Source organism: Tomitella cavernea (assembly GCF_016599145.1).
Lineage (GTDB): Bacteria > Actinomycetota > Actinomycetes > Mycobacteriales > Mycobacteriaceae > Tomitella > Tomitella cavernae.
Window position 1 is genome coordinate 1 of record NZ_JAENKO010000032.1, and the last position, 52,684, is coordinate 52,684.

Below are 52,684 nucleotides of genomic sequence, written 5' to 3' on the forward strand. Positions count from 1 at the left end.
GACCGGGTGCGCGCGCTCGCCGGCGACGCCGCCCTGGGCGAGCGGACGTTGGCCGACGCGCGGCGGAGGCTCGACGACGTCGCCTCGCGCGCCGACGCGGCCGAGTCGCGGATCGCCTCCGCGCGCCGCGCCGTCGCCGACGAGGCCGAGTCGTTCACCGACTCGGTGCGCACCCACCTGTCCACGACACGTGAACTGCAGGTGGCGGACCCGGCGGCGCTGTTCGCCGAGCTGGCCGACTGGTGCGACTCCCCCGCCGGACGCGGGACCGTCGCCGCCCACCTCGACGCCGCCGAGACGGGCGCCCGCGAACAGCTCACCGCCCGCCGCGCAGGACTTTCGGCGGAATCGTCGGGACTGCGCACGCGCCGGGCGGACTTGGAGGACGAGCTCGTCTCCGCCGAGTCCGGCGAGGACGCGGTGCCGCCGGTGCCGTACACCCGCCACCCGTCCCCCGTCGCCGGAGCGGATTCGGGGGCCCCGCTGTGGCGGGTGACGGACTTCGCCCCGCATGTCACCGACGCCGAGCGGGCGGGGATCGAGCCCGCACTCGAGGCGTCGGGGATCCTCGACGCCCGCATCGCATCCGACGGCGGCGTGACACATCCGTCGGCCGGTGAGCTGATCCTCGACCCCGCGATCGCGCCCGAATCCGGCCCCTCCGCGTCGGTGGCGCACACCCTCGCGGCGGTGCTCGTCCCCGCTGCGGACCCCGAGGACACGGCCGCCGCCGCGCTGCCGACGCGGGCGATCACGTCGGTGCTCGACGGCATCGGCCTGGGACCCGACAGCGGCCATTCATGCTGGGTGGCGCCCGACGGGCGGTTCCGCATGGGCGTTCTGGCCGGCGCCTGGTCCAAGCCGGGCGCCCAGTACATCGGGCGCGGCGCCCGCGAGCAGGCGCGCCGGGGCCGGCTGCGTCGACTGACCGCCGAGATCGCGGAGATCGACGCGCAGTCGGCCGCCCTGGGCGAACAGGATTCCTTTCTCGCCCAGCGCCTCACGACCCTCTCGGCGGAGCGCTCGGGTGCGCCGTCGGACGACGCGGTGCGCAGCGCCCGGCACGCGGTGGTGGCGTTGCAGAACGAGCTGCGCCGCCTGCACGAGGAGCGCGACACGGCCGCCGACGCCGTCGAGGAGGCCGCGGCGGAGCACCGGGCCGCGGCGGAGGCGCTCCACGCGGACGCGGCCGACACCGGGCTGCCCGCGGCGCCGGCGGATCTCGACCGCATCCGCGACGCGCTCGGCGACTACCGCGTCGCGCTGGCCGATCTGTGGCCCGCGGCCGCGGCAGCTACCGCTGCGAAGGAGGCGTACGCGCAGGCCCGGGACGACCTGGGCCGCAGCGAGGAGGCGCGCGCCGCCGCCACCGAGCGGATGGACGACGCCCAGGCCGCCGCGGAGCGGGCCCGGGTGCGCTACCGGACACTGCGCGAGTCGGTGAGCTCGGACGTCGACGAACTGCACGAGCAGCTCGACGCGGTCCAGCGCCTCATCGCCGCGACGGAGACGGAGCAGCACGACGCGCGGCGCGACGAACGCACGGCGCTCGAGGCGCGGGGCAAGGCGGACGGGCGCCGCCAGGAGCTCACCGTCGAGGACGAGGCGGCGCGGGCCGCGCTCGCGGCGGCGGCGGACGGGTTCCGCCGGTTCGCCGCGTCGGGCCTGCTGGACCTGGCCCTGGCCGCCGGCCCCGGGGTGGAAGGCTCCGGGGTGGAAGGCTCCGGGGTGGAAGGCTCCGGGGTGGATCGCTCCGCGGACGGGATCGTCGCGTTCGCTCGCTCCGTCGACCGCGCGCTGGCCGACGTGGACGCCGGCGACGCCGCATGGAGGCGCGCCCGCCAGCGGGTGACAGATGAGCACAAGGCCCTCGAGGACGTGCTGGGCCGGCGGGGCGACTCGTCGTCGATGCGGATGGTGGACGACACGGCGATCGTCGTCGACGTGACCTTCCGCGGCCGTCCCGCGCCCGTCGCAGATCTCGACGCCATGCTGGCCGACGAGGTGGCCGACCACGAGCGGCTCCTCACTGCGCGTGAGCGCGAGATCCTGGAGAACCATCTGCTCGGCGAGATCTCCACCACCATGCAGGAGCTGATCTCCGGCGCCGAGGCGCAGGTGGCACGCATGAACGACGAGCTCGCCTCGCGCCCCACCAGTACCGGCATGCGTCTGCGCCTGGACTGGCAGCCGCGCGAGGACGGCCCGGCGGGGCTCGCCGAGGCGCGGCGGATGCTGCGCCGGAGCATCGACGGCTGGTCCGAGGAGGACCGCGAGGCGGTCGGCGGCTTCCTGCAGCGGCGGATCCACGAGGTGCGGGCGCGCGACGCCGGCGGCACGTGGCTGGAGAACCTGGGTGAGGCGCTGGATTACCGCACGTGGTTCCGGTTCGTCATCGAACGGCACCAGAACGGAAGGTGGCGCCCTGCCACCGGCCCCGCCTCGGGCGGCGAGTCGGCGCTGGTAGTGAGCGTGCCGTTGTTCGCGGCCGCGTCCGCGCACTACAGCTCGGCGGGCAATCCGCACGCACCCCGGCTGGTCATGCTCGACGAGGCGTTCGCCGGGGTCGACGACAACGCTAGGGCGAAGTACCTGGGCCTGTTGGCGTCGTTCGACATGGACGTGGTGATGACGAGCGAACGCGAGTGGGGCTGCTACGCCGAGGTGCCCGGCATCGCCATCGCCCAGCTCGCCCGCACGGACGGCGTCGAGGCGGTGCTGGTGACGCGGTGGGAGTGGGACGGCGCGCACAAACTGCATGCGCCCGTGCCGGTCCGCGCCGAGGCCGCGGCTCCCCCGCCCCCCGGGCAGGACGGGCTCTGGGAGTAGCGCCGCCGGACGCGTGCGGAGACCGGTGCGGGTGGCGCCTACGCGAGCCCCACGGCCACCCCGTCGCCCGCCTGCACCGTCCCCGCGTGGACGTGCACGGCGCCGCGACCGCCCGGCCCCGGGGTGAACGTCCACGTTCCGGGGTCGACGGGACCGCCGTGGGCGAACCCGGCCGCGGCGGCGCGGGGGCCGTCATCGGACGCCGCGACACGGGACGCCACCGCGCCGCTCACCGTGACGGCCCGTGGCTCCGGCACCCCGTCGATGCGGACGCGCAGCGGGCGCTCCGCCGGCAGGCCGCCCGCGGCCCCACCACGCGGCCCCATCGCCAGGATACGGTCGCCATCGGACCAGACGAGGTCCGTACTCGCCCCGCCCGCCGCCGCGGCCGCCGGCGTCGAGTCGTCCTCGTAGATCGACCCGCGCCCGTCGGCCCCCGCGAACCCGCGCAGTAGCAGCGGGCCGCCCGCGACGGGCGCCCGGCCTGCGGGATGCAGCGGGAGCACCGCCCCGGCGCGGGCGAACACCGGCATGCGGTCGAGCGGCACCCGGAGGTCCGCCTCGGCGGGCCCGGTGTGCCGCTCGCCGGTGAACACGTCGTGCCACTCGCCGGGCGGGAACCACACGCGCTTGACCGCCGGATTGCCGGGGACGCCGACGGGCGCCACGAGCAGGTCGTCGCCCAGCATGAACTGCCGGTCAAAGCGGTAGGCCTGTTCGAACCCGGGCCACGCCAGGTACATTCCGCGCGCCATCGGCATACCGGTGTCGGCGCTGCGGCGCCCCAGCGTGTAGAGGTACGGCACCAGGGCCGAGCGCGTCCGCATGAATTCGGCGGCGATGCCGCGCGCGGGCTGCGGGAACTCCCACGGCAGCCGCCGCGGATCGCCCCGGTCGGGGGTCCCCGAGTGCAGGCGCATCACCGGCGAGAACGCGCCGGCCTGCACCCATCGGGCGTAGAGGGCGTTGTCGAGCGGCCCCTGGAAACCACCGACGTCGTGCGAGACGTAGGGCATGCCCGCGTTGCCCTCCGCCACGGTGAACCGCGTCTGGAAGTCGAGCATCTCCCACGAGGAGACGGCATCTCCGGTGAAGTGGATCGTGTTGCGGTGCTCGCCCCACGGACCCGGCCGGTCCCCCGCCCAGTCCTGCCAGGACCCGCCTGCGCGGGACAGCACCGGCCATCGGCTCCCCCGGTCCCGTGAGCGCGCGCCGTACCGCGAGTTGATCCACGCGTCGCCGGAGGACGTGCCGTCGGGCGGGCCCGCCGTGGAACCGTCGCAGCACCAGTCGAGCCACCAGAAGTCCGCGCCGTCCTCCTCGAACGGCGCGTGCAGCGCCAGGTAGGCGTCGAGCTGCGCCGACACCGACCAGTCGAAGCCGAAGTGCTGGTCGATCACCGCCTGCGGATCGGAGGTGAGCGAGATCAGGTTCGGCATGGCGATCGGCGCCAGCGGTCCCGCGCGCCGCACCGTCGGCCCGTACTGCGGGTCGGCGGCGGCGATGCTCGGATGGACGTTGAGCCCCACCTGCAGGCCCTGCTCGTGGGCCCATGCGAGGAACCCGGGCGGGTCCGGGAACAGCTCGTTCCGCCAGTTCCAGCCGTTCCACTTGTGGGGTGATTTGTAGTCGGTGTCCACCATGAGCACGCTCAGCGGCACCTCCTCATCGGCGAAGGCGGGCAGCAACCGCGAACGGTAGTCGTCGTCGGAGTACGGGTGGTAGCGGGAGAACCAGAGCCCGAAGGCCGCCCGGGGCGGGAAGGCGGGCTGGCCCGAGACGCGGCGGTAGTCGGCGAAGGCGTCCGGGTACTCGTCGCCGTAGCCGAACAGGTAGCCGTCCTGACGGTCGCCGGGAGGCCTGCGCACCCGGTGCCCGTCGACGATGAGCTGGGATGCCGAGTCGTCCAGGAACACCCACCCGTCGCGGCTGAGCAGGCCGTCGTGCAGCAGCACCGGGCCGAACTGCGTGTCGAGTGCGCGTAGCCAGCCGCCCAGGTTCCCCTGCGTCGCGGGCGCGCCGTCGGTCTTGGGCACGCCGCCGCCGAGATAGCCGGCCATGCCGAGCCCCGCGATGGGCGCGGTGTATCCGGGGCGCTCCCAGCGCGGGTGCACGTCGATCCACTCGCCGCCGCGCAGCACCTGCGCGCCCAGGGCGGCATCGTCGAGCGTCCCTGCGCCCGGGTCGATCCGCAGGCGGATGCGCCCGGTGTCGATGGTGACCCGCCCCGGCGCGTCGGCGCGCGCATATGCCGCCCCGTCGTGCGCGCGGTGCGCGCCGAGCATGGTGCCGCGGTCCTCGAACGCGCCGCCGCGCGCACACTCCAGCCGCACGCAGGTGGGCGAGACCACCTGCACCCGGATGCTCGTGCCTATCCGCTCGCCCTTGCCTGCTGCGCCGGGTACTCCGCCCGCGGCCGCCGGCCCCGCCCCGACGGCGGAAAGCCCGTCGGCTCCCCCGACGGCACCGGCCGCGGCCAGCGCGTATCCCAGGAATCCGCGACGGCCGATCGGTTCCACAGCGCCCACCCTTCGACGTTGTGATCGTAAACACACCGAACGTCCATCCGCGTCAATTCACCACGTCGGCGCGCCGGGAAATTCGGGGTGAGTCGGCGCGCCGCGGCCCCCCGGCTCCCCCTCCGTACCGATGCGAAATGCGAATAGTGCGATATGATCGAACGTAACGAACGCACCTGTCAGCGGATTGCGGGTGAGTGTGGACAGCACCGGAAGGCGGACCATGGCGGGCAACGGCTCGGCGGCAGTGGACGAAGCCGCAGCGGACGACCCGGTGGGGACCGCCGCGGCCGACCTCGTGCAGACCCGCCGCAATGTGGCCGCGCTCGGCTCCGCGATCCACTCAGCGCACCTCACCGCCGCGTCGCCCGCGCTGGCCCGTGCCGTGCAGGCCCAGCAGAACCTGTACGAGGCGCTCGATGTCGAGTTCGGGCTGCTCACCTCGGCGCAGGTGGCGGACCGGCTCGGGTCGCGGGCGGCCGCGCGCCGCAATGCCGCCACCACGGCGCGGGCCGCGGGGAGACTGCTCGCGCTGCGCCGCGGCAACAGGCTGCTGTACCCGGGGTTCCAGTTCACCGCCGCCGGGATCCGGCCCGTGATCGCGGATCTACGGTTGCTGGGCGACCGCCACGGCTGGCACGAGGCCGGCCTCATCGAATGGCTCCTGGGGCCCACGACACTGCTCGACGGCGCGCGACCGGTCGACGTTCTCGGTGACTCCGATCGGCTGCTCGCCGTGGCGGAGGCGTCGTTCGGCGTGTCCTGGTGAGCACGCCCCAGCCACACAGCGCCGGCTCTAACCCCGATGAGGGCTCCGCTACGACTACGCCGACCGTGGTGACGCCGGCTCCGCCGGAACCGTTCGAGCCGCTCGCCGAGATCCTGCCGCGCGGGCACCGGCTCTACCGGGTGCACAGCAGCGTGCGCACCGTTGCCGAGTTCAATCCGGGTTTCGGCAGCCGGACCCGCTTCGCGTTTTTCGGCGATCCCGTGGTGCCGGTGCTCTACGGCGCGGACACGGCGGAGGCCGCGCTCGCCGAGTCCCTGCTGCACGACGTTCCCGCCTCCGGTGGTCTGCTCCCCTACTCGGCGTACCGAGACAAGGTGATGGGGCTCGTCGAGGTGCGGCGCCGTCTCCGACTGGCGAGCCTGCGCGGGCTGGGGCTGCGACGGCTCGGAGTCGAGGCCCGGCAGGTGACCGACACCGCCGCGACGGAGTACCCGCGCACCGTCGCCTGGGCGCGGGCGGCCCACACGGCGGGATTCGACGGCGTCGCGTGGACGTCCCGCAAGTGCAACGACGCACGCGCGGTCGTGCTCTTCGGCGACCGGTGCGCGGGCGCGCTGCGCCAGGACCCGTCGTTCGGGCGGATGTTCCAGAGCGGTCCCGGCCTGGACTGGCTCATCGAGGTGTGCGGCCCGCTGCGCGTCGACGTGCTGCCGCCGTCCGGGCGGTGACCCGGGTCGGACGTGCGCGGCGGGGAGGTTGCCTCCGCCGAGTGTGGTCGGCACCCTGACGTTCATACAGTCCAGTGCACCGTCAGAGCGCCTGCCCCTTTGCCGAATCGCCCCCGCAATCCGCCTGCGAACTCGTATGGTTGCAATGTGGGCGGCCCGGACGCAGCGGGTCGCTGCATGCGGCGCGCCGCGTGACGGCGGTGCCGGGCGTGACGCGGAAGCGTTCAGAAGCTACCTGGCACAGGGAAAGAGGGTAGGACATGCCGGAGAAGATCCAGGGCCCGCAGAAACTGGGACCGCTGACTCCGCTCGTCGGCGAATGGGAGGGCGACGTCGGCGTTGACCTCTCGTACCACAACAAGGAGGACGAGACCTCCAAGACCAGCTACTTCGAACACGCCTGGTTCAAGCCGATCCCGATCCAGGAGAACGGCCAGCAGACGCTGTGGGGCCTCAAGTACGCGATGACGGCGTGGCGGCACGGCGAGGAGGCCATGGACCCGTTCCACGATGAGATCGGTTTCCTGCTGTGGGACGGCGAGCACAAGCAGGTCATGCGTGACGTCGTGTTCGGCCGTGGCATCGCGATCCTGGCCGGCAGTACGGCGGAGGCGCGCGATACCGAGATGCGGTTCGACGCGAAGCCCGGCGATCCCTGCTATGGCATCCTGCAGAACCATTACCTGCTCGATCGGGCCGAGATCCTCGACTTCAAGAGCGCCTTCACCATCGACGACGAAGAGACGTTCAGCTACACGTCGGATCTGCACATGAAGCTCGCCGCCACCGGCGGGGAGATGCACCACACCGACCACAACACGCTCAAGTTGGTCAAGCGTTACCACCCTGGCAGCCGGTTCAACTGAGCAGTACTCGCAATTCACCGCCCGGGGACGGGCCGCACTGTCGGCCCGCCCCCGGTGCTGTGCGCACCGAGGCCGACACCCGGCTCGCCGGCCGGACGATTCCTGTCGGTGACCGTCGATACCGTGTTCCCGTCAGCCGCGATGACAAGCGTCGACAGGCAGACAAGCGTCGACAGGCAGGGGCGACGGAAGGGGGCAGCATGACTCAGAGCTACACGAGCCAGGGCGAGGTGGACGAGGGCAGTGCGCATGACCGCGTTCGGGGTGCGCTGTTGGGGACGGCCGCCGGGGACGCGCTCGGCGCCGGATACGAGTTCAGTTTTCCGGGCCCCGAGGTGCCGATCGTCATGAAGGGCGGCGGGCCGTTCGGCTTCGCGCCCGGCGAGTGGACGGACGACACGGCAATGGCGGCGGGGATCGCCCGGGCCGCCACTCTGCACCGCCTGGACACCACGGAGGGCCTCGACGCGGTGGCGGCGGAGTTCCTGCGCTGGCAGCAGTCCGACCCGAGAGACATGGGCAACCAGACGCGGCGCGTCCTGTCCCGCCGCTCGCCCACGGCTGCGGCCATGCAGGCGACCGCCGCAGCCACCGGCCCCGACAATGCCGGCAACGGTTCGCTCATGCGCACCGCGGCGATCGCTGTCGCGTTCGCGCACGACCAGACGCCAACGGCGATGCTCTCCGCAGCCGCCGAAGTCTCCCGCCTCACCAACACCGGAGTCGATACGCACCTGGCATGCCAAGTGTGGTCGCATGCCGTCTGGTCGGCGATCGGCACCGGCGCACTCCCGGATCTGCACGGCACAGTCACCGCAGTGGTGCCGCACGGCGCTCGCGACCGGTGGCATCAGTGGGTGACGGCGGCGGAAACGCAGGACCGGCCGGTGTTCGAGCACAACAACGGTTGGGTGATCTCCGCGCTCCAGACCGCATGGTGGGGCATCCACCGCACGCGCCCCGCGGTGGACCACGCCGATACGCCGGACGGTGCCGACGCGCACATCCGCGACGGTCTGGCGGCGACGGTACGGGCGGGCCACGACACCGATACGACTGCGGCCATCGCCGGGGGCCTGCTCGGCGCGGCCTACGGCGCAGCAGCAATTCCATCGGAGTGGACGCGGATGCTGCACGGCTGGCCGGGCCTCGACACCGTGGGACTGGCGGACCTCGCCGATGCCGCGGCGCGCTGACAAGAAGACGGCGCGCTGACAAGAAGACGGTGCGCTGACGGGACGACACAGACGGAACCGCGCCGGCGGAAACGCGCTGGGGGGTCACCGCTGATAGCAAGCCGCTGCCCTGACCCCTCCGGGCTTCGGCTTGTTCACGATTTCTGCAGATCAAGTGGCGCAGCATTCTGCTCCCGATACCGAATCACCACGCCTTCCGTGACGGCCATTCGAATGACATCGATGCGTTTCCGCTGTTCTTGCGGGGTTCCCTTCAGCGGCACCAAAAAGTGTCGGTGCCGTCTGATTACCTACTGGGCATCAGCAGGTTCAGCACGTTGAAGGAGAATTCCCATGAGCACCCCACCTCCGCACATGCCGTCGCAGGTGCCCCCGGCTCCCCCCCGCCGGTGGAATCCCCGGCGCCCCCGCGGCGCCGGAGAAGCAGAAGAACATCCTGGGCCGCATCGCGGTGATCACGGCGGTGGTCGGTTTCATTTTCGCGTGCATTCCGGGCGCACTCATCGTCGGATGGATTCTGCTTCCGATCGCTTTCATCCTCGGCATTGTGGGGCTGTTCCTGGCGGGCAAGCGCAAGGGCACCAGCATCGCCGCCGTCATCATCGCGATCGTCGGCATCGTCGTCGGGTTCGTCGTCTTCGCTACGGTCGTCACCAACGCCGTTGATGACGCGTTCGGCGGCAGCGGCGACGTGTCCGTCTCCACTCCCGGCGAAACCGCAGACGTCGCGGCGGCCGACGCCGGCGCGCCCGGTTCCACCTCCGATTCCGGGGCGTCGTCCGCGGATCAGGGCACGCGGGGCAACCCGTACCCGCTCGGTTCCACCATCTCCGACGGCGATTGGCAGGTGACGGTCAACAGCGTCACCCTCGACGGGGGCGGCGCGGTGGCCGCCGAGAACCTGTTCAACGATGCAGCGCCGGCCGGGTCGCAGTACCTGCTGGCCAACGTCACCGTCACCTACACCGGCACCGATCCGCAGGGGAAGACGCCGTTCACGACCATCGCCTACGTGACCGCCGAGGGCAATACCGTGAACTCCTTCGACAACATGGTGGTCACGCCGGATTCGCTCGACACCTACAGCCCGCTGTTCGAGGGCGCCTCCACCACCGGAAATCTGGTGTTCACGGTGCCGTCGGCATCGGCCGGCAACGGCACCCTCGCGGTGCAGGCCACGCCGTTCGGCGACAAGGTCTTCGTCGCGGTGAACTGACCCCGTCTCAAAAGGCCGGCGGCCCGCGCACTCCCTCATACGGTTCGTGCGCGGGCCGCCGCGTCCGGAGGCGACGCCGGATTCAGCGCACTGCCATCTCCCCCAGCTCGTCCCACTCGTCCCGGTCCATGACGACGTTGCGCACGCGCGGCGTCTCTTGGAGCAGCGGCGGCAGGTCCTGCTGCGCCTGGCGGAAGTGCGCGCTGGTCACGTGCGTCTCGGCGGCATCGTCCTGGAACGCCTCGACCAGCACGTACTCGTTCGGGTCGTCGACGCTGCGCGACCAGTCGAACCACAGGTTCCCCGGTTCACCGCGGGTGGCCGCGGTGAAATCGCGGACGTGGTCCATCCAGGAGTCCGCGTGCTCCGGCTTGACCTTGAACTTGGCGACGATGAAGATCATGGCGCCATTGTGGCACTCGCCCCGCCGCGCCGGCGCGTGCCCGTCGAGCCGCGCACCGCCTGCGCAGGCCGCGCGCGCATTCCCCGGCGAAATCCGAGAACGGGTGCGCGGAACGTGGGCGGGAACGCCCGAGGCCGGTGCGCGTCAGAACACTTCGCGGTACCGATACCACCCGTCGCCGAGCGGCTCGTAGCCTCGCACTCCCTCGCGGTCGGTGAAGCCCTGGCTGGGCGTCTCCCCCGGCAAGTAGGCGACACCGACAGTGTCGAGAAATCCGCCGGTCAACCGGAAGTGGCACGACCCGGCCGTCCCGTGCACGCTCTCCACCGAGTACACGCCGATCCACTGTCGCTCGTAGGTGTTCACGCACTGCTGCGCGTGGGCGGTCATCGTGCCCTGCATAGCGCACCACCCGAGGTGAAACGGCACCCGGAACGCCAGCAGCCCGGCCGTCACCACGACCATGGCCGGTGCGATGAGCACGCGCCGGTCCCACCGGTACAGCACAAGTTGCACCACCGTGAACGCCACCCAGACGGCCCCGAGCAGGACGAACGCCCAGCCGGCGAGTATCACGGCGGGCAGCAGCGGGAACGGCGAGAGAAAGACCGCGAGCGCCGCCGCACAGGTCAGCGCCACCAGTATCGGGATGACGATGCCCATCGCGATCCGCCACCATCGCGGCGCCGCCGCCCGGCCCGCACTGCGCCCGGACTGCCGGATCGTGGTGTCACCGTCCGATGCGGACTCTCCCGGGTTCACTGCGTCCCTCCCGTCACTGCCGACACTCCCCGCTACCGCGGTGCTCCCGACGTGCGGAGAACACGCCCGGCGGTGTGTCCGCCCGGATACCATCGGGTCCATCATGCCCGGGCGCGCACAGTCCCGCCCCGCCACCGTCGCAGTCGCAGTCGCAGTCGAGGAGGTTCAGGGTGGGCGAAGCCGGAAACGACAGGCCGGCGCATGCCGAACAGCACGCGCCGCCCGGCGCGGTCTCCCGCCGTGCTCTGCTGCGGTCGGCCGCAGGGCTCGGCGCGGGCATCGTCGTCGCCGGCCTCACGTCGACGGCCGCCCCGCCCGCGGCCCGCGCCGGTGTCCCCTTCCTCCGCTATGCCCCGCCCCCGGTCCTGCCCGTCGGGCGCCTGACCGTCGCGCCGAGCGCCGTCGGCACCGTCGACGCGGGCTCCATCCGCGTGGTTCTCGCTCCGGGTTCGTTCAGCATCGTCACCGGCGGACGGACTGTGTTCGCTTCCCCCGCCGGGGCCTTCCTCGCGTCGGCGAACGGGCGGCTGCACTGGCAGGAGAACACCGGCCACTTCTCGTCCACGCCGCAGCTCACCTCGCTGCAGCTGGACCAGGAGATCCGGCGGGTGCAGGTGGTGGACGGCGCGGTGATCCTCACCGGGATCCTCGCGCCGCCGGTGGATCTCGGCCCCCTGTCGAGCCAGATCGCGGTCGGCGCCCCGTTCGACCTCACCACCACGCGCGCGTTCACTGTGCGCATCGGCCCCGGCGCCCACGGCCTGGAGATCCGGGCCGACGTCCCCCGCGCCGATGTCGTCATGCTCCGCCCCGCCCGCGGGCCCGTAGAGGGGGTGCACGGGGCCGGCGAGCAGTTCACGCGCTTCGACCTGACGGGCGAGGAGGTGCCGATCGTCACCCGCGAGCAGGGCGTCGGACGCGGGCGCGAACCCCTCACCGCCGCAGCCGAGGCCACGCAGGGTGCCGGCGGCTCTCCCACCACCACCTATGCCCCGCTGCCGTTCCTCGTCACCGACGCGATGCGCGCCATCGCGCTCGACACCGACGTGGTGGCCACGTTCGACTGCCGGCCGCCGGACCGCATCGACATCGCCGCCTGGGCCGCCGGATACACCGCCACCGTCTATTCGGGCGCCATGCCCACGGATCTGCTCGAGGCACACACCGCGGACACGGGACGCATGCGGGCGTTGCCGGCGTGGTCGGGCGCCGGCGCGATCCTGGGGCTCCAGGGTGGCACCGAGGCCGTCACGGCCAAGCTGGCCGCTCTCGAGGACGCGGGCGCGGCGGTCACCGGCGTGTGGCTGCAGGACTGGTCGGGGCAGCGCACTACCGACTTCGGCGAACGGCTCTGGTGGAACTGGGTGCTCGACCGGGAGCGCTATCCGGGGTGGGACGCCTTCGTCTCCGCGCTCCACGCTCGCGGCATCCGCGTGCTCACCTACGTCAACGCGTTCCTCGCCGACCCGGCGGGCAAGCCGGGCGGCGTGGACCGCGACCTGTTCGCCGAGGCGCTGGCGCGCGGCTACCTCGTCCGACACCCGTCCGGCGGGCCGTATCTGCTGGATCAGGGCGGCTTCGGCGCCGCGCTGGTGGACCTGACGAACCCGGCCGCGTTCGACTGGTTCCGGGACGTCATCGCCACCGAGGTGGCCGGCGCCGGGGCGGATGGGTGGATGGCCGATTTCGGTGAGGGCCTACCGTTCGACGCCGTGCTGCACTCGGGCACGCCGGACGATTGGCACAACCGTTGGCCGGTGGCGTGGGCCGAGCTCAACGATGCGGCGCGCAGACAGGCCGGCAAACCCGATGCGCTCGTGTTCTTCCGCGCGGCCGGCCGCGCGTCCGCTGCGCACGCCCCGCTGTTCTGGGCCGGCGACCAACTGGTGACGTGGGACGCGCACGACGGCCTGGCCTGCGCGCTGCTCGGGATGCTCGCGGGCGGCGTGTCCGGGATGACCCTCACGCACAGCGACACCGGCGGGTACACGGGGCTGTCGCAGCCGGTGGTGGGCGTGCAGCGTGGGCGGGAGCTGCTGCTGCGCTGGGCAGAGTTCAGCGCGTGGGGCACGGTGATGCGCACCCACGAGGGCAACCAGCCCGGACGCAACGCGCAGGCGTACGATCCGGATTCCGCCGCCGCCTTCGCCGCGCAGACGCGCGTGTTCGCGGCCCTGGCCGACTATCGCCGCGGCGTCGTCGCCCAGGCAGCGCAGACCGGCGTCCCGGCGCTGCGGCACCCGTGGATCGGCGCGCCCGGGTCCGTGGCCGCGGGCCGCGACGACCAGTTCCTGTTCGGCAGCGGACTTTTCGTGGCGCCCGCGATGACACCGGGCCAGACTCGCACCACGGCGACGCTGCCGCCCGGCGAGTGGGTGCACGTGTGGAGCGGCGCGCGGTTCGCCGGCGACTCCGCGGTGACGGTGGACAGCCCCCTGGGACGGCCCGCGGCGTTCTATCGGGCCGGAGACCCCAAGGCCGAAGACGCGGCGCGGAGAGTGCTCGCGACGCTGGGGTGATCACCCGGCCGGCCGCTACCGTCACTCCCGCAGCGGCACCGTCTCGAGCGCTTTGGCGATGCGGTCGAGTGCATCGAGCATGACGGGCCGGGGCATGGCGAAGATGAACCGCACGTGCCCGGCCCCGGCCACGCCGCAGTCGGTGCCCTCGGTGCACGCGACCCCGGCGTGCTCCAGCAGGAATTCCGCCGGCGGCCCGTCGAGTCGATACGCGGAAAGGTCCAGCCACGCCACGTAGGTGCCCTCCGGCGGCCGGAACCCCACGTGCGGGAGCCGTTCGACCAGGAACTCCGCCAGCGCCTGCAGGTTGCGCTCGAGGTATGCGCGCACGTCGACGAGCCACGGGGCGCCCGAGTCGAACGCGGCCGTGGTCGCGACGAGCCCGAGGTTGGCGGAGCCGTGCATCGGCATGAACCCCACCCGCTGCCACAGCGCCTCGTCGGCGTCGTTGCTGGTGATCAGCTGGGCGCACTTGAGCCCGGGGATGTTGAACGCCTTCGACGCCGCCGTCGCCGTCACGGAGTGCCCCGCGGCGGCAGAACCGATCGAGGCGTAGGGGATGTGGCGGTGGTCGCCGAACACCAGCGGCATCCAGATCTCGTCGGAGAACACGCGTCCGCCCTTGCGCGCCACGAGTTCCTCGATCGCCTGCAGCTCGTCGCGGGTGAACACGCGGCCGGTGGGATTGTGCGGATTGCACAGCACCAGCAGTCCGCCGTCGTCGTCGAAGGCGCGCTCGATGGCGGCCAGGTCGTCGGCGAAGTGCCGGTCGCCGCCGTCACGCAGCATCGGCACCTCGATCACCTCGCGGCCCTCGTCGGGCGGCACGCTGAGGAACGGCATGTAGGCGGGCGTGGGCACGATGACTTTGGACCCGGGCCGGCTGAAGTAGCGGATGGCGGCCCGGTAGGCGGCGACCACGTCGGGCATCTGGTGCACTCGTACGGGGTCGACGTCCCAGCCGCACGCCCCGTGGAGATAGCGGGCGACGGAGGATTGCATCCCGGTGACGTACCGCTGGGGCAGGTACGCGAAGGAGCCCCTGTCGACCTCCCGGTGCAGCGCGGCCGTGATGGCCGGGGCCACACCGAAGTCCATCTCGGCGACGAACGCCCCGATCGCGCCGTCCTCGCGCACCCACTTGGTGGTGCCGGCAGCACGGAGGTCGTCGAGGGTGATGGCGTCGAGTTCGGCGAAGGTGGGCATGCGCGGTCTCCTTGTCCGGGGCGTGGGAGCGCCCCGTCCCATAGTGCCCCCGGCTACCCGTACACCTCCGGCGGGGCGGTCCCGTCCGCCTTGGGCCACACTTCTCCGGCCACCTCGATCCGGTCGACGGCAAGGGACCGGATGTGCACGTCGCCCGCCTCGAGCTTGCGGACGACCGCCTTGCCGACGGCGATACGGCCGATGGCGACGGCGCCCACGGCGAGCGCGCCCACCGCGCACGCCGCCAGTGCCAGCGGGGCCGCCGCGGTGGGCCCCAGCGCCCGCGGACCGGCCGCCCGCGGTCCGATCAGGTGCGGCCTGCGCAGTTCGCCATCCGTGCATGCAGTGCAGCCCATGGTCACTCCCCTTTCCGCGCCTGCCCTCGCGATGGTAGGCGCGTCGGCCGGCGGGCGGAGCGGATTCCGCGGCGCCGCGTGAACCCGCTGACGGGCGCGGGTCGATGTCCTTCTCCGAAGGCCAGGGAATGCGGAAGCATTCGCGTCGCCCCGCCGCACGGCGCCCACCAGTACGGAAGCGGACGAATACAGCACCGACCTGCGGATGCCTTGGCCGGCCGGGCACGCCCGATTACTTCCGCAATGCAGAGGCTCGCACACCGACCCCAACCTGCGACTTCACCGCATGAGATCCGGAGCGAACAGCAGCGCCGCCACTGCCCCCACGGCGCTCAGCCCGCACAGCACCCAGAACACGCCCGCCACGTCGTCGCCGATGCCCAGTCCGATGACGAACACGAGCAGCGCTCCCACCCCATTGGAGAACCCCAGAGCGATACCCGAGCCCATCGACCGGTTCTCCGGAAAGATGTCCTGGCCTATCAGCACCGTCACCGGCGCGGTCATGAACAGCGCGATGCCCAGTGCGCCGGCCACGATCCAAGCCCACGGCCCGTCCAGGTAGGCCATCGGGGCGACGAGCACGGCCGCGCCCAGCGCCGATGCGACGAGCACCGGCCGCCGTCCCACCCTGTCGCTGAGGTGTCCGCCCGCGAAGTTGCCGACCACCCCCACCACCGTCATCGTGGTGATCACCGACGCGCCGCTGACCAGGCTCGCGCCCCGGGAGTCCCACAGAATCGGCAGGAAGGTGACGAACGAGAACACGGTGACCGTCCGAATCCCTTGATAGCCGATGAGCACGGCGAGGGGGCGCGCGTGCGCGCGCCATCGGATCGCCCTGCCGTGTCCCCGCCGGGCGGACAGCGACGGCGCCCACCGCCGGATCCACGGCACCGTCACCAGGCCAGGAACGGCCAGGATCCACAGGCCGCCGAGCCCCAGGTGGGCGACGATGAGGCTGGCGAGCGTGGGCCACAGGCCGCGGCCCAGTTCTCCTCCGACGAGGAACGCCGAGGTGACGAGGCCCTGACGGCCGGCCATCATCGCGCGGATCCCCGCGAGCGCCTGGGGGTGGAAGAACGCGTTACCGACGCCGATGAGCACCAGCAATGCGATCATCGACCACAAGCTGTGCGCCACGCCCAGCAGCCCGCCGCCGACGGAACTGGCGGTGAGGCCGATCATGATGAGGCTGCGCCCGCCGATCCTGTCGGCGAGCCGCCCGGTGAGCGGTTGCAGTGCCTGCCCGATGGTGAGCGCTGTGACGAGCACCCCGGCCATCTTCGCGGGCTGGTCGAGGGTGGCGAGCACCGCCGGAAGCACCCCGGGCAGGTAGTTGGAGGCCCCGTCGTTGAGCAGGTGCGCCCAGGTGAGACCGCCCAGCCGGGTGCGGAACCGGTCGATGCCGCCGTCCCCGGCCCGCGCCGTCTGCCCCGTCGTCACCGCCACAGCCATGACGCTCGGCTGCGGCGGCGCCGGTGTCAAGACCGGGCGGTCAGAATCGGCGACCGACCGTTCCGAACACGCCCCACGCACCCCGAGCACCGGTTCCCGGGCCTATAGCCGGAAACGGTGCGCGAGACCGGATCACCTCACTGGGGCAGTGGATCAGTCCGGGCCGGCGGCAGGCGCACTGGACGGTCGGACGGCCTCCCGCCGGCGGGCAGCCGACTCGGCGATCAATTCCGCCTTCACCAGCACGGCGGCGGACGGCGTCACCGTCCCGCGCAGATAGGTGGACATGCGTGACGGCGACGTTCCGAGAGCGCGGGCGAATGCGGCCGCTGTGCCCCCGAATCGGGCGGTGTTCTCGTTGAGCCGGTGCGCAACGAGCGACCGCGCCACCCGATCTTGCGAAGCCGCCAGCCGACGTCGTAGCGCGGCGACAACCCCGGCGTCCTCCGCCAGGTCGAGTGCAGTTGTGAGCTGTTCTGCAAGCTCACCGTACGGCTCGACGTCGACGGCGGCGCCGATGCGCCGCCAATCACTGAGCGAGCCGCGGTCGATCGCAGTCACCAGGCCCTCGATCCCCCACTTCTCGACCGGGTAGTCGGGCGGGACGTCGAGATTCCGGAATCGCAGGGCTCCAGAATCGCATCGGCGACTGCGCGGCAGACGTTCACGACGCGCTGCCACGAGTGCCACCGCGGATCGAGCTGCTTGTACTTGTCCAGCGTCCGGGTGGTGTCGGCATCGGCCGGACGAGGCTCGGCCAGCTGCCGTAGAAGTTGGGACGCCACTGAGTCCGTGCCGGATGGAGACGCGTAATACGCGTCAACGCCTGCGAGGGCCCGTCCTGCCCACCCGATGCCGAACCGATAGGCCAAGGCGGCCACGCCGAGGAAGTCACGCGTCTGGTTCCGCTTGACCACGAGATACGCCTTGATTCGGAGCGTTTCCTCCCGAGTCGGCACGACGAGCCGGGCCTCGCCGACGTGGGCGACCTCTGTTTCCAAGGGACGCTCGCGGATCAACTGCCGCACTCCGGCTTCGCACTCTCCGAGCTCGCCGAGGATGATCTTCCCGGGCACCGCACGATTGAGCACCCACTCCGGATCCGATTCAAGGGCTTCCAGTACCTCGTCGAAACTGTCATGAAAGTCCCGCAGAACATGATCATGATCGGTGGAAAGCCGATGCTCTGAGTGATGTGCCGCCGCACTGCCGCCGACGAGCACAGCATCCGGAACAAGCCGCTGCAGCCGCGCCGCCGAACGCAATACATCGTCAAGATCAACCACGAACCAATATTCTCAGATCTGATACCCCGTGGAGCCCTCATCGCCCGACGTTCCGACCCGGAAGTCGCTACTCTGCGGCGGTAACTCGTGTCGTGGCCGACGCGTCACGCCCTTCGAAAGGACCGCTATGACACCGCCCCGCGCCCACGGCACGCTCACGACCGTGGACCGCCGGCCGCAGAGCTTCGAACCGGTGGCACGCGACGGTGGCAGCCGGCTCGTGTTCACCCCCGTCATCGATGACCTTCCCGGAGGTGCACGCTGATGCCCGCACGCGGCTTCCATCGGAGTGCGGCACGGGCCGTCGGAGTCTCCGCGCTGGCGACAGCCCTGATGGCGGGAACCGTGACGTCGGTGGCGTCGGCCGCCCCGCAAGCTCCGCAGCCCGCAACATCGCCGTTCTGCGCACCCGCGACCGCATCCGTACTCGTCGGGCACCGCGTTCCCCTGCTCGATTGGACCGAGAACCTCGCGTACGACGACGCGGGGAACCTGTGGGTGTCGCGCATGGCATCGGGTGCGGTCGAGCGCTTCGACGCCGACGGCGAACGGACGGCCACCGTGCCCGTCGACATGCCCGGCGCTGTCCGTCGGGGCCCGGACGGGATGATGTACGTCCTAGCCGGGAACAATCCGATCGGCATGATCCCCGACCTGCGGCAGGGCCGGATCTTACGCTTCGACCCCGACGTCGCCGATCCCGTCGCGAAGGAGTTCGCGCGCGGATTCGGAATGCCGAACGGCCTCGACTTCGATGCCGACGGCAACGCCTACCTCGCGGACACCGCGGGGTCGGTCGTCAAGGTTCGCCCGGACGGGACCGTCGACACACAGTGGAGCAGCCGCGCGCCAAAGAACTTTCAGCTCGATCGAGGCGTCAATGTGGGCGGGTTCGACGGGCTCGTCGTGACCGACGGCGCTGTATACGTTTCGCTGATCCAGAGCGTGTCGGGCCGAATACTGCGCATTCCCTTGGATGATCCCGGCGGTGCCACGGTGGCCGCCGACCTGACTGTGGCGGGTATTCCGCTGTTGCCGGACGACATGGCGGCCGCGCCCGACGGCACCCTGTATGTGGCCACGGCCTCCGGCCGGCTGGTCCACGTGGATCCGGCGTCCGGCGAGCATTGCAGCGTGCTGTCGGGCCAGCCGATGACGGCCGTGTCGTTCATGCCCGGCTCGGACAGCGACCTGGCGGTGAGTACTGAGCTCGGCGATGTGCTGCACGTGCGTCTCGGCGAAGCGGGCTGATCGGTCTGATCGGGTGCAGCACCGCCGGGCCCGCGCCACATTCCGCTACCCCGGTTTCCTTGCGACGAGCCGCTCCACCACCCCGAGCTTGAACCGGTCCGCCCTTTCCACAACGAATCCCGCGGCGAGCGTGTTGTCGTGCGGCCGGCGGCGGAAGTGCTCCCCGCCCATCGGAATCGAGAACGTCTCCAGCAGTCTCTGCACCCCGCGGGCGATGCGGGACGTACTCGCGACGTGGTCCACGAGGATGAGCCGCCCTCCCGGACGCATTACCCTGTGCATCTCGGCGACGGCCCGGTCGATGTCCGGGATCGCGCACAGCCCGAACGTGCACACCACCGTGTCGAACGTTCCGTCGTCGAAGGGCAGCGCGTGCGCATCGGCCTGGCGCAGCGTGACCTCGCGGCCCAGCGACGCGGCCCTGCCGCGGGCCTGCGCCAGCATCTCCTCGCTGAGGTCGATGCCGGTCAGCACGGCGTCCTCCGGGTAGAGGGGCAGGTTGAGGCCCGTGCCCACCGCCACCTCGAGCACCTCGCCGGACGCCTGCCTGCAGGCCCACTGCCGCGAGTCGCCGAACACCCAGCGGTCCATTTGCTGCATCGGTTGGTCGTAGTGGCCGGAGTGTTTGTCCCAGTACTTGTGCCACCGTTCCGCGCGGGGGTCGGCGGGCGACGGACCGGGTGAAGGCGCGCGCGAGCTCGTCATGGTGCCAGCCAACCACGCCGACGTGCCTGAGTCATCGGGATTCACCCGGAAAAACCTGCTGCGGTTCCTGCCATCGCGCCACGCGTGCCGACGCACGCACCGCCGCGCCCGGCGGCATCGCGCGCATCAGCACGTCCCGCGCGGCGACGGCGACCGGGGATGACGCCTGCGCAAGTCGCCCGGCGAGACGCGAACCCCGCCAGAGCTTTCGGGCCCGCCGTCGTCGCAGCCGGTCGTACTCGTTCAGCGCCGCATCGAGCGGGCCCGCGCCGCGCAGCAGCAGCGCCAGCGTCGCGGCGTCCTCGATGGCCTGCCCGGCGCCCTGACCCAGGTCCGGGGTCATCGCGTGGGCGGCGTCGCCGAGCAGCACTCCCCGCCCCGCGACGCAACTCGGCGGCAGCGCAGCAAGGTCGTAGATGTCGTGCCGGAGCAACCCGGACGCCGGTGTGGCGTCGAGCAGTGCGGGGATCGGAGCATGCCAGCCGCCGAAGCGTTGGCGCAGCACTGCGGGTTCGTCGCCGAAGTCCGTGCCTTCCGTGGCGGTGAGCACGGCAAACCAGTAGAAGCGGTCGTCCGGCAGGGGCACGATCCCGAACCGGGCGCCCGCGCCCCACGTCTCCCCCGCCTCGACCGCGAAGTGCCTGCGCGACGTCGTGACCCCGCGCCAGGCGGTGTATCCGGCGTAGCGCACCCCGCGGTCGAGGCCCCACGCGCCGCGCGCCGCGCTGCGCACGCCGTCCGCGGCGACCACCAGGTCGAAGCGTGCGGACGTTCCGTCCACCGTGACGACGGGTTCGCCGCCGGGGTGCGCCCGCGCCGTGCACCCCGCGCGCACCGTTCCCTCTGCGAGGTGCCCGAGGAGCGCGGAGTGCAGCTCCGCGCGGTGCAGGCTGCGCACCGCCGGACCCGATCCCGGCGGCACCGAGACGAGCCAGCGTCCCGACGGGCGGCGCTGCCCGGACCGCATCCGGCCCAGCGGGTCGGCACCGACGGCGCGGACTGTGTCGCCCAGTCCGATCGCGTCGAGCGCGGCGAACGCGTTGGCGAACAGAGTCAGCCCGGCGCCGATCGCACCGGGGGCATCACGGCGCTCGAAGACAGTGACGTCGTGGCCGTCGGCCTGCAGTCCGGCCGCGGCGACGAGCCCGCCGATGCCGGCGCCGATGATTCCGATGCGCATGGGAACCAGTGTGGCCGACGGGGCGCGCCGGACGGTCGGATACCGGACGGCTGCAGCCTGGGCTGGCCAGATGGCCTCGGTGGCATCAGTATTCTGACGACGTGACTACGATCGCCGGCACCGTTGCGGAGCTGATGAACAGCGCCGCGCTGGTGCGTGCATGCAACTGATGGGGTGTCGATCGCCTGCGAGTCTTCGGGTCGACGGCCCGAAGCACCTCAAATCCGGAAACCAGCGATGTGGACTTCCTCGCGGAGTTGCGGCCGGACGTCGAGGACGTTTTCGCCTCGTGCTGAAGTCTCGACAGCCGGACGGATCTCCGATCGCCACCGCATAATGGGGATGCGCAACGTGTTAATCCACGGTTATGCCACGATCGACGACGAAGTCGTCTGGCGTGCGGCCACCGAGCGTGTCCCTGCACTCCGACGCATCTTCAAGAACATGCTCGACCATCGCGGCATTGATGGTTCCGCAGGACCTCATCCCACTCCGCCGGCGACCGGTTGATCAGGCTTTTCGCGATGCTATGGATTGCGGAAGGAATCGCGTCGCCGGCCGACCGGGACGTTCATCGAGGCGATGCCGTCGACCAGCGGCAACGTCGGACGCGGCGCGAACCGCATTCTTTCCGCAATCTCGAGCCTGCCGGAGAGCCCCCCAACGCCCCGGCCAGGATGCCGCCTGTCCTCAATGCCGCGCCCCGGAACTGTCGCCTACGATGATCGCCAGACCTTCCGCCACCCCGCAAAGGACTCGACGATGACCGCACTCGCCGACGCCGTCCTGCCGCTGATCCGCACGCGCAAAGAGCTGTACCGCCTCGGTGCCGCCAATGCGCACGGCAGGCAGATGCACGAAGCCGTCGACCTGCTCGAAGACGCGGCGGCGCCAGCGAAAGAATCCACCGGCCCCGCGGACGTGTACGACGTGACGACGCGCGCCGTGGCGAGCGCGCTGAAGGTCATCGCGCGGGCCGACGACTCGTCGGGGATCATCGGCGACGCCTGTCGCCGGCTGCTGCGGCTGCATCCCCGCGCCGCCGCGGCCGCGCATGTGCCGCCCACGAAGGTGGTGGACTGGATGATCGCGTTCCAGTTCCACAACGATGTCGACTTCTTCACCATCGACCCGGTCGCCTACGCCCCGGCGCTGGGACCCGACGGCGTCGCCGCCTACCGGGCACGCCTGGCCGACATCGAACGTGACCTGCCGCCGGAGCCCACCCCCATCGCCGACCGGCTGTACCTGCTCCCGCACGAACGCTTCGTCCTCGAACAGAACGCGCAGCGTCTCGCCGTACTGGACCGCGATGTCGACGCGATCATCGCCACCCATGCCAAGGATTGCAAAGTGGCGGCATGGCTGATCGACACCGCGAAGGCCTTCGAGGAAATCGACCGCACCGACCTCGCGATCGAATGGGCGCGCGAGGCCACGCGATTCGGTGGGGGCCCGCAGTCGCAGCGCGCGGCCGATTACTGGAGCAGGCTGGTCGATCGGCACCGCCCGGACGAGGCCGTCGATGTGCGCCTCGAGGTATTCCGACGGTGGCCCTCGTCATCGACCGGGCGCGGGTTGTACGAGGCCTCCGGCGTCGGCTGGCCCCACTATCGCGACGAGGTGACCGCCGCGCTGGCGGCGAGACCCCGTGAGGCTGTGCTGTTCGCGCTGCTGACCCTGGAGGATCCGCGCGAGGCCTGGCGCCTGGCGCACGACCTCGGGCTGCAGGATGCGGACGTGTGGGACAGGCTCGTCACCGAGTACGCCGCCATCGACCCGGCTGCAGTGCTCCCCGTCCACGCCGACATCGTCCGCATGACGCTTCAGGAGACCGGCGCCCCGCACTATAGACGTGCCGCACGGCGCTTGAAGACGATGCGCACGCTCGCGGCCAAAGCGGATAAGACCGCCGAGGTCGACGCGCTGATCGCGGAACTGCGCCAGGAGAACAGACGGCGGCCGCGTCTCGGCGAGATCTTCGACAAGGCCCGCCTGCCCTGAGCGGAGGTCGGGATCCCAATTGGACCGAGACTACTTGCGCCGGTCGACCCGCCCCCATGACTCCGCATACGACGGGGCTTCCGGCCGGCTTACGCCCTCCTTGCGCCACATCCGCTTCGCCTTCCCCTTCAGCGCCTCGTTGCAGTCCGCTGAGCAAACGTAGCGTTCCGCGAAGAGCCAGTATGCGTCGGCGACCGGCGATGAACATCTGATGCAGGCCGTGCCGGTGGTTGCGCGTCCGTCTGGATGCCGCAGCGCCGCACGGAGCCAAGAGTTGTAGTCCATGGTCGAATCCAACACGCGCGCCTGCTCGATGACGTAACCCGGCAACCACCCGCTGTTGGCGGCTGCGCGCCGTTCCCTCGTCGCCCGTTCAATCTCATCCCGCCCGACATCGATCCGACTCAGGAGCTCTGCCTCTGTAAGGATCTCCAGGCTCTGCCCCGCCTCGGCATACCTGCGTGCCTTCTCAAGTTTCCGCGAAAGCTCCATGCCGGGCCGGAGTCTGCTCGGGTCGAAATCACCTGCCACCAGCAGCGTGGTCGTTTTGGTCACCGACTTGTGGACCTCGGCGCCCGCCTCGGTTACCAAGGAGATGGCTTCGGCGCGCTTGAGCGTCCCGAGAGTTCCGGTGAATACGATCCTTTCGCCGGTAAGTACCTTGCTTTCGACAAGAGCGCTGTAATCCTGCTGCGTACCAGCGTTCGTGCTTCTCGGTGGCGTCGGCGGTGTGCGCTTCGACAGCCCCGCGAGCGATACTTCGCCGGATTGTGCTCCGAGCGCCATGACCAAGCGCGCCGCTTGTACAGCGTCGGCTTCCGCCTCGTGGTGGGCGAACTCGGATAGCTTCAGGTAGCGACTGACGACATCGAGCCTGTACGAAGCGAGCGTCAGTAGTGATTTCGACATCGCGAGCGTGCAGTACCAGGGATTCTCCGGCCAATCGATCTCCGCCAGGCTGCATGATTTCTCGAGCACCGAACGGTCGAACGCCACGTTGTGCGCGACCAGGTCGTCGTCGCCTACGAACGTCATGATCTGCGGGAACACGTCAACCCACTGAAGGGCGTCGGACACCGCATCGGACGTGATCCCGTGGATCGCCACGTTTCGGGGAAGAAATGAGTCATGGCCTGACGGCGGCGCGATCAGGAGCGAGGCCGTATCGACGACCTCGCCGTCACGAACTTTGGCCAGCCCCACGGAACAGGCTGACGCTCGGCTGCCATTGGCCGTCTCGAAGTCGATCGCAGTGAACGACAGACCCGGAACGTGTGCTTTCGGCAGTACGGTCATTGCACCGGCCTCCACTCCCGAAGTCGATCCCGTTGTCCGGCAGGTACTCCAGCGATGGGCCCAAATTTCTTACTCATGAGGACGATGATGCCAAAGGGGTAGGACAAATGGCACAGACCAGACGCCGCATGGACTCAACGGGAGAATGCCCGACGGGAGGGAGCGCGCACCACGCCGCGTCACCCCGCCGTGAGCAGCACGGCGCCCGGCCGGCCGAAGCGCACCGCATAACCCCCGTCCTCGGCCAGCACGGGCTCGGATCCGGGGGCGAACGACCCGTCCGCCGCGACCGTCGTGCCCGCGTACGTCGCCTCGCCGACGGTGTCGACCGACTCGCCGTCGAGCCGCTGCATCGTCGCCCCACCACCTGGCCCGCCGTCGATGGTCACGCGCACGGTGCCGTCGAAGCCGCGGTCCATGTCGTCGACGATCACCCGCACCGCCCCGTCCGGCATGCGCACCGCGAAGGCGGACACGTGCGCGGCGCCGTCCACCGTCACCGGAAGCACGGCTCCGCCGGCCATCCTGCCCACCATGTATGCCCCGTAGTAGTTGGGGTTTACGCGCGCGGTGCCGGAGTCGGCGGCGGCCGGGTCGGCGAAGCAGATCATCGAATAGCTCGTGCAGTCGTCGATGTGGTCGTGCAGGTTGATCCCGGCCACGCCCTCGCGGGCGGCGGTCATCGCGTAGTCGATGGTCCACAGCGCGGCGCCGACCGTGTCCGTCACGCCGGGCCGGCCCTCCATGGCCACCGAGTTGGTCTCGGAGATGCGCGGCACCATCCCCGCGCCCTCCGCCTTGGCGACGAAGTACCGCAAAAACGCGGCCTGCTTGTCGGAGGTCTCGCGGGAGAGCAGCTTGTCCACCATCGGCAGCCCGCCCACCGCGTCGGAGAGTTCCTGCGGAAAGCCCATGCGCTCGGTGTTGACGAACGGGTAGTAGTGCTGGGTGAGCGCGGCGCCGGGCGCCCCGAACGCGGCGATGTAGGCGTCGAGCCACGGGTCCAACGCTGCCGGCAGTAGCGGGTCGATGACCGGGTTGCCCACTGCTCCTCCGGCCGTGTCCGGCCCGCTGATCCGGGTGCCCGGCGCCGCGGCCGCGATGGCGTCGCGGTAGGCGCGCGCGTCGGGGACGTACTGCTGCGGCAGGACGTACTGCGGCCGCTCCCCGCCGCCGAACAGCCCGACGATGGGATAGACGTTCGGTTCGTTGCCGATCTGGATGGACCGCAGGCGGGGGCCGATCCGCTCGCGCGCCTGCCCCGCCTCGTCCGCGGCAGCGGCCGGGTCGCGGCGAGCCAGGTTGACGCCGAGGTCGACGGTGGTGTCGGTGGCCTCAGCGAGCGCGCCGAGACGGCTCAGGTCGTCCGGGGAGACGGCGGCGTCGGCCCAGGCGGGCGGCGGCGCCGACGGGTCGGGCTGCCAGGCGGTGTTGTCGACGGCGTTGGCGGAGAAGCGCAGGTTCCCGGCGCCGAGGTGCCCGATGAGCTCGTCGACGTTGCTGCGCTGCGGGTCGGTCCACGTGCGATGGAGCTGGTCCGCCTCGAAGGACAGCCCCAGGAAGTCTTCAGGGATGACGCGGCCGGGGGCGGTGGCGTCGACGTGCACGGTGACCGCGGCGGGAGTGTCCGCGGCGGCCGGCACCGCCATCGCCGGGCCCGCCGCCGTCAAGGCCACCGTGCCGATCGCCGTGATCGCCGCACCCCGGATTCCCGTACCCATGTCCCACTCCCCTCGCCGCTTCCCGCACGGTACGAGGCGGGCGGCTGCTGCGCGGCGTTTTCGCGGGGTCGGGTGCCGGGCGGCGCGGTGCCGTGGCGTCGTGCGCTCGGACAACATCCGCATCCACTGCCCCGTCGGCGCCTATCGTGGGGGCATGGCCGAATCGGGCACGATCACTATCGACGGCGCCGCCCTCGCCTACACCGACCATGGCGGCGAGGGACCGGTGGTCTTCCACGCGCACGGACTGTCTTCGTGCAGCGCCAACGAACAGGTGGCGGGACTCATCGACGCCGACGCGATGCGCGATGCCGGTCTTCGGCTGATCGCCTACGACGCCCGCGGGCACGGCGACTCCTCCGGCCGCCCCGACCCGGCCGACTACACCTGGGACAACCTGGCCGACGACCTGCTCGCGCTCGCCGACGTGTTCTCCCCCGAGGCCCCCGTACATGCCGTCGGCGTGTCGATGGGCACCGCGACGATCCTGCACGCCCTCACCCGGCGCCCGGAACGGTTCCGCTCCGTCGTGCTCGGCGCCCCGCCCACCGCGTGGGCCACACGCGCGGCGCAGGCGGCCGTCTACGGCGAACTCGCCGCAGCGATAGAGGTCGACGCAGCCGCCGCGGCGTCGATGATGGAGAGCATGCCGGTGCCGGAGATCTTCGCCGACGCCGACCGGCCGGACCCCGCCCCCGCGGTCGATCCCCGCCTGCTGCCCGCGGTGCTGCGCGGTGCCGGGGCCAGCGACCTGCCCGAACCCCGCGCGCTTGCCGCCGTCACACTGCCGGTGCTGCTCCTCGCGTGGGATACGGACCCGGGCCACCCGGTCTCGACCACGGAACGGCTGGCGGAGTTGCTGCCGGACGCCGACGCGCACATCTCGCGCACCGCCGCCGACGTCGGCACCTGGCCGGGACGCGCCGCCGAGTTCTTCGCCACCCGCGGATAATCGCCGGCGGATGGTCGTCTGCAGGCGGTCGCCGGCGTGGCCTGCCGGCGCGCTGGTGTTCAGCCTGCGGCGAGTTGGTGCGCCCGCTGATAGGAGATGCCGAGAAGATAACCGATGTCTCGCAGCGGCACGTCCTGCGCGGCCAGCTCCTGCGTCACGGCGCGGTAGGACTCTGCGGCGCGGGCCTCCATGTGCTCGGCCTCTGTCTTCTGTGCGCGAGCGTCGCCCACACGATCGCCGCTCGGCTCTCCCCCGACTTCGACTGCCACGTCGACGTCGACCTCGTCGATCCGCCGGTCGGTGTGCAGCGCGATCACCTCTTGCGCCATGAGCGCGGCGTCGGCGAGACGGCGTGACTGTGTGAGCGCGTCGATCTCTGGCACATGGATCATCCACCAGAGGCCCTCGCGAACCACCCTCACGGAGTAGCGATGAGTCATGCACCAGCCTCCTTGATCGCCGCCCGGATCGTGCGATACACGCCGGCCGAGATGACCCGGTGCCCGTCCGGAACCGTGACCCGATAGCCGCCCGGCGCAATCCATACTGAGTGACTACCCACTGTTCGATCGCGCCGAAACCCGGCCATCCGCAGCTCCTTCACGACCGTCCGAGCCGGCCGATCGCAGGCCACGATTGTAGGCCCTACCTATAGGCAGGGCCTCTTCTAGAGATATAGACACTCCTTCGCGCATGCTTCCCCGCCGTTCGCCGCATCCTCCAATCCTTGGACGCACCACATGGCGATCCGGATCCGGCTCACCGACATCTGAGCGGGCCCCTACGGCATCCGCGCGGACACCCCGGCCCCGATCTCGAGGGTCTCCCCGGTGACGTGCCGCGCGGCCGGCGACGCCAGGTACGTGACGGCGGCGGTGACGTCGGCCGGGTCCGTCCACGGCTCGCCGAGCGGGTTGAGCCGCGCGTACCGTCCGCGGACCTGCTCGCGGGTGGGAGAATCCATGTCCGGCGCGAACAGCGAGTACATCGCCGGATTGTGCACCATGTCGGTGGAGACGGTGCCGGGGCAGACGATGTTGGCCGTGACCCCCGTACCGGCGAGCTCCAGGGCGAGGGTCTTCGTCAGCCCGATCACGCCCCACTTGGCCGCCGAGTAGTGACCCAGGTTGGGCGTGCCGGCCCGCCCGCCCATAGACGCGACGGTGATGATCCGGCCCCAGCCGCGCGCTGTCATCGCCGGAGCCACGGCGCGCAGCGTGTGGAAAGCGCCGGTGAGGTTGACGTCGAGCATCGTCGCCCACTGGGCATCGGTCAGCTCCACCACGGGCGCGAAGCTGACGACGCCGGCGTTGGCGATGCACACTTCGACCCCGCCGAACGCGCGGACCGCCTCGTCGACGACCTCGCACATCCGGTCGGAGTCGCGCACGTCCGCCCGCGTCGCCAGGCACCGCCCACCTGCCTCCTCGACGAGGGCGCGGGTCTGGTCGAGGTCGTCGACGGTGGCCAGCGGGTACGGGATGGTGTCGACGTCGGCGCAAAGGTCCACGGCGACGATGGTCGCGCCGCGGCGGGCGAACTCCACCGCGTGGCTGCGCCCCTGCCCGCGGGCGGCGCCTGTGATGAGGACGGTCATGCCCGCGAAGTCGCGGACCGGGTCAGGGGCAGGAGCCGCGGCAGCGGCAGCGGCATTGTCGGAGTCGGCATTGTCGGAGTCGGCATTGTCGGAGTCGGCAGTGGAGGTCATCGGATCCTGTACGTCGTGACAGCGGTGTCGGTGTAGAAGTGGCGGCGCTCGGTGTCGGACGCCTCGGCCAGCAGGGTGCGGAGCGTCGCGATCCACTGGCCGTAGGTTCCCGCCATCGTTTCGATCGGCATGTTGGAGCCGAACATCACCCTGTCCCAGCCGAACTCGGCGATCGCCGTCTCGACCCAGGGCCTCAGCACGTCGACTGAGAGGTCGGCGGTCGCCATGCCGAGCCCGGTGACCTTGCACGTGATGCCCGGGTGGCCGGCGCACGCGCGGATCGCGCAACGCCACGCGTCAAAGCCGTCGGCGTCGGTGGCGCTGGGCCAGCCGGTGTGTTCGAGCGTGACGGTCAGCTGCGGGTGACGTGCGAGCACGTCGAGCCATCGCGGCATCGCCTCGGGCTGGGTGACCAGATCGAATACATGGCCGCCGCGCTCGAGCCAGTCGAGGATGGTGGCGGCGGCCGGCGATTCCGGTTCGAGTCCGGTGAGCACCCGGATCCCGCGGAACCGCGGGCTACGTGCCTGCTCCTCAAGGTCGGCGACGATCTCCGCCGCGTCCAAGTCGGGGTCGACGCTGCCGACGATGACGAGGTCGAGTTCTTCGCGGTCGGCGAGCGCGTCGACCCACCGCGTCTCGTCGAGGTAGGCGCGCGGCGCGGTGGTGGCCGAGACGTGCACGAACTTGTCGACGACCAGGTCGTCGGCGGCGGCGCGGTAGTCGGCGGGCAGGAAGTCCGCATACAGCGACGGCGTGCCCACCTGTTCGGCGAACGGCTGCAGGGCGGTGTACCAGTCGTTGTCGGTGACGCTCCACTGGTGCACGTGCGCGTCGATCACTCCGCCGGTCATCGGGAACCTCCTCGGTTCGCTTGGATCCATCCTGGACCGCGGCCACGGCGATTCGCCAGTGCTCGTTCAGGTCCTTCATCCACTGGAGTGGAACAGCGTGCACCCCCGTGCCCCCGCGCTCACAACCAGACTCGCTCGAGTGCGGCCACTGCAGCGCATCGTCCGCGACACTGGATACGAGATAATGCCCTATGAGCAACACGGCCGTGTGCAGCAGAGTGCCTCTACGGTCCACCGGTGCGAGCGGTCGATAATCGAACCGGCCGTCGTCCCTGAACACAAGGAGCACCCGGGCACCCTCGCGCCCACCGTGATGCTCGATGAGTCGCCGGAACTCGTCGCGCCGGGCTCGGCCGTCTCCGCCCGAGGCATTGCTTCGATGGTCATGCCGGGCATCGTGGGCAATCCCTACGGCAGAACTTCACCCTGTTGAAGATTTGCTCCAGCACGAGGTGCCCGCCCGAGCGCTCACACGCCGCCGAATGTCGGTACCCGCCGCTAACGTTGCCGACGATGGCAGGCCCGAAGAAGTGGACCATGGCCCGGGCGCGGCTACTCGAAATGAGTGACAGGCCCCACTGCGGTCTCGGCGGGGTGAGGCCATGGGGATGAACAAGGCCGAGGCTTGGACGTCGGTGGGTGAGGACGCGGAACACCGTACGGCGTCGATGGCGTCGGTGCGGGTGCTCGATGATCTGTGGCTCGAAGCGACGCAGCGCACGTCGGGCAAGGAGTCGGTGCCCGCGTTCGCCAAGGTGTACCGGGGCAAACCGAAAGCCGAGGAGGGTGACGTGTTCGCGCTTGGGGACGAGCCGGCGGATGCGCCGTCGGGCACCGGCGGAGACGAGCCGCCGGTTCTGCCGCCCGATAGCAGCTTTCGGCAGCCGGGAGGCGACGGCGAGCATGCCCCCGAGCCGAAGCCCGCCGATGAGTGGGGTATCCCGCGAGTCACGTTGACCGACCGCAACCGCGAGCACATCCTCGGCGGGGAGCACGGAATTAGCGAGAGAGGGGGTCATAGGTCAGGAACTGGCAGGGAGAGCAAGTCTGAGTTCCCGGCAGACTGGTCTGACGACACGATCATCGCGTCAGTGGAGGCCGCCGAGTCCAATCCGCAGTTCGTATTCAGGATCGGTGATCGCACGATCCGACGCCGCGAAGTCGACAGCGTGATTGTCGAGGTCTCGCCCTTCCCCCGCGGCGACCAAGACGTATTGCGGGCGGCGTTCCCTGTCAACGGTCGGGGCGTCATCGAGAACCAGCACGGAATGCACATCGACCGACCTCTAGATCGTGTCGCACTAGCCAAGTACGATTGGAGATCTGATGACGACGGCAGCTGAGTTCAGGACCTTAGCGCGGGAGATTGAAGTCGAGCTTCTCCCTGCGCTTGGTTCCGACTGGGCTGACCTCGTGCGTGGTGAAGCACGTGCTGGCGAGCATCTCGCGGCGGTTGACGACGCGCTGCAGGGTGCAGCGGTCGGTGGCCTTGCCGTCACGCGAAGCCTCGCTGCGAGAGTTGAGCGTGTCATCAGCCTGCTGCCCAGTGGCGATCCGGACCGTGAACGGCTCTCCGGTTGGCTCGCGCGGCTGCCGCGCAAGCAGGACTCTGCAGCGTAGCTGCAGCTGGGAGGGCGCGCCGACCGTCGGCGCGCGGTGTCGAATACCGCCATAAGGTTCCCATTCCGGGGGTCGAATCCTCCGCCCTCCACTCACTAATGAGCTGACCCCGTAACACCAGTTGCCGGGGGCTTCTCATGCCCGTGCCCTGGCGACTCGGGACACCCCAGGCTGGTCCCTTCGCCATGTCCGACACCACCACCCCCGCTGCACCCACCGGTGCGCCCCGGCGAGAAGGTCACATCGAAGGTCATCTTCCTGATGCCGGGCAGGTCGGACGTCCACGCCGGGGATCGTTCCACACGTGCGGTGACTCTCAGGCTCGCCGACGGTCAGTACTTCCGGGCAGATACGAATGTTCACGGCACACGGCGGACAGGAGAACGATGAACCCCGATCCACGTACCAGCAGCGCGAAAACCTTCGATACGGCGCACACGCTGGCGGTACGCGGCGTCGAACTCGGCGTGGAACACTTCGGCGACGCCGCAGCACCCCTCGTGTTGCTCGCCGGCGGCACCACGATGCTGTCGTGGCCGGATGCGCTGTGCGCGGCGCTCGCGCGCGGTGGCCGCCACGTCGTGCGCTACGACCTGCGGGACGCCGGCGCTTCCACCACCCTCGATCCGACAGCACCGCAGTACACGCTGCGCGACCTCGCGGCCGACGCCGCCGCGCTCGCACGGACCTTGGACCACCGCCCGGCCCACGTGGCGGGGATCGGGGTCGGCGGGATGGTCGCCCAGGTCGCGGCGCTCGACCACCCGGACGCGTTCTCGGCGTTGACGCTCGCCGGGACGCGCCCCGTCGCGCCGGGACCTGTCGACGACGACCTGCCCGATCACGAAGCGGCCGCGATGCAGCCACTGTTCGCGCGCCCGATGCCGGACTGGGCGGATCGCACCGCGGTGGCCGCGTTCGCGGCGCAGGGCGCGGAGATCCTCGGTGATGACCCCGCGGCCGCACGGGAGATCGCCGGGCGCATCTGGGACCGCACGCCCGGCACCACGCCGGCGGTGCACATGGCCAACCAGCTGGGCACCGTGTTCGCCGCGCTCGATTGCGCGCCCCGCTGGCGCGAACGGCTCTCCGCGCTCGCGCTCCCCACCCTGGTGGTGCACGGCCGCCGCGACCCGTTCTTCCCCGTCGGCAACGGCCAGGCTCTCGCTCGGGAGATCCCCGGCGCGCGGCTGCTGCTCCTCGAGTCGGCGTCGACCGCGATACCCGATGCGGCCGCCGACGCGGTCGCCGCCGCCATGCTCGAGCTTTGACGGCGCGTCGGGCTTGGCACGGTCGTCGCTCTCAACGCGGTCCCGGATTGTGGTCCGCATCACTACCCTGGCGGCATGCCCCTTCCACCGGACGCCGCACCGCTCCCCTCGCTCCATGCCGCGACCGTCGACGCGATGCTCGCCGCCCGCGCCGAGGACACCCCCGAAGCCCCTTTCCTATACTTCGGCGACGACACCGTCACCTACGCGCAGATGCACGCCCGCGCCGAGCGTGCCGCCGCCGCGCTGCACCGCAGCGGGATCGGCCGCGGTGATCGCGTCGCCATCGCGGCCGGGAACTCGACCCAATGGCTCGTCGCCTACTTCGCGTGCTGCCGCCTCGGCGCCGTGCTGGTGACGCTCAGCGTGGCGTACCGGGAGCGCGAGTTCGTCTACATGCTCGGCCAGTCGGGCGCCCGGCTGCTGTTGTGCGACGAGCGGGCCGGCGACTTCGCGTTCCGCCCGTTCCTCGAGTCACTCCGCCCACGGATCACGTCGGTGGAGCGGATCGTCTACTTCGGCGCGCCCGACGCGGAGGACTCCTGGGAGAACCTCCTCGCGGCAGGCGCAGGCGGCACAGAAGCAGGCACTACAGTCACCGCCGCAGCGCCGGCCCCTGCGTCGTCCCCCGATTCCCCCGCCGTCATCCTCTACACCTCCGGTACCACCGGGGATCCCAAGGGCGCGACCCTCACCCACCGGAGCCTGCTCGCATCGGCTGCGGCGCAGTCCGAGCGTTTCGGGCAGGCGCCCGACGACGTCACTCTCGGTGTCATGCCGTTCAACCACGTCGGCGGGCTCACGTGCACGATCGGCGCGAGCCTCGTCTCCGGCGGCGCGGTGGCACTGCTGCCCCGCTTCCACCCCGACCTCGTCGCGCAAGTGGTGCCCGCGCGGCGGGTGACGATGTTCGTGGGCGTGCCGACGATGTACCGCATGATGCTCGGCTCGGAGCAGTTCGCCGCCTGCGACGTCTCGAGCGTGCGACTGTGCGTGGTGGGCGGCTCGAACCTGGAGCCGGAGCTCGCCGGGCAGGTGCGCGACCGCTTCGGCGGGCCCCGCCTGGCCAATCTGTACGGCCTCTCGGAGACGTCGGGCGCGTGCATCATCTCGCCCGCCGACGACACCTTCGAGCAGGTGGCCACCTCGATCGGCACCGCGCTCACCGGGTTCGAGGCCCGCATCGTCGACGACGACGGCGCGCCGTTGCCCGCGGGCGAGGCGGGCGAGCTGCAGGTTCGTGGCGCGTGCGTCGCCGCGGGATATTGGGAGGCCCCCGGCGCGACGGCCGGCGCGTTCGGCGCCGACGGCTGGCTGTCCACCGGCGACATCGGCATGCTCACCGATGACGGGCACGTGACGCTGCTCGCGCGCAAGAAGGAGATGTACGTGCGCGGCGGCTACAACGTCTACCCCGCCGAGGTGGAGAGCCTCCTCGCCACGGATCCGTCGGTGGCGATGTGCGCGGTGATCGGGGTGCCGGATGCGACGTTCGGCGAGACCGGGCACGCCTTCGTCGTCCCCGCGCCGGGCGCGACGGTGGATACCGCCGCACTGCTGCGGTTGTGCGCCGTCTCGCTCGCCGAGTACAAGGTGCCCGCCCGCATCGAGGTGGTGGACGCGCTGCCGATGACCCCGGCGGGCAAGATCCGCAAGGTGCTGCTCACGCCTTCGCGCACTTGACCGAATCGCTTTACGACGGAACGCGGGGGCGCCGTCGCGCATTCGGCGACTACATAGTCCGACACTGGGTGCGCCTGACCGGAGAAGTCGCGGTTTCGTGCGGGCACGGCAATCCCCCGCAATCCCCTCAGCGCGTCTCGATGAAGCCGTCGGCCACGTCTTCGGGATCCGGTGTCGCCTCGTCCGCCATCCGCTGGAGCGCCTGGCGACGCTGGTCACGCTGGTTCCGGCGGTAATCGAGTACGTCCGCCAATTCGACGCGCCGGTGACGGCCCGGCGTGGTGTACGGAATCCGGCCCGCTTCTAAGAGACGGACGAAGGTCGGCCGCGTGATCCCCAACAACCCGGCGGCCTCCTGGGTGGTCAGAACTGTGCGGCGAGGCTCGACCGTTACGGCATCACCGCGCGCAAGCGCGTCGACCGCGTCGGCAAGCACTGCGCGCGCGGCCGGCGGTAGTACGGCCCCACTGCCCGTACCCGACAAGCGTAGATCGCCCCGCTCCGCCAGTACGGCTCGCAGTGCCACGTAGACGTCGCCGCCGGCGGACAGCGGCAGGATGGTGTGGTTCGACGACGCGGGCATGCCCCCAGCATAAACGAAAAATACGAACACCGACAACGAACCTGCGGAAACCGGACACAGCCATCCGCACAACCCATACCTGCCGCCAGGAACGCGGCCGCAGATCAAAGAGACGATCCGGGCGTGGACCCCGACTCGTACGCTGAGTCCCTGTCGGCTCTCGTCGAGAGCAGCTTATTCGCCGACTGAGGAGATCCCCATGGCTGACATCGCTCTGACGGGCGCGACCGGCACGGTCGGCGGCATGGCGGCCCGCCTGCTCGCCGACGCCGGCGTCCCGATGCGCCTGCTCGTCCGCGACCTGTCCCGCGCCCCGGACCTGCCGGGCGCCGAGGTGCGGCGGGCCGAGTACGGGGGCGACGCGTGCCGCGCGGCGCTCACCGGGGTCGACACGGCGCTCATGGTGTCGACGCACGAGTCTTCCGACCGGTTGGAGGTGCACCGCGCGTTCGTGCAGGCCGCCGTCGATGCGGGCGTGCGGCAGGTGGTGTACCTGTCGTTCGTCGGGGCGGGCGACGGCGCCGGCTTCCTGCTGGCCCGCGACCACGGAGCCACCGAGAAGATCATCCGCGATTCGAGCCTGGCGTTCACGTTTCTGCGGGACAACTTCTACGCCGAGGCGATCGCCGGGTTCGCGGGCGACGACGGTGCGCTCCGCGGGCCCGCCGGCGACGGGCGCGTGGCGTCGGTGTCGCAGCGGGACGTGGCCGCGGTGGCCGCGCACATCCTCGCCGACCCGCGGACGCACGAAGGCCGGAGCTACGACCTCACCGGCCCGGAGTCGCTCACGCTCGGCCAGATCGCCGCGACGCTCACCGAGGTGACGGGGCGGCCGCACCGGTTCGTCGACGAGACGATGGACGAGGCGCGTGCCAGCAGGGCGGTGTATGACGCGCCGGCGTGGCTGGTGGACGCGTGGATCAGCACCTACACCGCGATCCGTGACGGTGAACTCGAGCGCGTGAGCGACGCCGTGCCGACTCTGTTGGGCCGCCCGGCGATGAGTTTTGCGGAGGCGATGCGGGCGGCCGCTGCGGGACACACCCCGTGAACGCACGCGGTTGCGGCAGTCATCTCCCGAACAGCGCGCGGCGAGCCGAAGCGAAGTAGGCGACGGCGCGGTCGGCATCGGACTCGGAGGAATCAGGGGCGACCAGGTACGTCCATGTCGCGGACGGCCGCCGCAATCCGAGGTCTTCGATGGTGGCGTCGGCGCGGTCGGCATTTTCGAGCGCGGCCCGGGTCGCGGCGGCCGCCTCCTCTGCCAGTCCCCGGAAGTCCTGCGCGGCCAGGATCGTGAACTCCTCGAGCGGGTCCTGCCGCCCGAGCCGGCGCAGATGGATCCCTTCGCGGATGTCGACCATGCGGTTCATGTGCCGGGTCCAGACACGATCGAGCTGATACAAGACCACCTCCGCGGCGAGGCCGCGACGCGACGGCGCGGTCCACTTTCTCGCGGCATCGGGGTCGTCCGGCCACACGCCGGCCAGGTGGTCGTCGAGCGCGCCAGGCTCGGTGAGCAGGCGTTCGCGCGTGTGCAGGATGCTCAGCCGTTGGTTGTCGGTCACGGTGTGGAATCTGCGGGTCGTGCGGTGCAGCTGCAGGAGGGCGCCTTCGGCGACGCGCTGCGCGTGGGCGTAGAGCCGGTGTGATCGCCGATCGCTCACGAGCCCGTCGTCGTCGACCGACCGCGGCCGCCTCACCGGAGCGACGTTTTCGGTGACGACGGGGTCTGCCAGGCTGGTGTAGAAGACGGTGCGGCCCGGGTCGCCCTGGCGCCCTGCGCGCCCCTGCAATTGCCGGTCCAGCCGCGGGCTGACATAGCGCCCGAGCCCCAGCACCAGCAGTCCCCCGGTGTCGGCGGCTCCTGGACCCAACCGGATGTCGACCCCGCGGCCCGCCATCTGGGTGGACACCGTGACCGCGCCCTTGTGTCCGGCCCGGGCGATCGTGTCGGCCTCGTCGGCGTCGTTCTTCGCGTTGAGGACGGCGGCGTGCACGCCGTGGCCGGCCAGCAGCGCCGCGAATCGCTCGGAGTCGGCGACGCTCCCGGTGCCGACGAGCACCGGTTGCCCCGCGTCGTGCGCCGCACGCACCCGGGCCGCCGCCGCGGTGTCACGCTGCTCGGCGGACGCGTAGAGCAGGTCCGGCTCGTCGATGCGGATCGACGGGTGATGCGTGCCGATCACGCCGGTGTGCAGGTCGAGGTCCTCAGCGAGGCGATCGGCCGCCTCCAACGCGGAGCCGCTCATGCCCGTGATGCCCCGATAACCGCGCACCACTGTCTCCACGAGGATCTGATCGAGCACTTCGGCCTGCGCGGTCACCGCCACGCCTTCCTTGCGTTCGATGGCCGCATGCAGCCCGTCCGGCCAGCGTTGGCGCTGCGCGATCCGCCCGCACGCGTCGTCGATGAGCCGCACCCGCCCTCCGGTGACGACGTAGTCCACATCGCGGTGCACCAGGGCCTGTGCGTGCAGCGCCACATACGCGGCGGTGACCAGGTCGATGCTCTCCTCGGCGTACAGATTGTCCACGCCGAGCCGGTCTTCGAGGAACCGGATGCCCGTGTCGGTCAGCGTCGCGCCGGCGCCGCCGGCGTCCACCTCGTAGTCGACTCCCTCGGTCAATAATGCGACAGCGCCGGCGACCGGAATCTCCGCGGCCGTGTCTGCACCGCTGCCCGCGATCACCAGCGGGACCACGGCGTCGTCGACGAGGACCGCGTCGATCTCGTCGATGACGACCATGTCCAGAGGCGGCAGCAGCCGTTGCGCCTCGACAGTGCGCCGCCGGTCGCGCAGCACGTCGAACCCCACCTGGTGCACCGTCGCGTAGACGACATCGCTGCCGTATGTGCGTCGCCGTTCGATGTCGGTCATGTGCTCGGCGACGGCCGTGACGCTGAGGCCGAACATCTCGTAGAACCCGGCGCCCGCTGCGGCATCGCGCCCTGCGAGATACTCGTTGGCGGTCAGCACGTGCACACGCCGGCCGGCCAGTGCGAATCCTGCGGCGACGAGGAAACCGACGAGGGTCTTCCCCTCGCCGGTGGCCATGTCGGCCACGCGACCACGCAACATGCTGACGGCCGCGAGCAGTTGTTCCGGGTACGGCGCGAGGCCGATCCGCCGGCGGGATACCTCACTGGCGACGGCGAGGTACCGGCTCAAAGCGTCATCGTCGTCGGGATCGAGGCCGGCCCGGGCGCGGGCGGCCTCGGACAGTTCGCCGTCCGTATGCGCCCGCCACGCGGCGGCGCCCTCCACGACATCGGCGACGAGCGGCTCGAACCGGCGCAGGTCCGCGGTCCCCGGGTCGTGGCGCAGCCGGCGCACGGCGGCGGCGACGCGTTCTCCCGGTGACGAGGGTGTGCGCAGCGTTTCGGAAGGCCCCATCGCCCCAGTGTGCACGAGCACGGCGGTGGTCAGCGTCTGCGTGCTGGGCGATTGCAGGTTCGCGGCCGCGTGACGCCCCGGGCCGGTATGTGGACCGAAGAGCGATCCGGTCCGGTAAACAGTGGGGGTGGCCACTCCCATCGAGCAGCTTTCGGCGAAAGAGCGGCGCCAGTCGATGATCATCGCCGCCTTCGGCACGATCGTCGAGTGGTACGACTTCTCGATCTACTTCTACGTCGCCACCATCCTCACGGCCGAGTTCTTCGGCGACGACACCGACTCGATCCTGCTGACCCTCGGGATCGGCGCAGCCGGGTTCTTCTTCCGCCCGCTCGGCGCGATGGTCTTCGGCCACCTCGGCGACCGGGTCGGCCGGCGCCAGGCGCTCGTCGTCTCGGCGGTGCTCATCGCCGTCGCCATGTTCGCCACCGCCGCGCTGCCCGGATACGAGACTGTCGGCATCTGGGGCGGAGTGGGCATGGTGCTGCTGCGCTGCCTCGCCGGGTTCTCCGTGGGCGCCGAATACACCGGCACGATGGTGTATCTCATGGAAACCGCGTCCCCCGGCAAACGGGGGGTCACCACCTCGTGGGCGGCGGCGAACAGCGAGATCGGCTCGCTGCTGGCCGTCGGGCTCGGCGCGCTGTGCGCGAACCTGCTCAGCCCCGAGGCGATGCAGTCGTGGGGCTGGCGCATCCTGTTCGTCGTCGGCGGCGTCCTCGCGGCGATCATGGTGCCGCTGCGCAGCAGGCTTAGCGAAACGCCGACCACCCAACGCCTGCACCAGAACACGCCCACCGACGACAGGGCGGCGAAGGGATCGTGGCGCGAGTCCCCGCTCGTGCTGGTGCTTCTCCACCAGCCGCGGGCGGTGCTCGTCGCCTTCCTCATCTCCTCGATCGGCGCGACCAGCTACTTCCTCAACATCACCTACGTGCCGACCTACCTGGCCGAGGAGGCCGATTTCGCCGACGCGGGCGCGCTCGGCCTCGGCACCATCGCCGCCGTCACCGCCATCGTGGTCACTCCCCTGTTCGGGCTGCTGGCTGACCGGATCGGGCGGAAAGTCTCGTTGGCGATCCTCGTCGGCGGGCTGGTGGTGACGACCATCCCCGTCTACGCGCTGCTGCACTCCCCCTCCGCGGGGCTGAGCATGTCCGCAGCGGCGTTCCTCGCCGTGCCCGCCGCCGGCTGGAGCGCCGTCGCCGCCTCGACGATCCCCGAACAGTTCACCGCAGTGGGCCGCTTCTCCGGCATGGCCATCGGCTACAACATCGCCACCGTCGCCTTCGGCGGGCTCTCACCCCTCATCGCGACGGCTCTCATCTCGGCGACGGGGCTCTCTCTGGCGCCCGCGATCTACGCGACGATCATCATCGCGGCCTGTGGCGTCCCCGCCCTGCTGCTCATGCGCAACCTCGCGCACGCGCGAATCGACGACCTCGACCGCGACGAACTGCTTGTGGGGGTGGAGTCGTAAGCGGCGGGCTACCTCTCGTTCATTCAGCCCGCGGCCGGCCCATAGGCGAATTGCGCGGACATCACCCACAATCCCGGGCACCCTTGACACCTGATGTGCCGTGAGTCACGCTTCTACTCGTAGTAGATACATTCAACTCACCGTTGAGCTCAATGGGCCGGTCCGGAGCCTGCAGCATCCCGCACGTATCCCGGCCGCCGCCTGAGAACTTTCGAAAGGCCCCGCCATGACCACGATCGTTAGTCTCCGCGCGCACAGCCGCAAATCGGCCGATGAGCTCAAGGCTCTCTACGTAGCTGGAGTCGACAAGTTCCGCGCGATGCCCGGCCTGTCGCAGAAGTACTACATCCACAATCCTGAGACAGGGGAGGTCGGCGGGGTGTACATCTTCCACACCCGCGAGGCTGCCGACGCCTATCTGGGTGGCCCTATCCTCGCCAGCGTCGGCGAACGTTACGACGTCGACGGCGAGATCACGCTCGAGGTCGTCGACGTCGACATGACGTTGAGCGCATAGGCCCCCGCTTGCCCACTCGCGTATTCAGGAGGACCTCTGTGCCCAGACAGCAGCCCGGGTCATCGAACAACCGGCGGCTCCGCCTTGCGCAGCGCCCCCGTGGCCGTGTCGATGCCGAAACATGGCGGATCACCGTAGACCCTGTCGAGCCGCTCGACCACGGACGATTCCTGGTGCGCACCAGCCACATTTCCATCGATCCCGCAATGCGCCGTTGGCTGAACGACGTCCGCAGCTACGTGCCGCCGGTCGGCATAGGTGAGGTGATGCGGGCGCACGCTGTAGGCGAGGTGACCGCATCGCGGCATCCGGATTTCCCCGTCGGAACGCACGTGTTCGGCGATTTCGGCGTCGCCGAGTACGCGGAGTCCGACGGTGAGGGGGTGACGGTCATTGACCCCGCCCTCGCGCCCGCGCCCGTGTGGCTCGGCGCATTGGGGCTGCCCGGTATGACGGCTTACTTCGGCCTCACCGACGTCGGCGGCCTGCGCCCCGGAGACACCCTGGTCATCTCCGGCGCTGCCGGGGCCGTGGGTTCGATCGCGGGCCAGATCGGCAAGCTCATGGGGTGCCGCGTGATCGGCATCGCGGGCGGCCCGGACAAGTGTGCGTGGTTGACCGACGAGCTTGGGTTCGATGCTGCCATCGACTACAAGCGGGGCTCCATCGACGCTGCCCTGCGCACCGCCGCGCCGGACGGCGTCGACGTGTACTTCGACAACGTCGGCGGCGATATTCTCGATTCGGTGCTCGGCCAGATCAACGTCTTCGCCCGTGTGGTGCTCTGCGGCGCGATCTCGCAGTACAACGCGGAGTCGCCGAGCCCTGGGCCGTCGCGTTACCTGTCCCTTCTGGTGCGGCGCGCCAAGATGCAGGGCCTGATCATCTTCGACTACACCGACCGCTATCCCGAGGCCGTTGCGGCACTGTCGAACTGGCTACGACGCGGCGGACTCATCGCTCGCACTCATCTGGCCGACGGAGGCATCGAGGACTTCGGCGACACCCTCAACCTCCTCTTCGACGGGGCCAACACCGGCAAACTCGTGCTGCAACTGACCCACAACCCCACAGACAAGGACGTCTCATGACCGACTCCGTCCCCTCCGGCTACCGGCTCGACGGAAAGCTGGCCCTGGTCACCGGCGGCGGCCGCGGGATCGGAAGAATGATCACCCGCGGGCTCCTCGACCAGGGTGCGCGCGTCGTGATCAGCAGTCGCAAACAAGCCGACCTCGACGCCACCGTCGCGGAACTGTCTTCCCGCGGCGACGTGAGCGCGTTCGTCGCCGATCTGTCCACCGAGCAGGGCGTGCAGAACCTTGCAGCCCACGTGCAGGGGTTATCCGACACGCTGCATGTGCTGGTCAACAACGCCGGCGCCAACTGGGGCGCCGGCATCGACGACTTCCCCGCGTCCGCCTGGGACCGTGTGCTCTCGGTCAATGTGAAGGGCGTGTTCGGCCTCACCCAGGCCTTGCTGCCGCAGCTGCGCGCGGCGTCCACCGACGACGACCCGGCGAGAGTGATCAACATCGGCAGCATCGACGGGCTCCGCGCCCCGGCCCCGGGCATCAACAACTTCTCGTACTCCGCCAGCAAGGCGGGCGTGCACATGGTCACCCAGCACCTGGCGACCACGCTCGCGCCGCGCATCCTGGTCAACGCGATCGCGCCCGGTCCGTTCGAGACCAAGATGACCGAAGTCCTGATGAAGAACGGCCGCGAGGCCCTGGAGTCGCACGTACCGCTGCGCAGAATCGGCCGCCCCGCGGACATCAGCGGCACCGTGGAGTTCCTCACCGGCCCCGGCAGCACCTACATCACCGGTGCGATCCTGCCGCTCGATGGCGGTATCGTCGCCGGCCGGTAGACCCCCGGGACCGGTCCCGGCCCGGTCTGCACGGGCCGGGTCCGGTCCTGCGTCCGAGTCGAGGCACAGAGCCGAGCCAGGCCCGTGGCCACGATGGTGGCGGCAGGCCTGGCTCGACTCTGTGTCCATCGCGCCTACGTGCGCGCCAACGCCGCGCCGATGGCATCGACTGCCTGAGGGATCAGCTCACGCCTGGTAGCGAAGTTGAACCGGATGTGGCCGGCACAGCCCGCACCGAAGGTCGCCCCGTTGCTGATCGCGACCTCGGCGTTGTCGATAAGGAATCGCTGAACGTCGCCTTCGGGCGCAGCCGGGCCCAGATCGATCCATCCGAAGTACGTCGCTTCCGGCGAGGCGACCCGCGCTGATGGCAGCGCGCGGTCGACCGCGTCGAGCATCACCTGCCGATTGCCATCGAGATAGTGGACGACCGACGCCAGCCATTCGTCCCCGCGCTCGTAGGCGGCGATGTTCGCAGCCACTCCGGTGACCGCCGCACCGTGCGTGACGAAAATTCCCAGTTCGTCCAGGACGGCGCGCTGGCGCTCTCCGCCCGCGATCATCTGCGCGCACTTGAGCCCCGGGATGTTGAAAGCCTTCGACGCCGACGTGGACGTGACGCAGTGCTCGGCCGCGTACCCGCCCAACGATGCATACGGCACATGCTGCGCGCCGTCGAATGTGAAGGGCGCATGCACCTCGTCGGAGAAGACCGTCCCGCCGTGGCGCTCGACGATCTCGGCGAGCGCCGTCTGCTCCTCACGGGTGTAGACCTTGCCCACCGGATTATGCGGGTTGCACAACACCAGCAGTCCGCCTCCGCCGGCGAACGCCGCGTCGACCGCGGGGAAATCGATCAGCCATTCACGCCCCTCCTGCAGCAACGGGACTTCGACCACCTCGCGGCCCGTCACGCCCGCGATGGCGAAGAACGGCCCGTAAGCGGGGGTCAGCAGCACGATCTTTCCGCCGGGCCGGCTCAAGTGTGTGATGGCGAACTCGTAGGCGCGGATGACGTCGGCCACTGGGTACACCGCCGCCGGGTCCGGACGCCACCCGTAGCGCCTGGCGTACATTTCAGCGGTCGCATCCTTGAGTGCGTCCTCCATCCAGGCGGGGGTGTAGCCGAGCACGCCGCGCCGGACCACTTCGTCTATGGCGTCCGCGACCGGTTCGGCCACCCCGAAGTCCATCTCGGCGACGAAGGCTGCGAGCGTTCCTGGGTACTTCGTCCACTTCATCGAGCCTGCAGCGCGCAGCTGCGGAACCGTCACCGCGCCATAGTCCGGCGTGCGGCCGACCACCGTCGCCGCCCTGTTCCGTTGCGCATGTTCCTGGCCGTCATGGACGACAGACATACCGTTCCTCATTCTCCGACTCCGTCGGTATTCATGGGCTCACTGTCGCCTGTGCAGGCGGGAGCCCGTACGCATTGCAGAAGCCGCGCGGGTGCTTCGGCCCGGCTGTATCAGCTGTCGCCGTTGATTTCTTTGAGGTAGTTGTAGATGGTGAATCGGGTGACCTCGAGTTCCTGGGCCACCTGCTCCACGGAGTTCTTGAGCTGGAAGATCCCGCGCGCCTGCAGCCCGCGGACCACCTCGACCTTGTGCGACTTCTTCATCAACGGCACCGGTACCCCGGCAGCCTCGATTTCGCGCCGGATCATGAGCTCCGACAGCTCGTCGAGATCCGCCATGAATGTGTCCGTGCCACGCTTGACCGGTGGACGTTCATCCGCAGGCGGGATCTGACGCGTGCCGGCCTCATCCCGGCCGGGCCCCCGGCCCGGGGACTTGACCGCGTCCGGGCCCTGCACGGCACCCAGCATGGACTTGACCACGTGGTCGATCTGCTGCCACAGAGATACGTCGGTGTTGATGCACAGCGCGGCCACCGCAGTGCCGGCGATGTCGTGGATGATCATGGTCGACGAGCGCACCCAGCGCCCGTCCGCCAGCGTGCTTTCAAAGGTGACCAGTTCGCCGTCGACGATCTCCGTGAGTTTCTCGACGAACACCGCCCCAGCGGTGTTGCCCACCGATCTGCCGGACAACGAGCCATGGATCGCGACGATCGAGTTCGGCATCCTGCTCAGGTCGTGGAGCACCACCTCGGTACCGGAGGGCAACGCGCGCCCCAGAACGTCCACGAACCCCGTGAACAACGTGATCAGCCGCTCGCCGTCCATTGTCCTGCCGATCGACGCCGACACCGATACGTCGTCATGGTCCATCGCCTCGGTCATCTCCACTCCCCGTCGTCGTTCCTGTCAGTTGCCTGCGACGTCGGCGAACGCTCGCAGAAAGGCGTCGTTGTCGGACTCGCAGCCCACCGTCACGCGCAGACCCAGGCCTGGATACGGGCGTGTGATCACCCCACGCCGCTCGAGGCCGTGCGCCCACTGCACCGCCCGGTCCGAGGCGATCCACAGAAAGTTCGCTGCTGAATCGGCCACGTCGAACCCGCGGCGGCGAAGCTCCTCGGTGAGGCGCGTCCGTTCGTCCACGACCTCCGTGAGTCTGCGCCGGAACTCCGGTTGCACCCGCGGGTGCAGCGACGCCAGCGCCGCCGCTTCCGCGGACCGGGAGACCGAGAACGGTGAGGTCACCCTGCGCAGGGCCGCGCCGATGTCCGGGTCGGCCACGGCATATCCGATACGCGCGCCCGCCAGTCCGTACGCCTTGGAGAAGGTTCGCAGCACCACCAGATTGGGGTGCGAATCCACCAGGTCCATGCCCCGAACCGTATCCGGATTCGTGTCGAATTCGGCGTACGCCTCGTCGAGCACCACCAGTGTCTCCCCGGATACCGCCGACATCAGCCGCGCCACGTCGTCCGCGGCAAGCGCCGTCGACGTCGGATTGTGCGGGCTGCACAGGAACACAACGCGGGTGCGCGGGCCCACCGCCGCGGTCATCGCGTCCACATCCAAACCGGGTCCCGCCGGAGAAGACTGCCCCAGCACCGGCACGCCGATGAAGCGCGCCCCCGCGATCTCGGCGGCCATCCGGTAGGCGGAGAACGCCGGTACCGGAGCGATCACCTCGTCACCCGGGTCGCACGTCGCCTCGACGACGCTGCGGCACAACTGCAGCGAGCCGCCGGCCGGGGCGATCGCGCCGGGGTCGACGCCGAGCCGTTCCCCCAGAGCGGCGCGCAAGTCGTCCGCATAAGGCGTCGGATACCGGTTGAGTTCGGTTTCCCTGGTCAACGCCTCGATCACTCCCGGCAAAGGTGGGTACGGCGATTCGTTGCCGGAGAGTTTCACCGAGTGTGCCGGACCTCCCTGCGCGGCGATGAGCGCTGGGGTACGCCCCGCACTGTAGTCCGGCAGCGCCTCGACAGCGGCCCTGATCCGCACGCCCGTCCTCATCGCCCCACCGACGAGACAACCGTATCGATGCCGTTCTGCGTCACGCGCCGACCACCGACCATCACCATGCGCACCTTCTCCCACGCGTCCAATCCTGCGAGCGGATCGCCGTTAAGGGCGACAAGGTCGGCACGCGCGCCCACCTGCACCGTGCCCGTCTGTGCCCCCAGCCCGCAGGCCTCGGCTCCACCTGCGGTGGCCGCAGACAGGATCTCCGGCATGCTCCATCCCGCGGCGTCGAGCAGCCGCAGCCCGTCCACGTACGCGTCGACGGGCATCGGATGCCCGCCTGACTCCAGGCCCGAATCGGTGCCGACGGCCAGCCGCACGCCCTGTTCGCGGAAAGCGGCCAAGCGCGCCAGGAATCCTTCGAGCCACGGCCCGAGCCCGGCGCGCAGGCGCCACATGCCGCCCGACATCGTGGGGCACACGATGATGCCCGCCTCCGCGATCGCTTCGACCACCCGGGAATCCGGCACGGCGACGCCGGCGAGACCTTCCTCGCCCATGAACGAGCAGTGCTCGATGCTCGTCACCCCGGCGGTGACGCAGTCGCGGATGCCGTCGATCCCGTGCGCGTGCGCCGCGACGAAGCCGCCCTTGGCCTGCGCCTCGTCCACGGCGACGCGGATCTCGCGGGCGGTGTACTGCGATTTCCACAGCGGCACCGAGTTGGTGAGACTTCCGCCGGTGGCCATGATCTTGAGCCCGTCGGCACCGGCACGGAAGTTCTCCCGCGCCACCCGCCGGATGCCGGCCTCGTCGTCCGCCTCGCCGCCCATGTACCAGCAGTGGCCGCCGGTCTGGGTGATCGGGCGCGTGGCTGCGCGGATCCGCGGACCGACCGCCATCCCCGCGTCGATCGCGTCGCGCAGCGTCACGTCCAGAAAGCCCCGCCCGCCGAGTTCGCGCACCGTGGTCACGCCGACCGAGACGAGCTTGCGCGCATTCTCCGCCATGCGCAGCAGCAACTGCCGGTCCTGCTCTCCACCACTGCCCTCGGGAGTCATGGTCGAATCGAAGCCCAGGTGCACGTGCGCATCGACGAAGCCCGGCATCACGGAGGCACCCGGCAGGTCGATCGCCGGGGCTCCGTCGCCGCCCGCAGACCCGTCGGCGACGCCCATCGGCCGCAGTTCCGCTATACGGCCGTCGCGCACCACGATCTCGGTGCGTTCGAGCGTCTCCCGGCCATGGTCGCCGCCGGTCACCACGCGATCCGGGCGCAGGATCGTCACACCCGTGGGCGGCGCGGTCACGCCCCGGCCTCCGTTCGGGCCGCGTGCGCCGCGGCCCCGTCCGCGGCGGCCTGGCGCAGCACCCTCTTGAGGATCTTGCCGTTGGGGCTCTTGGGCAGGCTCTCGACGATGTGCACCCGGCGGGGGTACTTGTAGGCGGCGACGCTGTCCTTCACGAACTCACGGATCTCGTCCGGCGTCGCCTGCGCACCGGGTCGGAGGGCGACCGCGGCCACGACCTCCTCGCCGAGGCGCTCGTCGGGTTCGCCGAACACCGCCGCCTCCAGCACGGCCGGATGCGCATAGAGCACCTCCTCGACCTCCCGAGGATAGATGTTGTAGCCCCCGCGGATGACCAGGTCCTTTTTGCGGTCGACGATGAACAGGTACCCGTCCTCGTCGCGGTAGCCGAGGTCGCCGGTGCCGAACCAGCCATCGCGGATCACCTCCGCGGTCTTCTCCGGCTGACGGAAATACCCCTTCATCACATTGTGACCACGGAAGTGCAGCTCGCCGACGTTCGCCGCGCCGGCCGGCAGCTCCTCGCCGGATTCGTCGACGATGCGGACCTCGACGCCCCAGATCGGCTTGCCGATCGAACCCGCACGGCGGTCCTGACGGCTGCGGCTGGCAGTGACGACGCTCGCGGATTCGGTGGATCCGTACCCCTCGAGCAGGACCGCGGCCGGGAACTGTCCCTCGAAGTCCTCCAGTGAGCGACCGGGCATCGGCGCGCCCCCGGAGATGCCGCACCTCAGCGTCGGCAGGTCGATACGCTCTGCCGCCGCGGCCTGGCGCACCGCGATGAACATCGTGGGCACCCCGAAGAACACGCTCACCGCATGGCGCGCTGCCTCGGCGAGCACGGCCGACGGCTCGAAGCGCGGTATCAGCACCACCGGCGAGCCGAAGCGCAGCGCCGTGTTCAGCACGCTCGACAAGCCGAACACATGGAAGAACGGCAGCGCGCCCAGGATCACGTCGTCCGGACCGATACCGACCCGTTCCCCGGCGATCGTGCAGTTCATGTACAGCTGGAAATGGGTCAGTTCGGCGCCCTTGGGCCGTCCGGTGGTGCCGGAGGTGTAGATGATCACGGCGGTGTCCTGCGGCGCGGTCGGTTCCGGTCGCTCCAGCGGTTCGCCCGCGAGCAGCTCGTCGAAGGCGACGAGCCGCTCGGCGTTCTCGTCGGCCGCTCCCGCCGCGCCAACGTACACGATCGGCAGTTGCGGCAGTCCGGCTTCGACGCGGGCCGCAAGCGCCCCTTCGAGACCGTCGCCACTGGTGATCAGAAGGGACGCCCCGGAATCGGACAACTGATGGGCCACCTCCCCGGGGCGCAGCAGCGGATTGAGCGGCACCGTCACCAGCCCCGCCCGCAACGCGCCCAGGTAGCTGTGAACGAACTCGGGGCCGTTCGGCAGTTGCACGGCGACGCGGCTGCCGCGCTCGAACCCCTGGGCTGCGAGCCACCCGGCGACCCGGGCGGACGCACGGTCCACCTCCTCGTTCGTCAACGTGGTGTCGCCGCAGTACAGCAGCGGAGCCTGCGGCCGCGCGATGCGGGACTCGACCAGCATCGTGGCGAGATTGAACGACACGGCGATCCTTTCGGTCGGGCGGGGCTGGTGGAGACGGCTATTCGCTCAGCGTCATCTGGACGTCGAGCACCTCGACAGCGAGCTCGCCTTCGATGCCGTAGCGCTCACGGACGCTGCCGACGATGGGACCGTTGACGTAGTCGTCCGCCGCCTGGCGCGTGTGGAAGATGTAGATGCCGCCGACCAGGCCGGTGGACGGGTCCTTGACGTAGTACTTCTGGCTGAGTCCGGGCAGGGCGCGGAACTTCTCCAGACCCGCGTGGGACAGCTGCGTCAGCTCGTCCTCGCTCTTGTTGCTGCGGAAGCGCATGGAGACCACTGCGGCCATTAACTTTTCCTTTCGTGACGTCGGCTGGTCCCGGGATGGGCCGGCCGGTGGATCTGCGGGATGGCAGGCGGGTGACGATCCGGCGGATCAGTGCCCGGTAGGCGGGTTCACCTCGCACCGGTCCACGGCGTAGTTGCCCAGATGCCAACGGTCCAGGATCTGCTGGTATTGCCCGCTATCGATGGCGTGATTGATGGCATCACACACCGGCTGCGCCAGTCCGCTGCCCTTCTTCGTGACGATGCCGATGAGCGAATCCTCCTTCGGCAGTGGGAAGTAGCCGGCCACGCGAACATCGGCGTCGTCCTGCGCAGCCCGGTAGTCGGCGACGGCGCCGATCGTCAGGTAGGCGTCGACCTTGCCGGACTTCAGGGCAAGGTACGACGATGACGTCTCGCCGTAGCCCTTGATGTCGATCGGCTCCAGGCCCTTCCCTGTGACCTCCGCGTTCCACTGGTCGAGCAGGCCTGCCTGGGCGGTGCCCGGCTTGATCGCCACCGTCTTGCCCGCCAGGTCCTCGGGGCCGTCGACGGTGAGGTCCGAGCCCTTCTCGGTGAGGAAGGCGTACTTGTTCACCGCGAACGAGGACATGTCGTACTTCTCCTCGCGGTCCTTGTTGATGTCGATCTGCGAGACGAGGATGTCGTATTTGCCGGATTCGAGGCCCAGGAACGCCCCTTCGAACGAGTCCTTCTTGTCCACCTTCTCCAGGCCGAACGTCCCGGCGATGAGATCCTCGATATCCGGGAGCAGGCCGATGAGCGTGGGGTCGTCGACCGAGCTGAACGCGATCGGAGGGTATTGGCTCTGGCCCGTGCCCTGTCCGAATACGAGCTGCCCGGCATCCCGGTACTGCTGAGGAACCTGCGACGCGATCGAGTCGACCTTTTCCACCTGCACGCCGCCGGAGGCCGTGTCGGCCGCAGCAGCGACGTCGCCGGCGCTGCTGCCGCACGCTGCAATCAGCCCGGCGGAGGCGAGCAAGGCGGTGATCCCGAGCGTGCTGCGCAATCCAGTTCTCGGCATAGAAGTGTTCCCCTTCGTCAGGGTGGAGGGGTTCCGATGCGGGTGCGCCGAAAACCATGCTGGAGGTGGTGTTTTCACAACACCTTGGACAGGAAGTCGGCGGTCCGCGGTTCCCGCGGATTGCTCAGAACCTGGTCGGGCGGGCCGGATTCGACAACCTCGCCGTCGTCCATGAACACGACATTGGTGGCGACCTCACGGGCGAACCCGATCTCGTGAGTGACCACGATCATCGTCGTGCCTGCCCGAGCGAGGTCCTTCATCACCTGCAGGACGTCTCCCACCAGCTCCGGATCCAGTGCGGAAGTGGGCTCGTCGAACAGAATCAATGCGGGATCGACGGCCAGCGCGCGGGCGATGGCGACGCGTTGCTGCTGCCCGCCGGACAGCTGACGCGGGTGCGCGAACTCCTTGTCCGCCAGCCCCACGACCGCGAGGACCTCCCGGGCGCGCTCCTCTGCACGGGAGCGCGACACACCATGCACCGAGACCAGCGCCTCGGTGACGTTGTCCAGGATGGTCAGGTTCTGGAACAGGTTGAACCCCTGGAACACGAAGCCGATATTCGCGCGCTGGCGCAGGATCTCGCGGGGCCGCAGCTCGTGCAGCCGCCCGCGGTGCCTGCGGTAGCCGATCAGTTCGCCGTCCACCTTGGTGTAGCCACGGTCGAAACGCTCCAGGTGATTGATGCCACGCAGCAGTGTCGACTTGCCGGAGCCGGACGGGCCGAGGATCACCGTCACATCGCCCTTGTCGACGGTCATGCTCACGCCTTTGAGCACGTCGACCGCGCCGAAGCTCTTGTGGACGTCGTGGATCTCTACCAGTGCCATGGTGTCCTACTTCCTGATTGCGCCGGAGACCCACGTGCGCAGACGTTGCATCGGGGTCGGAGGAAGGTTGCGCACCGCACCGCGGGCGAAGTACCGCTCGATGTAGAACTGGCCGATCGACATGATCGTGACGAACACGACGTACCAGAACGTGGCCACCAGCAGCAGCGGGATGATGCGGTTGTTGATCCCGTAGATGACCTGAACGCGGTAGAACAGGTCGCCGATCGCCAGCACGAAGACCACGGAGGTCTGCTTGAGAAGGCTGATCGTCTCGTTGGCTGCAGTGGGGATGATCGTCCGCATCGCCTGCGGCAGGATGATCCTGCGGAACTGCCGCAGCCCGGGGATCCCGAGCGCATTCGCGGCCTCGATCTGCCCCTGGTCCACCGACAGCAGCCCTGATCGGACGATCTCGGCCGCGTAGGCGGCCTGATGCAGGCTCAGGCCGATCACCGCCGCGCCCATGCTGCTGATCAGCCCTACGGTCTCTGTCTGGTAGGCCGGGCCGAACGGCAGGTGTATGCCGAGCGTCGGGTAGAGGTAGGCGAGGTTGCCCCAGATCAGCAGCTGCACCACCAGCGGTATCGAGCGGAACAGCCAGGTGAACGCCCAGCTCGTGGTGGCGAGCACGGGATTGCCGGACATCCGCATCATCGCGATGACCATGCCGCCGGCGAACCCGAACACCGAGGCCATCGCCGTCAGCTCCAGGGTGACGACGATCGCCGACATGATGCTCTGGTCGAAGACGAACGAGCCGAAGGTCTCCCAGTCCCATGCCTTGTTGATCCAGGCGTCGCGGACGAACAATGCCAGCAGGAACAGGATGAGCAGCCCGGCCGCGACCCGCCACGGGTACTTCGCCCGTACGACCGGCAGCGAGGCCACCTTGTCGACCTGCAGATCATCTGAGGGCACCGCAGCATCGCCGGCGGCGTATTGCGGGCTCTCCGGCCTCCGCAGTACCTGCATGCTTCCCCTTCCGAATCTCCGGTGGTGCCGTTGCCGGCGGGCGACTCCGCGTCGTAGATTTGACAGCGGGTGCACGCCAGCACCATCAATCAACATTATGTTGACTTCTGCAACGTTCTGTTCAAGAGTGGCGTACGCCACAGCGGAAGTCAAGGGGTGACTTCCGCTCTGCCCACCCGGTGTCGGATGTCAGCGATCGGACATGGAGGCGTCGATACGGAAACGTCGGATCTCGACGTCCCCGTGGACGGCGTACACCTCGGGGATCTGCGCGACCGTCGGGCTGCCGAGGTTGGCCTCGCGATGTTCCTCGTCGGCCCACACGTAGACGCCGCCCACCCTGCCCGTGCGGGCATCGGCGACCCGGTACACGCGGCACAACCCGCGCATCGCCTCGTAGACGCCTACCGACGCCGCCGACATCGCCTGCAGTCTCTCCACGGAATGCCCGCTGCGGAATCGCACCGACCCGATGGCTTGCCCCTGCTCGCACCTTCAGGCCCTTCCAGGTAGGAAGACACGTCGAGCAGTTCGGCGTCGGACCCGCCGGCCGACCCCAGGGCCGTGGGCATCGAGGCGCCCAACGGTGATGCCTCGAACGCTTGCCGTGCGTTACGAGACCGGGTCGGTGATCGTCACCTCGAACCTGCCGTTCAGCCGGTGGGGAGAGACCCTCGGCGACGACGTCGTCGCCTCCGCGACGATCGACCGGATCGTGCACCACGCGCACGTGATCAGCCTCGACGGCGACTCCTACCGCACCCGGGCACACCGCAACCACGACAGCTAACAACCAGCATCAGCACCAGCAAGGGGGTCAAAATTCGCCCGGCATTGACCCGTTGATGGCGGCGTTCGCCACGAAGCAGGCGATCGTCGATGAGAAAGCGGCCCGGGCCGCGGTCACCGAGGCCGGGCAGGACTGACCCCACCAGTCCCGTCAATGCGGCGAGGACACCGCCAGCATGCCGACAACGGCCCCGCCCAAGATCCTGGGCGGGGCCGTTGATGACGCTCGTTGAAATTCCCCAGTTGTGCTCACCGAAATTCCCCAGTCTGGGTCGCTCCGTCGCATGAGGCGGGCCTCCCTGGATGCTGGTGGTCTCTGACCACACACCAGCCTTCCAGGGAGGCCCTACG

Annotated in this window: 49 protein-coding genes and 2 pseudogenes; 23 read left to right on the top strand and 28 right to left on the bottom strand. The window is 70.0% G+C overall.

Annotated elements, in window-relative coordinates; genetic code table 11:
* Positions 1-2,829: TIGR02680 family protein (locus JJ683_RS12045; RefSeq protein ID WP_200174407.1), on the top strand; the 2,829-nt coding region annotated here is incomplete at its 5' end.
* 38 nt (positions 2,830-2,867) lie between these two features.
* Here the strand turns inward: JJ683_RS12045 and JJ683_RS19125 are convergent.
* Positions 2,868-5,348, bottom strand: a complete 2,481-nt coding sequence (locus tag JJ683_RS19125; protein WP_200174408.1) for a glycoside hydrolase family 31 protein — start codon at positions 5,346-5,348, stop codon at positions 2,868-2,870.
* Between the two features lie 223 nt (positions 5,349-5,571).
* On the opposite strand from JJ683_RS19125, the gene JJ683_RS12055 reads away from it, so the two are divergent.
* The 5 genes from JJ683_RS12055 to JJ683_RS12075 all read left to right on the top strand — a co-directional run bounded on the left by JJ683_RS12055 (position 5,572) and on the right by JJ683_RS12075 (position 10,084).
* Positions 5,572-6,117: a hypothetical protein gene (locus JJ683_RS12055; RefSeq protein WP_200174409.1), complete on the top strand. Its 546-nt coding sequence runs from the start codon at positions 5,572-5,574 to the stop codon at positions 6,115-6,117.
* 68 nt (positions 6,118-6,185) lie between these two features.
* On the top strand, positions 6,186-6,806 hold the full coding sequence (locus tag JJ683_RS12060; RefSeq protein ID WP_200174410.1) for an RES family NAD+ phosphorylase: 621 nt from the start codon (positions 6,186-6,188) through the stop codon (positions 6,804-6,806).
* A gap of 260 nt (positions 6,807-7,066) precedes the next feature.
* Positions 7,067-7,672, top strand: a complete 606-nt coding sequence (locus JJ683_RS12065; RefSeq protein ID WP_200174412.1) for a heme-binding beta-barrel domain-containing protein — start codon at positions 7,067-7,069, stop codon at positions 7,670-7,672.
* A 200-nt stretch (positions 7,673-7,872) separates the two neighbouring features.
* Positions 7,873-8,868, top strand: a complete 996-nt coding sequence (locus JJ683_RS12070) for an ADP-ribosylglycohydrolase family protein (RefSeq protein WP_200174414.1) — start codon at positions 7,873-7,875, stop codon at positions 8,866-8,868.
* A 463-nt stretch (positions 8,869-9,331) separates the two neighbouring features.
* Entirely contained in the window at positions 9,332-10,084 is a 753-nt protein-coding gene (locus JJ683_RS12075; protein WP_200174417.1) for a DUF4352 domain-containing protein, read from the top strand.
* Between the two features lie 82 nt (positions 10,085-10,166).
* Here the strand turns inward: JJ683_RS12075 and JJ683_RS12080 are convergent, their stop codons facing one another.
* The gene (locus JJ683_RS12080) at positions 10,167-10,487 is read right to left on the bottom strand and encodes a putative quinol monooxygenase (RefSeq protein ID WP_200174420.1); all 321 of its coding nucleotides are present in this window, start codon (positions 10,485-10,487) and stop codon (positions 10,167-10,169) included.
* Between the two features lie 144 nt (positions 10,488-10,631).
* On the bottom strand, positions 10,632-11,249 hold the full coding sequence (locus tag JJ683_RS12085) for a hypothetical protein (RefSeq protein ID WP_200174422.1): 618 nt from the start codon (positions 11,247-11,249) through the stop codon (positions 10,632-10,634).
* Positions 11,250-11,419: 170 nt separating this feature from the next.
* Here JJ683_RS12085 and JJ683_RS12090 point away from each other — a divergent pair, with 170 nt between their 5' ends.
* Positions 11,420-13,768: an alpha-glucosidase gene (locus JJ683_RS12090; protein WP_200174424.1), complete on the top strand. Its 2,349-nt coding sequence runs from the start codon at positions 11,420-11,422 to the stop codon at positions 13,766-13,768.
* Between the two features lie 21 nt (positions 13,769-13,789).
* On the opposite strand, the gene JJ683_RS12095 is transcribed toward JJ683_RS12090, so the two are convergent.
* The 5 genes from JJ683_RS12095 to JJ683_RS12110 form a co-directional block, all read right to left on the bottom strand.
* A complete protein-coding gene (locus JJ683_RS12095; RefSeq protein WP_200174425.1) occupies positions 13,790-14,974 on the bottom strand; it encodes a MalY/PatB family protein in 1,185 nt (394 codons plus the stop codon).
* A 53-nt stretch (positions 14,975-15,027) separates the two neighbouring features.
* Positions 15,028-15,330, bottom strand: coding sequence for a hypothetical protein (locus JJ683_RS12100; RefSeq protein ID WP_200174426.1), 303 nt, complete (start codon positions 15,328-15,330; stop codon positions 15,028-15,030).
* A gap of 279 nt (positions 15,331-15,609) precedes the next feature.
* Positions 15,610-16,782: an MFS transporter gene (locus JJ683_RS12105; RefSeq protein WP_200174427.1), complete on the bottom strand. Its 1,173-nt coding sequence runs from the start codon at positions 16,780-16,782 to the stop codon at positions 15,610-15,612.
* Between the two features lie 159 nt (positions 16,783-16,941).
* Positions 16,942-17,349, bottom strand: coding sequence for a hypothetical protein (locus JJ683_RS19130; protein ID WP_242474657.1), 408 nt, complete (start codon positions 17,347-17,349; stop codon positions 16,942-16,944).
* Positions 17,346-18,074: a hypothetical protein gene (locus JJ683_RS12110; RefSeq protein ID WP_307810890.1), complete on the bottom strand. Its 729-nt coding sequence runs from the start codon at positions 18,072-18,074 to the stop codon at positions 17,346-17,348. The genes JJ683_RS19130 and JJ683_RS12110 overlap by 4 nt, the downstream gene beginning before the upstream one ends.
* 127 nt (positions 18,075-18,201) lie before the next feature.
* On the opposite strand from JJ683_RS12110, the gene JJ683_RS12115 reads away from it, so the two are divergent.
* Both JJ683_RS12115 and JJ683_RS12120 read left to right on the top strand, forming a co-directional pair.
* Positions 18,202-18,339 (top strand): hypothetical protein, encoded by a 138-nt coding sequence (locus tag JJ683_RS12115; protein WP_200174428.1) that lies wholly within the window; start codon positions 18,202-18,204, stop codon positions 18,337-18,339.
* Between the two features lie 296 nt (positions 18,340-18,635).
* On the top strand, positions 18,636-19,325 hold the full coding sequence (locus tag JJ683_RS12120) for an SMP-30/gluconolactonase/LRE family protein (protein ID WP_207280180.1): 690 nt from the start codon (positions 18,636-18,638) through the stop codon (positions 19,323-19,325).
* Between the two features lie 45 nt (positions 19,326-19,370).
* Here the strand turns inward: JJ683_RS12120 and JJ683_RS12125 are convergent, their stop codons facing one another.
* Both JJ683_RS12125 and JJ683_RS12130 read right to left on the bottom strand, forming a co-directional pair.
* Positions 19,371-19,925, bottom strand: a complete 555-nt coding sequence (locus JJ683_RS12125) for a class I SAM-dependent methyltransferase (RefSeq protein ID WP_242474658.1) — start codon at positions 19,923-19,925, stop codon at positions 19,371-19,373.
* A 136-nt stretch (positions 19,926-20,061) separates the two neighbouring features.
* Positions 20,062-21,210 carry an FAD-dependent monooxygenase gene (locus JJ683_RS12130; protein WP_200174432.1) on the bottom strand — a complete coding sequence of 383 codons (1,149 nt, stop codon included), beginning with the start codon at positions 21,208-21,210 and terminating at the stop codon, positions 20,062-20,064.
* A gap of 182 nt (positions 21,211-21,392) precedes the next feature.
* Between JJ683_RS12130 and JJ683_RS19760 the strand changes: the two are divergent.
* The 3 genes and pseudogenes from JJ683_RS19760 to JJ683_RS12145 all read left to right on the top strand — a co-directional run.
* A pseudogene (locus JJ683_RS19760) lies at positions 21,393-21,506 on the top strand (nucleotidyltransferase domain-containing protein); the annotation flags it as partial.
* Positions 21,507-21,552: 46 nt separating this feature from the next.
* Entirely contained in the window at positions 21,553-21,720 is a 168-nt protein-coding gene (locus tag JJ683_RS19765) for a HepT-like ribonuclease domain-containing protein (protein WP_372435295.1), read from the top strand.
* 252 nt (positions 21,721-21,972) lie between these two features.
* Positions 21,973-23,214 carry a DUF6880 family protein gene (locus tag JJ683_RS12145; protein WP_242474659.1) on the top strand — a complete coding sequence of 414 codons (1,242 nt, stop codon included), beginning with the start codon at positions 21,973-21,975 and terminating at the stop codon, positions 23,212-23,214.
* Positions 23,215-23,244: 30 nt separating this feature from the next.
* Here the strand turns inward: JJ683_RS12145 and JJ683_RS12150 are convergent, their stop codons facing one another.
* The gene (locus tag JJ683_RS12150) at positions 23,245-24,510 is read right to left on the bottom strand and encodes an exonuclease domain-containing protein (RefSeq protein ID WP_200174436.1); all 1,266 of its coding nucleotides are present in this window, start codon (positions 24,508-24,510) and stop codon (positions 23,245-23,247) included.
* 179 nt (positions 24,511-24,689) lie between these two features.
* On the bottom strand, positions 24,690-26,231 hold the full coding sequence (locus JJ683_RS12155) for a glycosyl hydrolase family 79 C-terminal domain-containing protein (protein ID WP_200174438.1): 1,542 nt from the start codon (positions 26,229-26,231) through the stop codon (positions 24,690-24,692).
* Positions 26,232-26,385: 154 nt separating this feature from the next.
* Here JJ683_RS12155 and JJ683_RS12160 point away from each other — a divergent pair, with 154 nt between their 5' ends.
* Positions 26,386-27,183 carry an alpha/beta fold hydrolase gene (locus tag JJ683_RS12160; RefSeq protein WP_200174440.1) on the top strand — a complete coding sequence of 266 codons (798 nt, stop codon included), beginning with the start codon at positions 26,386-26,388 and terminating at the stop codon, positions 27,181-27,183.
* 59 nt (positions 27,184-27,242) lie between these two features.
* Here JJ683_RS12160 and JJ683_RS12165 read toward each other — a convergent pair whose 3' ends face one another.
* The 4 genes from JJ683_RS12165 to JJ683_RS12180 all read right to left on the bottom strand — a co-directional run bounded on the left by JJ683_RS12165 (position 27,243) and on the right by JJ683_RS12180 (position 29,745).
* The gene (locus JJ683_RS12165) at positions 27,243-27,623 is read right to left on the bottom strand and encodes a HicB family toxin-antitoxin system (protein ID WP_200174441.1); all 381 of its coding nucleotides are present in this window, start codon (positions 27,621-27,623) and stop codon (positions 27,243-27,245) included.
* Complete coding sequence (locus tag JJ683_RS12170) at positions 27,620-27,817, bottom strand: type II toxin-antitoxin system HicA family toxin (protein WP_200174445.1); 198 nt, start codon at positions 27,815-27,817, stop codon at positions 27,620-27,622. Before JJ683_RS12170 ends, JJ683_RS12165 begins: the two co-directional genes overlap by 4 nt.
* Positions 27,818-27,964: 147 nt before the next feature.
* Positions 27,965-28,891: a mycofactocin-coupled SDR family oxidoreductase gene (locus tag JJ683_RS12175; RefSeq protein WP_242474660.1), complete on the bottom strand. Its 927-nt coding sequence runs from the start codon at positions 28,889-28,891 to the stop codon at positions 27,965-27,967.
* Positions 28,888-29,745, bottom strand: a complete 858-nt coding sequence (locus JJ683_RS12180) for an amidohydrolase family protein (protein WP_200174448.1) — start codon at positions 29,743-29,745, stop codon at positions 28,888-28,890. Before JJ683_RS12180 ends, JJ683_RS12175 begins: the two co-directional genes overlap by 4 nt.
* Before the next feature lie 602 nt (positions 29,746-30,347).
* Here JJ683_RS12180 and JJ683_RS12185 point away from each other — a divergent pair.
* The 4 genes from JJ683_RS12185 (at position 30,348) to JJ683_RS12200 (ending at position 34,319) form a co-directional block, all read left to right on the top strand.
* Positions 30,348-31,088 (top strand): EndoU domain-containing protein, encoded by a 741-nt coding sequence (locus JJ683_RS12185; RefSeq protein ID WP_200174450.1) that lies wholly within the window; start codon positions 30,348-30,350, stop codon positions 31,086-31,088.
* Positions 31,072-31,365: a hypothetical protein gene (locus tag JJ683_RS12190; RefSeq protein ID WP_200174452.1), complete on the top strand. Its 294-nt coding sequence runs from the start codon at positions 31,072-31,074 to the stop codon at positions 31,363-31,365. The genes JJ683_RS12185 and JJ683_RS12190 overlap by 17 nt, the downstream gene beginning before the upstream one ends.
* A gap of 386 nt (positions 31,366-31,751) precedes the next feature.
* Positions 31,752-32,636, top strand: coding sequence for an alpha/beta fold hydrolase (locus tag JJ683_RS12195; RefSeq protein WP_200174454.1), 885 nt, complete (start codon positions 31,752-31,754; stop codon positions 32,634-32,636).
* 75 nt (positions 32,637-32,711) lie between these two features.
* Positions 32,712-34,319, top strand: coding sequence for a class I adenylate-forming enzyme family protein (locus JJ683_RS12200; RefSeq protein WP_200174455.1), 1,608 nt, complete (start codon positions 32,712-32,714; stop codon positions 34,317-34,319).
* 127 nt (positions 34,320-34,446) lie between these two features.
* On the opposite strand, the gene JJ683_RS12205 is transcribed toward JJ683_RS12200, so the two are convergent.
* Positions 34,447-34,902, bottom strand: coding sequence for a helix-turn-helix domain-containing protein (locus tag JJ683_RS12205; protein ID WP_200174456.1), 456 nt, complete (start codon positions 34,900-34,902; stop codon positions 34,447-34,449).
* A 199-nt stretch (positions 34,903-35,101) separates the two neighbouring features.
* Between JJ683_RS12205 and JJ683_RS12210 the strand changes: the two genes are divergently transcribed.
* A complete protein-coding gene (locus tag JJ683_RS12210) occupies positions 35,102-35,953 on the top strand; it encodes an SDR family oxidoreductase (protein WP_200174457.1) in 852 nt (283 codons plus the stop codon).
* Positions 35,954-35,972: 19 nt separating this feature from the next.
* Here the strand turns inward: JJ683_RS12210 and JJ683_RS12215 are convergent, their stop codons facing one another.
* On the bottom strand, positions 35,973-38,483 hold the full coding sequence (locus JJ683_RS12215) for a preprotein translocase subunit SecA (RefSeq protein WP_200174458.1): 2,511 nt from the start codon (positions 38,481-38,483) through the stop codon (positions 35,973-35,975).
* On the opposite strand from JJ683_RS12215, the gene JJ683_RS12220 reads away from it, so the two are divergent.
* The 4 genes from JJ683_RS12220 (at position 38,428) to JJ683_RS12235 (ending at position 42,170) form a co-directional block, all read left to right on the top strand.
* On the top strand, positions 38,428-39,780 hold the full coding sequence (locus JJ683_RS12220) for an MFS transporter (protein WP_307810892.1): 1,353 nt from the start codon (positions 38,428-38,430) through the stop codon (positions 39,778-39,780). The genes JJ683_RS12215 and JJ683_RS12220 overlap by 56 nt on opposite strands.
* 226 nt (positions 39,781-40,006) lie before the next feature.
* Positions 40,007-40,297, top strand: a complete 291-nt coding sequence (locus JJ683_RS12225; protein WP_200174459.1) for a YdhR family protein — start codon at positions 40,007-40,009, stop codon at positions 40,295-40,297.
* A 38-nt stretch (positions 40,298-40,335) separates the two neighbouring features.
* Positions 40,336-41,388 carry an NADP-dependent oxidoreductase gene (locus JJ683_RS12230; protein ID WP_200174461.1) on the top strand — a complete coding sequence of 351 codons (1,053 nt, stop codon included), beginning with the start codon at positions 40,336-40,338 and terminating at the stop codon, positions 41,386-41,388.
* Positions 41,385-42,170 (top strand): SDR family NAD(P)-dependent oxidoreductase, encoded by a 786-nt coding sequence (locus JJ683_RS12235; protein ID WP_200174463.1) that lies wholly within the window; start codon positions 41,385-41,387, stop codon positions 42,168-42,170. The genes JJ683_RS12230 and JJ683_RS12235 overlap by 4 nt, the downstream gene beginning before the upstream one ends.
* A gap of 134 nt (positions 42,171-42,304) precedes the next feature.
* On the opposite strand, the gene JJ683_RS12240 is transcribed toward JJ683_RS12235, so the two are convergent.
* The 10 genes from JJ683_RS12240 to JJ683_RS12285 all read right to left on the bottom strand — a co-directional run bounded on the left by JJ683_RS12240 (position 42,305) and on the right by JJ683_RS12285 (position 51,985).
* A complete protein-coding gene (locus tag JJ683_RS12240) occupies positions 42,305-43,528 on the bottom strand; it encodes a MalY/PatB family protein (RefSeq protein ID WP_200174465.1) in 1,224 nt (407 codons plus the stop codon).
* A gap of 110 nt (positions 43,529-43,638) precedes the next feature.
* Positions 43,639-44,415 (bottom strand): helix-turn-helix transcriptional regulator, encoded by a 777-nt coding sequence (locus tag JJ683_RS12245; protein ID WP_200174466.1) that lies wholly within the window; start codon positions 44,413-44,415, stop codon positions 43,639-43,641.
* Positions 44,416-44,439: 24 nt separating this feature from the next.
* Positions 44,440-45,531 (bottom strand): histidinol-phosphate transaminase, encoded by a 1,092-nt coding sequence (hisC, locus tag JJ683_RS12250; protein WP_200174467.1) that lies wholly within the window; start codon positions 45,529-45,531, stop codon positions 44,440-44,442.
* 8 nt (positions 45,532-45,539) lie between these two features.
* Positions 45,540-46,802 carry an amidohydrolase family protein gene (locus JJ683_RS12255; protein ID WP_200174468.1) on the bottom strand — a complete coding sequence of 421 codons (1,263 nt, stop codon included), beginning with the start codon at positions 46,800-46,802 and terminating at the stop codon, positions 45,540-45,542.
* Positions 46,799-48,382, bottom strand: a complete 1,584-nt coding sequence (locus JJ683_RS12260; RefSeq protein ID WP_200174469.1) for a long-chain-fatty-acid--CoA ligase — start codon at positions 48,380-48,382, stop codon at positions 46,799-46,801. Before JJ683_RS12260 ends, JJ683_RS12255 begins: the two co-directional genes overlap by 4 nt.
* A 37-nt stretch (positions 48,383-48,419) precedes the next feature.
* On the bottom strand, positions 48,420-48,710 hold the full coding sequence (locus tag JJ683_RS12265) for a YdhR family protein (protein ID WP_200174470.1): 291 nt from the start codon (positions 48,708-48,710) through the stop codon (positions 48,420-48,422).
* Between the two features lie 87 nt (positions 48,711-48,797).
* On the bottom strand, positions 48,798-49,736 hold the full coding sequence (locus JJ683_RS12270) for a transporter substrate-binding domain-containing protein (RefSeq protein ID WP_200174472.1): 939 nt from the start codon (positions 49,734-49,736) through the stop codon (positions 48,798-48,800).
* Between the two features lie 74 nt (positions 49,737-49,810).
* The gene (locus tag JJ683_RS12275; RefSeq protein WP_242474662.1) at positions 49,811-50,569 is read right to left on the bottom strand and encodes an amino acid ABC transporter ATP-binding protein; all 759 of its coding nucleotides are present in this window, start codon (positions 50,567-50,569) and stop codon (positions 49,811-49,813) included.
* Positions 50,570-50,575: 6 nt separating this feature from the next.
* Positions 50,576-51,544 carry an amino acid ABC transporter permease gene (locus JJ683_RS12280; RefSeq protein WP_200174473.1) on the bottom strand — a complete coding sequence of 323 codons (969 nt, stop codon included), beginning with the start codon at positions 51,542-51,544 and terminating at the stop codon, positions 50,576-50,578.
* 189 nt (positions 51,545-51,733) lie between these two features.
* On the bottom strand, positions 51,734-51,985 hold the full coding sequence (locus JJ683_RS12285; RefSeq protein ID WP_200174474.1) for a hypothetical protein: 252 nt from the start codon (positions 51,983-51,985) through the stop codon (positions 51,734-51,736).
* A 166-nt stretch (positions 51,986-52,151) separates the two neighbouring features.
* Here JJ683_RS12285 and JJ683_RS12290 point away from each other — a divergent pair.
* Positions 52,152-52,334 (top strand): annotated as a pseudogene (locus JJ683_RS12290) (ATP-binding protein); the annotation flags it as partial.
* Positions 52,335-52,684: the final 350 nt, after the last annotated feature.

Excerpts from the sequence above, each read along its gene's own strand:
- JJ683_RS12275 (WP_242474662.1), bottom strand. The coding sequence starts at position 50,569 with ATGGCACTGGTAGAGATCCACGACGTCCACAAGAGCTTCGGCGCGGTC.
- JJ683_RS12225 (WP_200174459.1), top strand. The coding sequence starts at position 40,007 with ATGACCACGATCGTTAGTCTCCGCGCGCACAGCCGCAAATCGGCCGAT.
- JJ683_RS12115 (WP_200174428.1), top strand. The coding sequence starts at position 18,202 with ATGACACCGCCCCGCGCCCACGGCACGCTCACGACCGTGGACCGCCGG.
- JJ683_RS12205 (WP_200174456.1), bottom strand. The coding sequence starts at position 34,902 with ATGCCCGCGTCGTCGAACCACACCATCCTGCCGCTGTCCGCCGGCGGC.
- JJ683_RS12055 (WP_200174409.1), top strand. The coding sequence starts at position 5,572 with ATGGCGGGCAACGGCTCGGCGGCAGTGGACGAAGCCGCAGCGGACGAC.
- JJ683_RS12065 (WP_200174412.1), top strand. The coding sequence starts at position 7,067 with ATGCCGGAGAAGATCCAGGGCCCGCAGAAACTGGGACCGCTGACTCCG.
- JJ683_RS12180 (WP_200174448.1), bottom strand. The coding sequence starts at position 29,745 with ATGACCGGCGGAGTGATCGACGCGCACGTGCACCAGTGGAGCGTCACC.
- JJ683_RS12175 (WP_242474660.1), bottom strand. The coding sequence starts at position 28,891 with ATGACCTCCACTGCCGACTCCGACAATGCCGACTCCGACAATGCCGAC.
- JJ683_RS12210 (WP_200174457.1), top strand. The coding sequence starts at position 35,102 with ATGGCTGACATCGCTCTGACGGGCGCGACCGGCACGGTCGGCGGCATG.
- JJ683_RS12265 (WP_200174470.1), bottom strand. The coding sequence starts at position 48,710 with ATGGCCGCAGTGGTCTCCATGCGCTTCCGCAGCAACAAGAGCGAGGAC.
- JJ683_RS12130 (WP_200174432.1), bottom strand. The coding sequence starts at position 21,210 with ATGCGCATCGGAATCATCGGCGCCGGCATCGGCGGGCTCGTCGCCGCG.
- JJ683_RS12195 (WP_200174454.1), top strand. The coding sequence starts at position 31,752 with ATGAACCCCGATCCACGTACCAGCAGCGCGAAAACCTTCGATACGGCG.
- JJ683_RS19765 (WP_372435295.1), top strand. The coding sequence starts at position 21,553 with ATGCGCAACGTGTTAATCCACGGTTATGCCACGATCGACGACGAAGTC.
- JJ683_RS12145 (WP_242474659.1), top strand. The coding sequence starts at position 21,973 with ATGACCGCACTCGCCGACGCCGTCCTGCCGCTGATCCGCACGCGCAAA.
- JJ683_RS12245 (WP_200174466.1), bottom strand. The coding sequence starts at position 44,415 with ATGACCGAGGCGATGGACCATGACGACGTATCGGTGTCGGCGTCGATC.
- JJ683_RS12280 (WP_200174473.1), bottom strand. The coding sequence starts at position 51,544 with ATGCAGGTACTGCGGAGGCCGGAGAGCCCGCAATACGCCGCCGGCGAT.
- JJ683_RS12235 (WP_200174463.1), top strand. The coding sequence starts at position 41,385 with ATGACCGACTCCGTCCCCTCCGGCTACCGGCTCGACGGAAAGCTGGCC.
- JJ683_RS12155 (WP_200174438.1), bottom strand. The coding sequence starts at position 26,231 with ATGGGTACGGGAATCCGGGGTGCGGCGATCACGGCGATCGGCACGGTG.
- JJ683_RS12125 (WP_242474658.1), bottom strand. The coding sequence starts at position 19,925 with ATGCAGCAAATGGACCGCTGGGTGTTCGGCGACTCGCGGCAGTGGGCC.
- JJ683_RS12095 (WP_200174425.1), bottom strand. The coding sequence starts at position 14,974 with ATGCCCACCTTCGCCGAACTCGACGCCATCACCCTCGACGACCTCCGT.
- JJ683_RS12240 (WP_200174465.1), bottom strand. The coding sequence starts at position 43,528 with ATGTCTGTCGTCCATGACGGCCAGGAACATGCGCAACGGAACAGGGCG.
- JJ683_RS12165 (WP_200174441.1), bottom strand. The coding sequence starts at position 27,623 with ATGACTCATCGCTACTCCGTGAGGGTGGTTCGCGAGGGCCTCTGGTGG.
- JJ683_RS12215 (WP_200174458.1), bottom strand. The coding sequence starts at position 38,483 with ATGATCATCGACTGGCGCCGCTCTTTCGCCGAAAGCTGCTCGATGGGA.
- JJ683_RS12200 (WP_200174455.1), top strand. The coding sequence starts at position 32,712 with ATGCCCCTTCCACCGGACGCCGCACCGCTCCCCTCGCTCCATGCCGCG.
- JJ683_RS12190 (WP_200174452.1), top strand. The coding sequence starts at position 31,072 with ATGACGACGGCAGCTGAGTTCAGGACCTTAGCGCGGGAGATTGAAGTC.
- JJ683_RS12185 (WP_200174450.1), top strand. The coding sequence starts at position 30,348 with ATGGGGATGAACAAGGCCGAGGCTTGGACGTCGGTGGGTGAGGACGCG.
- JJ683_RS12270 (WP_200174472.1), bottom strand. The coding sequence starts at position 49,736 with ATGCCGAGAACTGGATTGCGCAGCACGCTCGGGATCACCGCCTTGCTC.
- JJ683_RS12150 (WP_200174436.1), bottom strand. The coding sequence starts at position 24,510 with ATGACCGTACTGCCGAAAGCACACGTTCCGGGTCTGTCGTTCACTGCG.
- JJ683_RS12070 (WP_200174414.1), top strand. The coding sequence starts at position 7,873 with ATGACTCAGAGCTACACGAGCCAGGGCGAGGTGGACGAGGGCAGTGCG.
- JJ683_RS12100 (WP_200174426.1), bottom strand. The coding sequence starts at position 15,330 with ATGGGCTGCACTGCATGCACGGATGGCGAACTGCGCAGGCCGCACCTG.
- JJ683_RS12160 (WP_200174440.1), top strand. The coding sequence starts at position 26,386 with ATGGCCGAATCGGGCACGATCACTATCGACGGCGCCGCCCTCGCCTAC.
- JJ683_RS12080 (WP_200174420.1), bottom strand. The coding sequence starts at position 10,487 with ATGATCTTCATCGTCGCCAAGTTCAAGGTCAAGCCGGAGCACGCGGAC.